Below are 56,322 nucleotides of genomic sequence, written 5' to 3' on the forward strand. Positions count from 1 at the left end.
TGCTGCGGCTATTTGTCGCGCAAAAGGGCCGTTCGCCAATAAAAACGACCAGTTGCCAGAGGGCCAAGGTCGAGGGCGGTGAGCGCTTCATACCTACGAGGGGAACACAACAATGAGCAGCAGCATCACGGCCGGCGCCATAGCGAGCGCGCCCGGTTTCCTGTCCAAGGAGCGGATCATCGCCCGTCCGGGCTTCAACCGGTGGCTGGTGCCGCCAGCGGCCCTGGCCATTCACCTGTGCATCGGCATGGCCTACGGTTTTTCGGTGTTCTGGTTGCCGCTGTCGCAGGCCATCGGTATCAGTGCGCCGGTTGTCTGCTCGGAAGAAACCAACTTCCTGATGCGCATGTTTACCACCGGGTGTGACTGGCCGATCTCGATGCTCAGCTGGATCTACACGTTGTTCTTCGTCTTCCTCGGCTGTTCGGCGGCCATCTGGGGCGGCTGGCTGGAACACGCCGGGCCGCGCAAGGCCGGGGTGGTGTCGACCCTGTGCTGGTGCGGCGGCCTGTTGATTTCCGCTCTCGGCGTCTATACCCACCAGCTGTGGCTGATGTGGCTGGGCTCCGGGGTGATTGGCGGTATCGGCCTGGGGCTTGGTTACATTTCGCCGGTCTCGACCCTGATCAAGTGGTTCCCGGACAAACGCGGCATGGCCACCGGCATGGCGATCATGGGCTTTGGCGGCGGCGCCATGGTCGGTGCGCCGCTGGCGGCAGCCTTGATGAACCACTTTGCCACTCCCGGCGACGTCGGCGTCTGGCAGAGCTTCGTGGTGATGGCGCTGATCTACTTCGTGTTCATGCTCGGCGGCGCCCTGGCCTATCGCGTGCCGCCCACCGGCTGGAAACCTGGAGGCTGGTCCGCACCGCTGAAAAAAGCCAACAACGCGATGATCACTCATCGTCATGTGCACGTCAGTGTGGCATGGAAAACTCCGCAGTTTGTGCTGATCTGGCTGGTTTTGTGCCTGAACGTGTCGGCGGGTATCGGCATTCTCGGCATGGCCTCGCCGCTGTTGCAGGAAGTCTTTGCCGGCAAGTTGCTGGGCAATGACCTGGGCTTCAGTCAGCTCAACACTGCGCAACTGGGCCAGATCGCGGCGATTGCAGCAGGTTTTACCGGCTTGCTCAGCCTGTTCAACATTGGCGGGCGCTTCTTCTGGGCGTCGTTCTCCGACTATATCGGGCGCAAGAACACCTATTTCGCCTTCTTCGCCTTGGGCGTGGCCCTGTATGCGCTGGTGCCGAACATGGGCCATCTGGGCAACATCGCCCTGTTCGTGGCGGCGTTCTGCATCATCCTGTCGATGTATGGCGGTGGCTTTGCGACGGTGCCGGCGTACCTGGCCGACCTGTTCGGCACGCAGATGGTCGGCGCCATTCACGGTCGCCTGCTGACCGCCTGGGCCGCAGCCGGGGTGCTGGGGCCGGTGCTGATCACCTACCTGCGCGAGTACCAGCTGGAACTGGGCGTGCCGCGGGCGGCGGCCTATGACATCACCCTGTACATCCTCGCCGGGCTGCTGGTGCTGGGCTTTGTCTGCAATGCGCTGGTACGGCCGGTGGCCGACAAGTACTTCATGACCGATGCCGAGCTTGCTGCCGAGCGGGCCCTGAGCCATGACCAGGGCAGCGCCAGCGAGCGCGCGCTGGAGTGGCAGGCTGATCCGGCCAGCAGGCCGCTGGTGCTGGCGGCCTGGCTGGTGGTCGTGGTGCCGCTGGCCTGGGGGATCTGGGTGACGCTGCAGAAGACGGCGGTGTTGTTCAATTAGGCCTGCTGCGCAGGCCATCGCCGGCAAGGCCGGCTCCCACAAGATCTTCATGCACTGACCCTTGTGGGAGCTGACTTTGCCAGCGATGGGCCGCACAGCGGCCCGACTAAATTCCCTGCCACGCGTCATCTGCGTTTCAAGCCGGGCGCTTCTGGGCCTATAATGATCACCTTTTTCGCCCAATGATTTTGCGGAGCTGGTGATGGTCGAACGTAAGGCTTCCGTCGAGCGCAATACTCTGGAGACCCAGATCAAGGCCTCGATCAACCTGGATGGCAGCGGCAAGGCCCGATTCGATATCGGTGTGCCTTTCCTTGAACATATGCTCGACCAGATCGCCCGACATGGGCTGATCGACCTCGATATCGAGTGCAAGGGCGACCTGCATATCGACGATCACCATACCGTCGAAGACGTCGGTATCACCCTGGGCCAGGCCTTCAACCAGGCCATCGGCGACAAGAAGGGCATCCGCCGCTACGGCCATGCCTACGTGCCGCTGGACGAAGCGCTGTCGCGGGTGGTCATCGACTTCTCCGGCCGCCCGGGCCTGCAGATGCACGTACCGTATACCCGCGCGTCGGTCGGTGGCTTCGATGTCGACCTGTTCCAGGAGTTCTTCCAGGGCTTCGTCAACCACGCCAACGTCACCCTGCACATCGACAACCTGCGTGGGCACAACACCCACCACCAGATCGAGACCGTGTTCAAGGCCTTCGGCCGCGCGCTGCGCATGGCCATCGAGCTGGATGAGCGCATGGCCGGGCAGATGCCATCGACCAAGGGTTGCCTGTAATGCAGACGGTTGCCGTTATCGACTATGGCATGGGTAACCTGCACTCGGTGGCCAAGGCCCTCGAGCACGTAGGCGCCGGCAAGGTCCTGATCACCAGCGACGCCGACGTGATTCGCGAAGCGGATCGCGTGGTGTTCCCGGGCGTCGGCGCGATCCGCGATTGCATGGCTGAAATCCGCCGCCTGGGCTTCGACAGCCTGGTGCGTGAAGTCAGTCAGGACCGTCCGTTCCTTGGCATCTGCGTTGGCATGCAAGCCTTGCTCGATCACAGCGAAGAGAACGACGGCGTCGACTGCATCGGCCTGTTCCCGGGCAATGTGCGCTTCTTCGGCAAAGACCTGCACGAAGACGGCGAGCACCTGAAGGTGCCGCACATGGGCTGGAACGAAGTCGTCCAGAGCATCGACCACCCGCTGTGGCACAACATCCCCGAGCGTGCGCGCTTCTACTTCGTGCACAGCTACTACATCACCGCCGGCAAGCCGGGCCAGGTGGTGGGTAGCGGTCACTACGGCGTCGACTTTGCCGCAGCGCTGGCCGAAGGCTCGCGCTTTGCCGTGCAGTTCCACCCGGAGAAGAGCCATACCCATGGCCTGCAGCTGCTGCAGAACTTCGCCGCCTGGGACGGGCGCTGGTAATGGGCAAGTCCAGGGCCAAGCCGCCGATCCTCACACTGGCGCCGGAACAGGAACGCGAAGCGCTCGATACCCTCAAGCGCTTTCTCGAAGACCGTTTCGAGCTGCAACTGGGGTCGTTCGAGGTGGCCGAGGTCCTGGAGCTGTTCACCAAAGAGATTGCCCCGCACTACTACAACAGGGCGATTTTCGATGTGCAGAACCACCTCAAGGAACGGTTCGAAAGCATTGAAAGCGACCTGTGGGCGCTCGAGAAGAACTGACTTTTCGAGCATCACTGTTTACCGAATAGACAGGTTTTGCAGATGCTGATTATCCCCGCTATCGATCTCAAGGACGGTGCTTGCGTACGCCTGCGCCAGGGCCGCATGGAAGACTCCACGGTATTCTCCGACGACCCGGTCAGCATGGCCGCCAAATGGGTTGAAGGGGGCTGCCGCCGGCTGCATCTGGTTGACCTCAACGGCGCCTTCGAAGGCCAGCCGGTCAACGGTGAAGTGGTCACCGCGATTGCCCAGCGCTACCCGACCCTGCCGATCCAGATCGGTGGCGGCATCCGTTCGCTGGAAACCATCGAGCACTACGTCAAGGCCGGCGTCAGCTACGTGATCATCGGTACCAAGGCGGTCAAGGAGCCAGAGTTCGTTGCCGAAGCCTGCCGCGCCTTCCCGGGCAAAGTGATCGTGGGCCTGGATGCCAAAGACGGCTTCGTCGCCACCGACGGCTGGGCTGAAGTCAGCTCGGTGCAGGTCATCGACCTGGCCAAGCGTTTCGAAGCCGACGGCGTCTCGGCCATCGTCTACACCGACATCGCCAAAGACGGCATGATGCAGGGCTGCAACGTGCCGTTCACCGCAGCTCTGGCCGCTGCCACCAAGATCCCGGTAATCGCCTCCGGCGGTATCCACAACCTCGGTGACATCAAGGCCCTGCTCGACGCCAAGGCGCCGGGCATTATCGGTGCGATCACCGGCCGCGCCATCTACGAAGGCACCCTGGATGTCGCCGAGGCGCAAGCCTTCTGCGACAGCTACAAAGGCTGAGGATTCCCACATGGCACTGGCCAAGCGCATCATCCCTTGCCTGGACGTCGACAACGGCCGGGTGGTCAAGGGCGTCAAGTTCGAGAACATCCGCGATGCCGGCGACCCGGTGGAAATCGCCCGGCGCTACGATGAACAGGGTGCTGACGAGATTACTTTCCTCGACATCACCGCCAGCGTCGATGGCCGTGACACCACCCTGCATACCGTCGAGCGCATGGCCAGCCAGGTGTTTATCCCGCTGACCGTAGGCGGCGGCGTGCGTAGCGTGCAGGACATCCGCAACCTGCTCAATGCCGGTGCCGACAAGGTCTCGATCAACACCGCCGCGGTGTTCAACCCGGAGTTCGTTGGCGAAGCTGCCGCGCACTTCGGTTCGCAGTGCATCGTGGTAGCCATTGATGCCAAGAAGGTCTCAGGCCCGGGTGAAACCCCGCGCTGGGAGATCTTCACCCACGGCGGACGCAAGCCTACCGGCCTGGACGCAGTGGAGTGGGCGAAGAAGATGGAAGGCCTGGGGGCCGGCGAGATCCTGCTGACCAGCATGGACCAGGACGGCATGAAGAATGGCTTTGACCTGGGTGTAACCCGGGCCATCAGCGATGCCTTGGGTATTCCGGTGATTGCTTCCGGAGGTGTGGGCAACCTGCAGCACCTGGCCGACGGAATTATCGAAGGTCATGCCAGCGCAGTGCTGGCGGCGAGTATCTTCCACTTCGGTGAGTACACGGTGCCTGAGGCCAAGGCGTTCATGGCCAGGCAGGGTATCGTCGTTCGCTGAGGCTTTGTGGGAGCCGGCGTTGCCGGCGATGCTATCAGCGCTGTGTCCTGTGCACCGCGTCGTCTGCATCGCTGGCAACGCCAGCTCCCACAAGTGCCCCGCGATAGCGTTCAACCCAGGTTCTTGCCCAGCAGCGCGTGGTACAGCTCGCTGTCACCGAGAATCCCCACCACGGTATTGCCTTCCTGAAGCACCAGCTTGTTGCCGGTCTGGTAACGGATCTGCAGGGCTTCGCGCATGCCGATTTTGGCATCGACCAGGGTCGGTTTGCGGCCCAGGCCTTCCACGGCTTGACCCGGTGCCCAGTTCTGCAGGTCCATGCCGTTGGCACCCTGGCGCGCACCCTTGATGGTGTTGCCTTCGGCCAGGTCGAGCCAGGAATCACCGCCCGGGTCCAGGCACACCGAACCGTTGATGCGCTTGCACTTGTCCAGGGTGCGCATCAGGCTGCGGCCGCACAGCACGTTGAGCGGGTTAGTGTGGGCGACGAAGGTGCGCACGTAATCGTCGGCCGGGTTGAGGACGATCTCTTCCGGCTTGCTGTACTGGATGATCTTGCCGTCTTTCATGATCGCAATGCGGCTGCCGAGCTTCAGTGCCTCGTCCAGGTCGTGGCTGACGAAGACGATGGTCTTGTTCAGCTTGCGTTGCAGTTCCAGCAGCTCGTCCTGCAGGCCTTGCCGGATCAGCGGGTCGAGGGCCGAGAAGGGTTCGTCCATCAGCAGGATGTCGGCATCCATGGCCAGCGCCCGGGCCAGGCCGACCCGTTGCTGCATGCCGCCTGACAACTCGTCAGGCTTCTTGTTGCGCCACTGGGTCAGGCCCACCAGCTCGAGTTTCTCGTCGACCAGCTTGCGCCGTTCCTTCTCTGGGCGGCCCTGCATTTCCAGGCCGAAGCTGATGTTCTCGCGCACCGTCAACCAGGGCATCAGGGCGAACTTCTGGAACACCATGGCGATGCGCTTGGTGCGCATCATCTTCAGTTCCACCGGGGTGCAGTGGGCGATGTCGATATGCGAGCCTTCATGCTCGACGAACAGCTTGCCGCGGCTGACGGTGTTGAGGCCGTTGATGCAACGCAGCAGGCTGGATTTGCCTGAACCGGACAGGCCCATCAATACGCAGATCTCGCCCTTGTTGATGTCCAGGTTGGCTTTTTCGACCCCGACCACCAGGCCGGTCTGCTTCAGGATCTGTTCGCGTGAAAGGCCCTGATCGAGCAGGCTCAGGGCCTCGCGCGGTCGGCTGGAGAAGATAACGTCTACGTCTTCGAAGCGAATAATGCTCATGCTTCACTCCTTACCGGCGCGTCGGGTTGTTTGCAGATACGGTCGAGCATGATCGCCAGCAACACGATCGCCAGACCCGCTTCGAAGCCCAGAGCGATATCGGCAGTGTTCAATGCGTTGACCACGGGTTTGCCCAGGCCATCGGCACCCACCAGCGCGGCAATCACCACCATCGACAGCGACAGCATGATGCATTGGGTGACGCCGGCGGCGATGCTCGGCATGGCGTGGGGCAGTTCGATGCGCGACAGCAGCTGGCGGCGTGAGCAGCCGAAGGCCTTGCCGGCGTCGAGCAGTTCCTGGGGTACATCACAGATACCCAGGTAGGTCAGGCGGATTGGCGCGGCGATGGCGAACACCACCGTCGAGATCAGTCCGGGGACCACCCCCAGACCGAACAGGGTCAGGGTCGGGATCAGGTAAACGAAGGTAGGTACCGTCTGCATCAGGTCGAGGACCGGGCGCATGGCGGTGTAGAACATCGGTTTGTGTGCGGCGAGGATGCCCAGCGGCACGCCGATGGCCACGCAGACCAGGGTGGCAAACAGCACCTGGGCCAGGGTCTCCATGGTCTCCTGCCAGTAGCCGAGGTTGAGGATCAGCAGGAATGACAGTACGCAGAATGCGGTCAGCGCCCATTTGCGCTGGATCAGGTGCGCGATCACTGCAACCAGGCCGATCAGGACGAAGGGATTGAACCAGGTCAGTGCCCCGGTCACGCCATGAATCATATATTCCAGTGCTGCCGCGAAGGCATCGAAGTAGTTGGCGCCGTGTTGCGTCAACCATTCAACGAAGCCTGCGATGTACTGGCCCAGAGGGAGTTTTTCATCGATCAGCATGATAGCGAGCGTCCACCTGCAAAAGTTTGAAGACAGCCTGCGGCGGGGCCAGCCCGCCGCAGGCAGTGCTTACTGCGTGAGTTTGGCTTTGGCTGCCTCCAGGCCAGGCTTGCCGTCAACGGTGGTAACCCCGGCCAGCCAGGTGTCGAGCACCTGCGGGTTCTTCTTCAGCCAGGCCTTGGCTGCAGCGTCGGGTTTCATCTTGTCGTCCAGGACGTTGCCCATCAGGGTGCTTTCCATGTCGAGGGTAAAGGACAGGTTCTTCAGCAACTGGCCGACGTTGCTGCATTCCTGCACATAGCCCTTGCGGGTGTTGGTGAGGACGGTGGCCTTGCCATATTCGGGGCCGAAGAAGTCATCGCCGCCGTCCAGGTACTTCATCTTGAAGCGGGTGTTCATCGGGTGCGGTTCCCAGCCCAGGAATACCACGGCGGTGTCGCGGCGCTGGGCACGCTCCACTTGCGAGAGCATGCCGGCCTCGCTGGACTCGACCACCTTGAAGCCGGCGTCCTTGAGGCCGAAGGCGTTCTTGTCGATCATGCTCTGGATGGTGCGGTTGCCGTCGTTACCCGGCTCGATGCCGTAGATCTTGCCGTCCAGTTCCTTCTTGAACTTGGCAATGTCGGCGAAGTTCTTCAGGCCCTTGTCATACAGCGCCTGGGGCACGGCCAGGGTGTACTTGGCGTTCTCCAGGTTGGCCCGTACGGTTTCCACGGTGCCGGCATCACGGTACTGCTTGATGTCGTTTTCCATGGTCGGCATCCAGTTGCCGAGGAACACGTCCATGTTCTTGCCATCGGCCAGCGACTTGTAGGTCACCGGTACCGAAATCATCGTGGTCTTGGTCTTGTAGCCCAGCGACTGGAGCACGACGCTGGTGACCGCGGTGGTCACGGTGATGTCGGTCCAGCCGACATCGGAGAAGTTGACGGTCTGGCACTGCTCGGGCTCGGCGGCCTGGGCCAGCACCGGCAGACTCAGCACTGCGGCCAGCAATAGCGAGGGTGAACCTTTCATTCGATGGACTCCTGGGTTTTTTTCTCGGATGTCCCACGGGACCGCCGTGCTTTATGGTTTGCATTCGGTCGGGCCTGACTATCGGGCGATAGCGGGACGGCTGCCGTGCAATCGAGTCGATACCGATCATCTAACAGCGAAAATCAAACGCCTACAGGGTGCGTCGTATCCAGTACAGACAGGGTCGCATCCAGTGTCGATGAGGTCGTTTACAGCTTTATCCCACCCTGTAAACGCAGTTTCGGCACCTCTGCACCGCAAAAAAACGGCGCACAAGCGCGGCTGACAGCTGGCGGCGTTGCTGGGCAAGAACGCGTCGGTTGCAGACGTCAGAGGTCCTGGCAAAAGCCTGATGATGCGCGGAATCGGCGGATTGCCGCCTAATCAGCGTAGCAGTTGCGGCGCCCTTGGCTTGGGCTGCGGGGCTGCACATTCAGGCTGTACATTCAGGAGGTAGGTGGCATGGCCATCAGTGTGTTCGACCTGTTCAAGATCGGCGTTGGCCCATCCAGTTCCCATACCGTCGGGCCCATGCGCGCCGCAGCACTGTTCGTCCAGGGCCTGCGCGAGCGCGGCGAGCTTGCGCAGGTGCGGCGCATCGAAGTACGCCTGTACGGCTCGCTGTCGGCCACCGGTATTGGCCATGGCAGCGACAACGCGGTGATCATGGGTCTGATGGGTGAATGGCCGGACGCCATCGACCCCTCGCAGATTGGCCCACGCATCAGCGCCCTGCGCGAAACAGACACCTTGCTGCTCGACGGCCGGTTCGAGGTCGGCTTCGTCTGGGCCCGCGACATGCTGCTGCTCGACGAGAACCTGCCGTATCACCCCAACGCCATGACCCTGACCGCCGAAGGCGCCGCTGGCGAGCTGCACCGCGATACCTATTACTCGGTGGGCGGCGGCTTTGTCGTCGATGCAGCCCAGGCTGCCAGCGGCGTGCTGGACGCCGACAACACCGTGTTGCCCTACGATTTCAACAGTGCCGTGGAACTGCTTGAGTTGTGCAAGCAAAACGACCTGCGGGTGTCGCAATTGATGCTGGAAAACGAAAAGGTCTGGCGCAGCGAGGCAGAGATTCGCGCCGGGCTTTTGAAGCTGTGGCATGCCATGCAGGCCTGTGTCGAAAACGGCCTCAAGTACGAAGGCGTCCTGCCTGGCGGGCTCAATGTGAAACGCCGCGCGGCCAAGTTGCACCGCAGCCTGCAGGAGCTGAACAAGCCCAACGTGATCGGCTCGACCCTGAGCGCCATGGAGTGGGTCAACCTCTATGCCCTGGCGGTCAACGAAGAGAACGCCGCCGGCGGGCGCATGGTCACCGCGCCGACCAATGGCGCGGCGGGGATCATTCCGGCGGTGCTGCACTATTACATGCGTTTTAGCGACGAAGTCAGCGAGGCCAATGTCGTCGACTTCTTCCTCGGTGCTGCAGCGGTGGGCATCCTGTGCAAGAAGAACGCTTCGATCTCCGGTGCCGAAGTCGGTTGCCAGGGTGAAGTCGGTTCGGCCTGTGCCATGGCTGCGGCCGGTCTTGCCGAAGTGCTCGGGGCCACCCCTGGGCAACTGGAAAACGCCGCCGAGATTGGTCTTGAGCACAACCTCGGGCTGACCTGCGACCCGGTCGGCGGGCTGGTGCAGGTGCCGTGCATCGAGCGCAATGCGATTGCCGCGGTCAAGGCGATCAATGCGGCGCAGATGGCCCTGCGCGGTGATGGCGAGCATTTCATCTCCCTCGACCGGGTGATCCGCACCATGCGCGATACCGGCGCCGACATGCACGACAAGTACAAGGAAACTTCGCGCGGTGGCCTGGCGGTCAGCGCCATTGAATGTTGATGAGGTGGCCTGCGCCGTTTTCGTTCGCCCTTGGCCTGCGCGCTGCCTTTTGGCGCGCTGGCCCATCTCACCTCAAGTAACCCGCTGTTACCCCGGCGCCTGACGCCTTGGGTGACAGTTGCCCATGTCGTTTCTGGGCATCCTTCACACAAGTGCTACCGAATTGCTCACGCGTCCTACAGGCCGGCACTAGGTCGGTCGTTTGCGTTTATAAGCGTGCCTGGGAACAAGGGCTGTATAGACGCTGCGCGACGTCGTTTTTGGGTTTTATTGAATGGCCATTCAATTTCAGGCATGGCAATTGCGTTGTGATTGGCAAAGCCCCTGCATCCGAATCGGGGCCGTGACAAAAAAGCCCGTGCCTGCCTGAGGCACAACCTGCATTGTGTGAGGAGATACCGCGATGACGTCGTACAACTCCGGGACCCCAACCCAGAACCGCACGCCCCAATCCATCGGCTTTCTGCTGCTGGACAATTTCACGCTGATTTCCCTGGCTTCCGCTGTTGAGCCGCTGCGCATGGCCAACCAGCTGTCCGGCCGCGAGCTGTACCGCTGGAGCACCTTGAGCGTGGACGGCGGCCAGGTGTGGGCCAGCGACGGCTTGCAGATCACCCCCGATGCAGCAATGCACAAGGCACCGGCCATGGACACCGTGATTGTCTGCGGCGGCATTGGCATCCAGCGCACCGTGACCCGCGAGCACGTCACCTGGCTGCAAAGCCAGGCGCGTCAGTCCCGTCGCCTGGGTGCGGTGTGCACCGGCAGCTGGGCCCTGGCCTGTGCCGGTCTGCTCGATGGCTTCGATTGCAGCGTGCACTGGGAATGCCTGGCGGCGATGCAGGAAGCCTTCCCGCGGGTGAGCATGAGTACCCGTTTGTTCACCCTCGACCGTAACCGCTTCACCAGCTCTGGCGGTACTGCGCCGCTGGACATGATGCTGCACCTGATCAGCCGTGATCATGGCCGCGAGCTGTCGGCGGCGATCTCCGAGATGTTCGTCTACGAGCGCATCCGCAACGAACAGGATCACCAGCGCGTGCCGCTCAAGCACATGCTTGGCACCAACCAGCCGAAGCTGCAGGAAATCGTCGCGCTGATGGAGGCCAACCTGGAAGAGCCGATCGATCTGGACGAACTTGCGGTTTATGTGGCGGTGTCGCGACGCCAGCTCGAGCGCCTGTTCCAGAAGTACCTGCACTGCTCGCCATCGCGCTACTACCTGAAGCTGCGCCTGATTCGCGCCCGGCAATTGCTCAAGCAGACGCCGATGTCGATCATCGAAGTGGCTTCGGTGTGCGGCTTTGTCTCTACGCCGCATTTCTCCAAGTGCTACCGCGAGTACTTCGGTATTCCGCCGCGTGACGAGCGTGTGGGCTCCAACACTGCGCAGCAGGTGGCGATGATGCCGATCCCGCAGGCGCTGGTGCTGTCGCCGCTGGCCGGTCCGATGTCGGCATTGAGCCAGGCGCGTAACGAGTCGACGTTTGCCAGTGTGAGGCTCTGATTCCGAGCTGAATCAATCGCTGGCAAGCCAGCTCCCACAGGTCCGGTGCATGCCGATCCTGTGGGAGCTGGCTTGCCAGCGATGGGGTCAGCCGCGATTGCTGTTGAACTGCGCCAACGCCGGCAACAGCTGCTTTTCGATGGCCTGGCGCACGGCGGGCAGAATGGTCGCATTGCCTCTGTACATCTGCTCGACCATGCCCTTTAACGCTTTGGCCCGGGGCTCATTCAAACCGCGCACTGCACAGTCGCAGGCCTGCTCGGCACTGGCATCTGTCGGCATCTCGAAACCCAGCGCGCGCAGCTGGCCCAGCAGGTCGTCCTGATCAATCAAATCCGCATGCATCATGGCTGTTGTCCTTGTTTGCAGGTGTGATCTTCTTCGATTCTGTGGGCGCCGAGGCACTGCGGCAAGGGCAGATTGTCGCAATGGCCGCTTTACCTAAGCACAGGTCGTTTTCGGGCAAATCGACGGGGAGGGGAGGCTGCACACTGGGGCCATGCACAGAAAAGGAAGGTTTGGTCACCCTCCGCTTGAAGCATGTTCATGCTCGCTCTTGGCCCCGGTTGCTTCACGGCTTGCCGGGGTTATTTTTTGCCTTTGGATCGGTGCTGGATTCATCGCTGGCAAGCCAGCTCCCACAGGGATCACCGCCGCTTCTGTGGGAGCTGGCTTGCCAGCGATAGGGCGATTACGTTGGCAACCCGATCACCCGGCCAACAAACTCGGCCGCCGGCAGATCAACCTGCTCATCCACGATCCCCTGCAACCGCTCCATCACCCCGGGCGCAAACGGCGCCGACCTTGGTCCCGCCAGGTCCACATGCAACAGCATCTGCTCACTGGCCGCCAACGCCTCGTCAAAGCCTTCGCGATGCAGGCTGTGATACAGGTGCAGGCGCTTGCGGTCGAAGCCGATGATCTGGGTCTGCACCCACACCTGGGTACCGAGCTTCACTTCGTGCAGGTAGTTGAGGTGGCACTCCAGGGTGAACAGCGAGTTGCCGCTGGCGCTGCGGTTGTCGCTGTCCAGGCCGATGCGATCCATGAAGGCGTCGGTGGCGTAGCTGAAGATCAGCAGGTAGAAGGCATCGCGCAGATGCCCGTTGTAGTCGACCCAGTCCGCCTGGACCGGGGTCTGGTAGGTGATCAATGCGGGCATCGCTGTACTCCGGTCAGTCGCTGAAGGCCATGCCGTGCTTGGCCTTGGTGGTTTTTACCGCATCCAGCACGGCCAGCAGGCAATCATCGCGATAGCGCTCCAGCGAGCTGATGCTGCGTTCGCCCAGTTGTTCGCTGGTGCCCTCGACCACGGCGTCGATCAGCCCGTCGGTCAGTTGCGGTGCTGGCAGGTAAGTCCAGGGCAGTTGCAGCGCCGGGCCGAACTGGGCCATGAAGTGGCGCATGCCGGCATCGCCACCGGCCAGGGTATAGGTAAGGAAGGTGCCCATGAACGACCAGCGCAAACCCGCACCGAAACGAATGGCGTCGTCGATTTCACCGGTGGTTGCCACGCCGTCGTTGACCAGGTGCAGAGCCTCGCGCCAGAGCGCTTCGAGCAGGCGGTCGGCGATAAAGCCGGGCACTTCCTTGCGCACGTGCAAGGGGCGCATGCCGAGGCTGGTGTAGACGGTTTTTGCCGCTTCGATTGCCTCGGGCGCGGTCTTGTTGCTGCCGACGATTTCCACCAGCGGCAGCAGGTACACCGGGTTGAACGGGTGGCCGACCACGCAGCGCTCGGGATGGGTCGAGGACTCGTAGAATTCGCTGGGCAACAGCCCCGAAGTGCTGGAACCGATCAGCGCGTTGGGCTTGGCCGCAGCGCTGATCTTGCTGTGCAGGTCAAGCTTGAGGTCCAGGCGCTCGGGTGCGCTTTCCTGGATGAAATCGGCATCGCGCACGCATTCCTCGATAGTTGCCACAAAGCGCAGGCGCTCCTGTGATGCGCCGGGCGCCAGGCCCTGTTTCTCCAGGGCTGGCCAGGCGTTGGCGATACGCTTGCGCAAGGCCGCTTCGGCGCCGGGAGCCGGGTCCCAGGCTACCACGTCCAGGCCATGGGCCAGGGCGCGGGCCACCCAGCCGCTGCCGATTACGCCGCTGCCCAGGGCTGCAAAGGTCTTGATCTCGGTGATAAAGCTCATCGGTTTCTCCAGCAATCAGCGACGGGTCAGGTTCATTTTGGCGCGGCCTTCGGCAGGGGTGAGTACCCGTGCGCCGAGGCGGCTTAGAATCTCGCTGGCGCGCTCGACCAACTGGCCATTGCTGGCCAGCACGCCCTTGTCCAGGTACAGGTTGTCTTCCAGGCCGACCCGCACGTTGCCGCCCAGCAGCACCGCTTGTGCGGCCATCGGCATCTGCATGCGGCCGATGCCGAAGCCGGCCCAGGTCACGCCCGCTGGCAGGTTGTCGACCATGGCTTTCATGGTGGTGGTATCGGCCGGGGCGCCCCAGGGAATGCCCAGGCACAGCTGGAACAATGGGTCGTCGAGCAGGCCTTCCTTGATCATCTGTTTGGCAAACCACAGGTGACCGGTGTCGAAGATTTCCAGCTCGGCTTTGACCCCGAGTTCAGTGATGCGCTTGGCGCCAGCGCGTAGTTGCGCCGGGGTCGAGACGTAGATGCTGTTGCCGTCACCGAAGTTGAGGGTGCCGCAGTCCAGGGTGCAGATTTCCGGCAGCAGCGCCTCGACGTGGGCCAGGCGCTCCAGCGGGCCGATCAGGTCGGTGCCGGTACCAAATTCCAGTGGGGTCTCGCCCGGGCCGATCTCCAGGTCGCCGCCCATGCCGGCGGTGAGGTTGACGATGATGTCGACGTCCGCTTCGCGGATGCGCTCCATCACTTCCCGGTACAAGGCGACGTCGCGGCTGAAGCGGCCGGTTTGTGGATCACGGACGTGACAGTGGACGACTGTTGCGCCGGCTTTGGCGGCCTCTACCGCGGCTTCGGCGATCTGTTTCGGGGTCACCGGGACCAGGTGGCTCTTGCTGGCGGTGTCGCCGGCGCCGGTCAGGGCGCAGGTGATGATGACGTCGTGGTTCATGTGCGGTTTCCTTCGGGCGAGTTGGGGCCGTCGCGGGGTAAGCCCGCTCCCACAGATGACCATTTCCTCTGTGGGAGCGGGCATGCCCCGCGATGGGGGTTGTCAGTTAGCGGTCAGTTGCAGGTTTTCGGCGGCCGGCCTGCCGTCAAACGTGGTCACCCCTTCAAGCCAGCGTTTCTGGTCTTGTGGATGATCCTTGAGCCACTGGCGGGCGGACTCCAGCGCGTCCTTGTGGTCAAGCAGCGGTTGCATCATGCGGCTCTCGTCTTCGGCGCTGAAGGTCAGGTTGCTCAGCAGCTGGTTGACGTTCGGGCAGCGCTCGGCGTAATCCGGGGCGGTAACGGTCCACACCGAGGCGCGGCCTTCGTCCGGGCCCAGGGCGCCCTCGCTGCCGCCGAGGTAGGCCATGTCGATGTTGACGTTCATCGGGTGCGGCGCCCAACCGAAGAACACCACCGCCTCCTTGCGCCGCACAGCGCGGTCGACGGCAGCGAGCATGCCGGCCTCGCTGGATTCGACCAACTGGAACTTGCCCAGGCCGAACTGGTTCTTGCTGATCATCGCCTTGATCTGGGTGTTGGCGCCGGAGCCTGGCTCGATGCCGTAGATCTTGCCGCCAAGCTCCTTCTCGAACTTGGCGATGTCAGCAAAGGTTTTCAGGCCCTTGTCGGCCAGGTACTTGGGCACGGCGAGGGTCGCGCGGGCGTCGTCGAGGCTCGGCTGGTCGAGGACCTTGACCTGTTTGGCGTCGATGAACGGGGTGATGGTCTGGGTCATGATCGGGTTCCAGTAGCCGAGGAACATGTCCAGGCGCTGGTCGCGGATACCGGCGAAAATGATCTGTTGCGAGGCACTGGTCTGCTTGGTCTTGTAGCCCAGGCCATCGAGCAGGACCTGGGTCATGGCGCTGGTGGCCATCACATCGGTCCAGTTCACCACGCCAAGGCGCACGTTCTTGCAGGCCGCCGGTTCTGCGGCGATTACGTTGGTGCTGAGGATTGCGGTACCGACGAGCATCAGCAGGCTACGGCTGATCATTCTGTTCATGGTGGCTCCTCCAACGGCAGTTCTAATTGTTATAGGGGGCGGCCTCTGCGTGCCGTGTGATCAAACTACGCGGGTACCCTGGGCAAAAATCGCACTGTGGCGACCGGCACTTGCACAGTGGCGACCAGCGCGCTATTAACCCTGCATCCGTGGCCGTCGAGTTGTCGCTATGCCCCAGGATTTCTATTTCTTGCTGTTGCCCGGTTTCTCCGCCATTGGCTTCATTTCCGCGGTAGAGCCGTTGCGGGTGGCCAACCGCTTTCGCGGCGAGTTGTACCGCTGGCAGGTGCTGAGTATGGATGGCGGTGCGGTGCCGGCCAGCAACGGCATGTCGGTGAATGCCGACGCCGCGCTGCAGCCGCTGGGCAAAGGCGCGACCCTGCTGGTGGTGGCCGGTTTCGAGCCACTGCGCAGCTTCGGCCCGGTCCTGCAGCACTGGTTGCGCAAGCTCGATCACGAGGGCGTGGTGTTGGGTGGCATCGACACCGGCACCGTGGTGCTGGCCGAGGCTGGGCTGCTCGACGGCCACCGGGTGACCCTGCACTGGGAAGCGCTGGAAGCCTTCAAGGAAAGTTACCCGCAGTTGCAGGCAACCCAGGAGCTGTTCGAAGTAGATCGCCGACGTATCACTTCGGCGGGTGGTACCGCGTCGATCGACCTGATGCTCGACCTGATCGCCCAGGCCCACGGCCCGGAGCTGGCGATCCAGGTGTCGGAGCAGTTCGTGCTCGGCCGTATCCGCCCGCGCCAGGATCACCAGCGCATGCAGATCGCCTCACGCTATGGGATCAGTAACAAGAAACTGGTGCAGGTGATCGGCGAGATGGAGCGCAACACCGAGCAACCGCTCAATACCCTGGTGCTGGCCGAGTCGGTGCAGATCACCCGGCGCCAACTGGAGCGGTTGTTTCGCCTGTACCTGCACGACACCCCCAGTGGTTTCTACCTGCGCCTGCGCCTGGACAAGGCCCGGCAACTGCTGCGCCAGACCGACCTCAGCGTACTGGAGGTGAGCATCGCCTGCGGGTTCGAGTCATCGTCCTACTTCACCCGCTGCTACCGCGCGCGCTTTAACAGCTGCCCGCGCGATGATCGCGTCCAGGTTACCGCCAAACCCGCACTCAGCGTGCCTTGAGCAGCACCGCGCAGGCGCACTTGTAGGCTTCGTGCTGGTACTTGTTGAGCCCGGCGGGCAGCTCGATGGCGTGCTTCTTGGCCTGGGCGCTGACGGTTTGCGGCGACAGCAGCTGTACTTCGCAGCCGTCGAGCAACTGCAGGATGCCTTCGATCTTGAAGGTGGTCGGGCCGCCGGCGAATTCGCCTTTCTTGCTGCGCTTCTTGATCGCCAGGTGGGTAATGGCGTTGTCACTGAAGAATTGCCGCGCCTGGCGGGCGAAGGCCTTGACGTTGTCCGCCAGGTCATCGTCTTCCAGGGCGATCTTCTTGGTACCCAGGGCCAGGTGCGCCGGGGCGCCAGCTTCGAGGGTGGCGACCGCGAGCAGGGCTTCGCTGCCCTTGATTTCGATTCCGCAGACTTTCATTCATACCTCAGGACAGGGGTTATTGCAGGCCGAGCGATTGCAGGTACTCCGAGCGATCGTCGCTGCGCTGGGCCAGGCAGGTGTTCTGCGCGGTTTCGAAGGCTTTGCTGCCGGGCTTGACGTCAAAGGTCTCGACCTTGCAATCGGCATCGCGCAGTTGCTTCCAGATGGCTTCGGCGTCACGCAGGCGCTTGCTCAGGTCGGCGACCTTGGCGTCCTGGCCTTCGTACTGCTCGCCGATGCGTTGCAGCAGGTCATCGAAAGCGGCATTGAGTTCGCGTTCAGCGGTGGTGCGGCTGTATTGAGCGCATTCATAGCTTTGCTGGTCGGTTTCGACGTTGTCGCACGGGGTGCTTTCGTCGTCCTCGGCATAGGCGCCGAATGCCAGCAATACCAGGGCCAGCCCTACCATCGTTCTCATCTGCGACATCCTCCGGAAGCTTCGCGAACATGGGCGCCGATTCTCGCTCAGCGCCGCAGCAAAGAACAGGGTAGCCGTTGCACCTGTGAAAAAGCGTGCAGGCTGAGTGAACACTTATTCACAGACGTTTCATAAAGGCGCACATAAACTCGGCGTTTTGTCATTTATCCAGACTACCCTGTGGAAACGCCATGGAAAGCCCCGGACTGATCAAGGTACTGCTGGTCGAGGATGACCTGAAACTGGCTGGCCTGGTTGCGCACTTTCTGGCCGAACACGGCTTCGAGGTGCACTGCGTGCATCGTGGAGACCAGGCACTGGAGGCCTTTGTGCATTTCAAGCCCGCGCTGGTGGTGCTCGACCTGATGCTTCCGGGCCTGAGCGGCCTGCAGGTGTGCCGGGCGATTCGCAGCCAGGCGGCCACCCCGATCGTGATCCTGACTGCCCGCGAGGACGACCTGGACCATATCCTTGGCCTTGAGTCCGGTGCCGATGACTATGTGATCAAGCCTATCAAGCCACCGGTGCTACTGGCGCGCCTGCGCGCCCTGCAGCGCCGCCAGGGCAGCGAGCCGCTTGGGCGCGACAGCTTGCGCTTCGGGAACTTGAGCATCGACCGGGCCAGTCGCGAAGCGCATCTGGGTGACGAACCGATCGAGTTGAGCACCATGGAGTTCGAACTGCTCTGGCTGCTGGCAAGTGCCGCCGGGCAGACCCTGTCGCGCGATGACATCCTCAATCGCCTGCGCGGCATTGCCTTTGACGGCTTCAACCGTAGCGTCGATGTCTATGTCAGCAAGCTGCGCGGCAAATTGCGCGACAACCCCCGCGAGCCGGTGTGCATCAAGACGGTGTGGGGCAAGGGTTACCTGTTCAATCCTTTTGCCTGGGAGCTGTAGATGCTGCGGTTGTTTCTCGGCTTGTTCATCACCCTGGTCATAGCCTTCGCCCTGGCAGTGCCGTCGATCAACACGTTTTTCGACTGGTACCTGAAAACCAGCGACGATGTTTACTATCGCGAGTCGATGCGCGGGCCGGCCTACAGCCTGGTGGAGCAACTGCGGCCATTGCCTGCTGCACAACGTCCGCAGCGCCTGAATGAGCTGCAGCCTCACTACGGGATGACTCTCAAGTTGGTCGAGGCCAGCCAGTTGCAACTGGGCCGGCAAGATCAGGCGTTACTGGCCGACGGGCAGATGCTGATTTCCGATGATGTCAGCCGCTTCATCATTCCCATCGATGATGGCAGCCAGTTGTTGAGCGTCAGTTTGCCGCCCGATTTACGCATGACCACAGCCTTTACCGTCAGTGCCTACGCCATGTTCGCCAGCTTGCTCGGCATTGCCGTGTTCTGCTGGGTCTGGCCGCACTGGCGCGACCTTGAGCGCTTGCGCCTGGCGGCCCAGCGTTTTGGTGACAATGACTTGCGTTCGCGCATCCATTTGTCGCGGCGCTCGAACATTCGTGAGCTGGCCGAGCATTTCAACCAGATGGCCGGGCGTATCGAAGGCCTGATCGCCAACCAGCGCGAGCTGACCAATGCCGTTTCCCATGAGCTGCGTACGCCGATTGCGCGGCTGACCTTCGAACTGGAACAGTTGCGCCGCCTGGCCGACCAGAGCGCCTGTGGCCCGCTGATCGACGATATGCATGCCGACCTGGGCGACCTGGAGGAGATGGTCTCCGAGCTGTTGACCTACGCCAGCCTTGAGCATGGTGCGGCGCAGATCAAACGCGAAACCATCCAGGCCGCCGACTGGATCGACAGCGTGCTTGGCAGCGTCGCCCTGGAAGCGGAAGCCGCTGGTGTAGCGCTGACGCTGAGTGTCTGTACGGTTGAAAACATTCGCATCGAGCCGCGGTTCATGGCACGGGCGGTGATCAACCTGCTGCGTAATGCCATCCGCTACGCCGAGCGTGAAGTGCGGGTGAGCCTGGTACGCGAAGGCGACCTGTATCAGGTGTTTGTCGAAGACGACGGCCCGGGCGTGCCCTTGGTCGCCCGGGAGAAGATCTTCGAGCCGTTTACCCGCCTGGACACCAGCCGCGATCGCCGCACCGGTGGCTACGGTCTTGGCCTGGCGCTGGTCCGGCGAGTGTCGCAGTGGCACGAGGGCCACGCTCAAGTACGTGACTGCGCCGGTGGCGGCGCCCTGTTCGTGTTGAGCTGGCCGCACAACGAAGCCTGAGGTTCAGAGCCGCAGCGGCGGCAAGCTCGGCTGACAGTCGCGCGGGCAAGCCAGCTGGCTACCGTGGGCCTGCAGCATCAGGCGCAGGGCCTGGGTGGCCAGGTCGCTGACCAGCGCTTCGGCGGTATCGGCATTGGCCATCACCACCACTGCCAGTTTCGGCTCGGGCAGCACGCTCAGTTGCGCAGCAAAATCTCCGGTCGAACCGCTGTGTTGCCATTGCTGCAGTTGCGGCCCTATACGTGGATCACCGCAAGGGCCCAGGTACCAGGCCAGGCCAATCGGGCAATCGACGTCCGGCCCATTAGCGCGATTGTGCTGGCGGAACATCTGTTCGATCGACTGGCGATTGAGCACTTGCCGACCGTCGAAGCGCCCCTGGGCGAACAGCATTTGCACGAACTGGCCGACATCCCGAGGCGTGGTCCACAAGCCGCTAGCCGGCAGGTCGCGAATTTCCGGGTCCTTACTGCGCTGGCCCTGCAGGTAGCCGCGGGCGCGGTAGGGCTGCAGGCTGCTGGTGCCGATAAAACTTGAGTGCGCCATGCCCAGGGGTTTCAACAAGTGCTGCTGCAGGCGGGTTTCGAAGGGTTGCCCGCTGCTGCGCTCGATGGCGGCGCCGAGCAGGGTGAAGCCCAGGTTGGAATAGGCCATCTGCATGCCGGGGGGATGGTTAAGCCACAGCTCGCCGGCTTTTTGCGGCAGGTGCGTCAATGGATCAGCGCTGTGCAGGTTCGGCAAAAATTCGCTGGGTAGCCCAGCCTGGTGGCTGAGCAAACGGCGCAGGGTGATAGCCCGGTCAGCACCGCGGGCATCGGCATGAAAGCGCGAACGCACGCGAAACTCCGGCAGGGTCTGCGACAGCGGGGCATCCAGGTTCAGGCGCTGTTGTTCGACCAGTTGCAAAGTGGCGCTGGCGGTGAACAGCGTAGACAGCGAGCCGGCGCGGAACGCCGTGGCGGGGGTCACGGGTATTTGCAGCGCCTCGTCAGCCAGGCCGAAACCTTCGGCCCAGACCAGCGTCTGGCCGTCGATCAGCGCCAGGGACAGGCCCGGCACATGGTTCTTGCGCATCTGCTCGGGGATGCTCTGGCGCAACTGTTCGATCACCGCTTGATAGTCACCCTGGCGGATCGGCTGCAGGCTTGCGGGTGCCCGCTCGCTGCAGCCGGAGTTGACGAGCAGCAGGCTGAACAGAAAGGCAAGGCGAAGCATGGGGCACCTGGGCGCAATGGGGGGCAGTTCATGCTAGGGCAGAGGCGGTCGGCAATCTTTGAGCGGATTGTCGGAAAACTGTTAAAGACTGTGGTGCAGGCGGTCAAAGCAGCCCTTTGTCGCTCTTTGACGCTTTCGGCAATTCCCCTGTCGTTTTTGCATCTGGGCGACATTGCCCCTAGGCATATGCTGGCCCCAAAGCGCCGGCAGACGATTCGGCGCAGGTTTTACCAATAAAGGGGACAGCCTGATGAGCCCAGCCGAATTACACGCAGACAGCATCGTTATCGACGGGCTGATCATTGCCAAATGGAACCGCGAGCTGTTCGAGGACATGCGCAAGGGCGGCCTGACTGCGGCCAACTGCACGGTGTCGGTCTGGGAAGGCTTCCAGGCCACGGTCAACAACATCGCCGCCAGCCAGAAGCTGATCCGCGAGAACAGCGACCTGGTGATGCCGGTACGCACCACTGCCGACATTCGCAAGGCCAAGGAAGTGGGCAAGACCGGCATCCTCTTCGGCTTCCAGAACGCCCATGCTTTTGAAGACCAGATCGGCTATGTCGAGGTGTTCAAGCAGCTGGGCGTAGGCATCGTGCAGATGTGCTACAACACCCAGAACCTGGTCGGCACCGGTTGCTACGAGCGTGACGGCGGGCTGTCGGGCTTTGGCCGCGAGATCGTCGCCGAGATGAACCGCGTCGGGGTCATGTGCGACCTGTCCCATGTCGGTTCCAAGACCTCCGAAGAAGTCATCCTCGAATCGAAAAAACCGGTGTGCTACTCCCACTGCCTGCCTTCCGGGCTCAAGGAGCACCCGCGCAACAAATCCGATGAAGAGCTCAAATTCATTGCCGACCACGGCGGTTTCGTCGGCGTGACCATGTTCGCGCCGTTCCTGGCCAAGGGCATCGATTCGACCATCGATGACTACGCCGAAGCCATCGAATACACCATGAACATCGTTGGTGAAGACTCCATCGGTATCGGTACCGACTTCACCCAGGGCCACGGCCAGGAATTCTTCGAATACCTGACCCACGACAAGGGCTACGCCCGGCGTCTGACCAACTTCGGCAAGATCATCAACCCGCTGGGCATCCGCACCGTGGGCGAATTCCCCAACCTCACCGAGACCCTGCTCAAGCGCGGCCATTCCGAGCGCGTGGTGCGCAAGATCATGGGCGAGAACTGGGTCAACGTGCTCAAGGATGTCTGGGGCGAATAAGCCGCCAGTAACCGTCTTCCGACCCCTGCCACAGGCGCAGGGGCAGCCAACCAAAATTTCTGGAGTTGAGTTTCCATGGCCAAGATCGCCCCGCAATTGCCTATCGAAGTCGACAGCGAAACCGGTGTCTGGACCAGCGATGCCCTGCCGATGCTGTACGTGCCGCGGCATTTCTTCGTCAACAACCACATGGGTATCGAGGAAGTGCTGGGCGCCGACGCCTATGCCGAGATCCTCTACAAGGCCGGTTACAAGTCCGCCTGGCACTGGTGCGAGAAAGAGGCTGAATGCCACGGCCTGGAGGGCGTGGCGGTGTTCGAACACTACATGAAGCGCCTGTCCCAGCGCGGCTGGGGCCTGTTCAAGATCCAGGACATTGACCTGGACAAGGGCACTGCCAGCGTCAAGCTCGAGCACTCAGCGTTCGTCTATGTCTACGGCAAGGTCGGGCGCAAGGTCGATTACATGTTCACCGGTTGGTTCGCCGGGGCCATGGACCAGATCCTGGCGGCCCGCGGCAGCAACATTCGTACGGTCGCCGAGCAGGTCTACGGCGGTTCGGAAGAAGGCCACGACGATGGCCTGTTCATCGTCAAGCCGTTGTAAGTCGAGGATCCCGCCATGGCTTTCGAAGCAATGTTCCAGCCGATCCAGATCGGCAAACTGACCATCCGCAACCGGGTACTGAGCACCGCGCACGCCGAGGTCTACGCCACCGACGGCGGCATGACCACCGAGCGCTACGTGAAGTACTACGAAGAGAAAGCCAAGGGCGGCATCGGCCTGGCCATTTGCGGTGGCTCCTCGGTGGTGGCGATCGACAGCCCGCAGGAATGGTGGGCCTCGGTGAACCTCTCGACCGACCGCATCATCCCGCACTTTCAGAACCTGGCTGATGCCATGCACAAGCATGGCGCCAAGATCATGATCCAGATTACCCACATGGGCCGCCGCTCGCGCTGGGACGGCTTCAACTGGCCAACCCTGATGTCGCCGTCTGGGGTGCGCGAGCCGGTGCACCGTGCCACCTGCAAGACCATCGAGCCGGAAGAGATCTGGCGGGTGATCGGCAACTACGCGCAAGCCGCGCGTCGGGCCAAGGAAGGCGGCCTGGACGGCGTCGAGCTGTCGGCGGTGCACCAGCACATGATCGACCAGTTCTGGAGCCCGCGGGTCAATAAACGTACCGACGAATGGGGCGGTACCTTTGAAGGCCGAATGAAGTTCGGCCTGGAAGTGCTCAAGGCCGTGCGTGCCGAAGTGGGCCCGGATTTTTGCGTGGGCATGCGTATCTGCGGTGACGAATTCCACCCCGATGGCCTCAGCCACGAGGACATGAAAGAAATCGCCAAGTACTACGATGCCACCGGCATGCTGGAATTCTTCGGCGTGATCGGTTCGGGCTGCGACACCCACAACACCCTGGCCAACGTTATCCCCAACATGAGCTTCCCGCCCGAGCCGTTCCTGCACCTGGCGGCCGGCATCAAGGAAGTGGTCAAGGTTCCGGTGCTGCACGCGCAGAACATCAAGGACCCCAACCAGGCCACGCGCATCCTCGAAGGCGGCTATGTCGACATGGTCGGCATGACCCGCGCGCACATCGCCGACCCGCACCTGATCGCCAAGATCAAGATGGGCCAGATCGACCAGATCAAGCAGTGCGTCGGTGCCAACTACTGCATCGACCGCCAGTACCAGGGCCTGGATGTGCTGTGCATCCAGAACGCGGCAACCTCCCGTGAATACATGGGCGTGCCGCACATCATCGAGAAAAGCACCGGGCCCAAGCGCAAGGTGGTGGTGGTCGGCGCCGGGCCTGCGGGGATGGAAGCCGCTCGCGTGGCGGCCGAACGCGGCCATGACGTCACCCTGTTCGAGAAGAAAGACGCCATCGGCGGGCAGATCAGCATCGCTGCCAAGGCGCCGCAACGCGACCAGATCGCCGGTATCACCCGCTGGTATCAGCTGGAGCTGGCGCGCCTGAAGGTCGACCTGCGCCTGGGCACTGCGGCCGATATCGAGACCATCCAGGACCTGCGTGCGGACATTATCGTGCTGGCGGTGGGCGGCCATCCCTACATCGAGCAGAACGAACACTGGGGCGCCGCCGAAGGGCTGGTGGTCAGCAGCTGGGACGTGCTCGACGGCAAGGTGGCGCCGGGCAAGAACGTGCTGGTGTACGACACCATCTGCGAATTCACCGGCATGTCGGTGGCCGACTACATCGCCGACAAAGGCAGCCAGGTGGAGATCGTCACCGACGACATCAAGCCGGGCGTGGCCATCGGTGGCACGTCGTTCCCGACCTACTACCGCAGCATGTACCCCAAGGAAGTGATCATGACCGGCGACCTGATGCTGGAAAAGGTCTACCGCGAGGGCGACAAGCTGGTGGCGGTGCTGGAGAACGAATACACCGGCGCCAAAGAGGAGCGGGTGGTCGACCAGGTGGTGATCGAGAACGGCGTGCGGCCGGACGAGGCGCTGTACTACGGGCTCAAGGAAGGTTCGCGGAACAAGGGCCAGATCGATATCGAAGCCCTGTTCGCGATCAAGCCGCAGCCGATCCTCAGCCAACCGGGCGAAGGCTACCTGCTGTACCGCATCGGTGACTGCGTGGCGCAGCGCAATACACACGCGGCCATCTACGACGCCTTGCGCCTGTGCAAGGATTTCTGATCGACCGGCAACTGAATGCTGGTGTGTTACTACCCCTGTGGGAGCCGGCGTTGCCGGCGATGGGATCGACGCCGTGTCTGTTGTTGCGCGGTGTCTGCATCGCTGGCAAGGCCAGCTCCCACAGTGATCCCCTGGCAAGGCACTGAAGTGTCTTTTGGGAGCTTCCCATGTTGAACACCCTTATCCCCATCCTCCTGTTCGCCGCCCTGGGCCTTGCCGTCCTTGGCGCGCTGCGGCGCGTGCGGATGTGGCGCCAGGGTCGGCCGTCGAAGGTCGATCTGCTGGGCGGCCTGCTGGCCATGCCACGGCGCTATATGGTCGACCTGCACCACGTGGTCGCCCGCGACAAGTACATGGCCAACACTCACGTGGCCACGGCTGGCGGCTTCGTCCTGGCAGCGGTGCTGGCGATCCTGGTGCATGGCTTTGGCCTGCATAACAAGATCCTTGGGTTTGCCTTGCTGTTCGCCACCGTGCTGATGTTCGGCGGTGCGCTGTTCGTCTACAAACGCCGCCTCAACCCGCCTTCACGGTTGTCGAAGGGCCCGTGGATGCGCCTGCCGAAAAGCCTGCTGGTGTTTGCCGCGAGCTTCTTCATCGCCACCTTGCCGGTGGCCGGGATTCTTCCGCAGGGCTTCGGCGGCTGGCTGTTGGTGGCGTTGCTGGGGATTGGCGTGCTGTGGGGCGTGTCCGAGCTGTTCTTCGGCATGACCTGGGGCGGGCCGATGAAGCACGCCTTCGCCGGTGCCCTGCACCTGGCCTGGCATCGGCGCGCCGAGCGCTTTGGCGGTGGTCGCTCGACCGGGCTCAAACCCATCGATCTGGAAGATCCACAAGCCCTGCTCGGCGTGGAAAAGCCCAAGGACTTCACCTGGAACCAGCTGCTCGGTTTCGATGCCTGCGTGCAGTGCGGCAAATGTGAAGCGGTGTGCCCGGCGTTTGCCGCAGGCCAGCCGCTGAACCCGAAAAAACTTATCCAGGACATGGTCGTCGGCCTGGCCGGCGGCACCGATGCCAAGTTCGCTGGCAGCCCGTACCCTGGCAAACCGATCGGCGAGCATGGTGGCAACCCGCACCAGCCGATCGTCAACGGCCTGGTCGACGCCGAGACCCTGTGGTCGTGCACCACCTGCCGCGCCTGCGTCGAGGAGTGCCCGATGATGATCGAGCACGTCGATGCCATCGTCGACATGCGCCGTCACCTGACCCTGGAAAAAGGCGCGACGCCGAACAAGGGCGCCGAGGTGCTGGACAACCTGATCGCCACCGACAACCCCGGCGGTTTTGCCCCGGGCGGGCGGATGAACTGGGCGGCGGACCTCAACCTCAACCTGCTCGGCGACATCAAGACCGCCGAGGTGCTGTTCTGGGTCGGCGACGGTGCGTTTGACATGCGTAACCAGCGCACCCTGCGGGCGTTTGTCAAAGTGCTGAAAGCCGCGCAAGTGGACTTTGCCGTGCTCGGCCTGGAAGAGCGCGACAGCGGTGACGTGGCCCGGCGCCTGGGCGATGAAGCGACCTTCCAGCAACTGGCCAGGCGCAATATCCAGACCATGGCCAAGTACAACTTCAAGCGCATCGTCACCTGCGACCCGCACAGCTTCCATGTGCTCAAGAACGAGTACGGTGCCTTCGGCGGCAACTACCTGGTGCAGCACCACAGCACCTACATCGCCGAACTGATCGCCGCTGGTGCGCTCAACCTTGGCCAGCACAAGGGCGGCAGCGTGACCTATCACGACCCGTGCTACCTGGGTCGTTACAACGGCGAGTACGAGGCGCCGCGTGAAGTGCTGCGCGCCCTCGGTATCGAGGTCAAGGAGATGCAGCGTTCGGGCTTTCGCTCGCGCTGCTGCGGCGGTGGCGGCGGCGCGCAGATTACCGATATTCCTGGCAAGCAACGGATCCCCGACATGCGCATGGACGACATCCGCGAAACCGCTGCCGAGCTGGTGGCCGTGGGTTGTCCACAGTGCACGGCGATGCTCGAAGGCGTGGTCGAGCCGCGTCCGCTGATCAAGGACCTGGCGGAGCTGGTCGCCGACGCCATTCTCGAAGAACCGGCCCAGGCGAGCAAACCCGCCCCGGCAAAGCGTGAACCCGCGGAGGTGCACTGATGAGCGACATTATTCGCCGTGATCCGCGCGCCGAGTGGATCGCCCGCAACCGCCTGCACCCGCTGCACGCGGCCATGCAGCAGGGCCAACAGCACAGCTGGATGGGGCCCAACGGCATCATCCGCAAGAACCCCCATGGGGTCGGCTTCATCGGCCCCAACGGCATCAAGCGCATCGATCGCAGCGGCGCCCAGCAGGGCGGCAGCAGCAAGCGCACGGCAGCAGCGGCGGTGCAATTGCCGCTGCACCAGGTGGCGCAGCCGGCGTTCTACATCGCCGTGGTCCCGGACATGGTCGGCGGCCGCCTGGGCAGCCACGACCGCGACCTGCTGGGCCTGGCCCGCAGCCTGGCCGGCAGTGACGGTGCGGTGCTGGCGATGGTGTTTGGCGAACACAAGGAAAGCAACTTTTCCACAGCCGGCGTCGATCGCCTGCTGGTGATCGAAGGCGACGAGTTCGCAGGTTATGCGCCGGAGCAACTGGTGCAGGGGCTGCGCGCTGTGGATAACCAGTACAGCCCACGCCATTGGCTGCTGCCGGACAGTCGTACCGGTGGCGGCGAGCTGGGCCGGCGCTTTGCCGCGGCCATTGGCGAACGCCCGGCTACGCGCGTCTGGCAGGTCAAGGACGGGCAATGCAGCGGCCGCGCCGGCGCTGGCCAGCAGGACCTGATCCGCGGCCTGCCACGGTTGATCCTGGCGGCTGCCGAATGCGCGGAACCGGTCAGCGAAACTCGCCACGAAGCCTTGCCGGTGCAGTTATCCACAAGCGCTGTGCGCAGCTTGTCGCGAATTGAAGACCTCGGCCCTGTGGCCGTCGACCCGGCCGCCATTGCCATGGCCGAGGCCGAGTTCATCGTCTCGGGCGGCAACGGCGTCAAGGACTGGGACCTGTTCCACCGCGCCACCGTTGCGCTGGGCGCTACCGAAGGCGCTTCGCGGGTGGCCGTGGACGACGGCTTCATGCCGCGCAATCGCCAGGTCGGTGCTACCGGTACCTGGGTGACCGCGCGGGTTTATGTGGCTGTGGGTATTTCCGGGGCGATCCAGCACCTACAGGGCATCGGGGCCTGCGACAAGGTGGTGGCGATCAACATGGACCCGGGCTGCGACATGATCAAGCGTGCCGACCTGTCGGTGATCGGCGACAGCGCGGCGATTCTCCAGGCGCTGATCGAGGCTGTGGAAAACTACCGCAACGACGCCAAGCGCGATGCGGCCTAAGGGCAGGGGATAACTATGCACACCAAGGTCATCAGTCTGGTTTCAATCGGTGCCCACCCCAGCTCCGGCCGCAGCCGCCGCGCCGAACAGGACGCCCGGGCGGTGGAACTGGGCCTGCAGCTGGCTGGGGATAACTTGCAGGTGCTGCATGCCGGCGACCCGCAGGAGCCGGCCTTGCGCGCCTACCTGGGCATGGGCCTGGAACACATTGACGTGCTGGAACAACCGCAAGGCGCCGATGCCCTGGGCGTACTGGGCGACTATCTGCGCGACGCCGGTGCGCAACTGGTACTTACCGGTAGCCAGGCGGAAACCGGCGAAGGCTCAGGGATGCTGCCATTCCTGCTGGCCGAGCGTCTGGGCTGGCCGCTGGTGGTGGGCCTTGCCGAAGTGGAGTCTATCCACAACGGCGTGGCCCAGGTCCTGCAGGCCCTGCCACGGGGCCAGCGGCGCCGCTTGAAGGTGCGCCTGCCGTTGCTCGCCACTGTGGATAACGCCGCGCCCAAGCCGCGCCAGAGCGCGTTTGGCCCGGCGCGGCGTGGGGTGTTGGCCGCGCGCCAGGTGGCAATCATCGAAGACGAGTTATTCACAAGTGCCGAACTGCAACCGGCCAAGCCACGGCCCAAGCGCCTCAAAGTGATCAAGGCCAAGAGCGGCGCCGACCGCATGAAAGCCGCCACCGCCAAGGCCAGTGGCGGCGGTGGGCAAGTACTCAAGGACGTCAGCCCTCAGGACGGTGCACAAGCCATCCTCAAGCTGCTGGTGGAAGAGGGTGTGCTGCGCTGACAGTTGCTCACAAAGTCTGTTGGCCGATCTGTGGATAAAGTGTTTGTGCATGGCTGGAGGGCACGCATTGCGTGCCCTTCGGCGTTATGGTCAAAAAATGATCAGGCTAAGTTGCGGATTTTTCGAGGTTTTCTTCCCTGGCCGGCGATGAGTTTGCCCACAATCGCTGTTGGCGGGTCTGTGGATAATATGTTCGCCCATGGCTGAGAGGCCCGTGGGGCAAGGGCTGCGCACGGTTGATCAAAAAACACTCAATTGTGTCATTTTTACTTGTACAGGCCCAGTGTTTCGGCTTCTCGAAGCGTTATCCACAAGGGTTTTTCGGGGCTTGGACTTTTGCACACAAAGTCTGTTGGCGTCTCTGTGGATAAGGTGTTCGCCTTCCGCTGTGAGTCTTGTATTTAAAAGCGTGCAGAGAATTGATCAAATATTGACCAATAAAATTTAGCGGGAAAAACAACGACTTGCCCACATTAGCTGTGGGCTGTCCTGTGGATAAAGTGTTTGCTGTGTTGACGGGCCCAGTGGGGCCGGGGGATTGCGGTAGGTGGTCAAAATTTGTACAGGCTGGTACGGCCCCATCGCTGGCAAGGCCAGCTCCCACAGGGTTTGCAGGTGTACACACCACCTGTGTGGGAGCCGGCCTTGCCGGCGATGGGCCGCAAAGCGGCCCCGCTTTACTGCGCAGCCACACCCTTGAGGTAAGGCGCCGGTGCCGCCCCCAGGTTGCTCAGCATCCGCTCGCTGTACCAATCGACAAAGTTCACCACCCCAAACTCGTAGGTCTTCGAATAAGGCCCCGGCTGGTACGCCGTCGAGTTGATCCCGCGCTGGTTCTCTTCCGCCAGGCGCCGGTCCTGGTCGTTGGTGGCATCCCACACCTGGCGCATGCGCGCCGGGTCGTAGTCGACACCTTCAACCGCATCCTTGTGCACCAGCCACTTGGTCGTGACCATGGTCTCTTGCGCACTGATTGGCCACACGGTGAAGACGATGATGTGATCGCCCATGCAGTGGTTCCAGGAGTGCGGCAGGTGCAGGATGCGCATCGAGCCCAGATCCGGGTTCTTGATCCGGCCCATGAGCTTCTGGCAGCCCTGCTTGCCGTCCAGGGTCATCGACACCGTGCCCTTGAGCAGCGGCATGCGCACGATGCGGTTGCGCAGGCCGAAACTGGCGTGGGCGTAGGGGATCTTCTCGGCGTCCCAGGCGGCGGCCGAGGCGGCGACGTGGTCCTTGAACGCCTGGTCGGCGCGCGGGTCGGTGACGTCGTCCCACTCCAGGAGGGTTTTCAGCAATTCAGGGTGCGAACCGCTGCAGTGGTAGCACTCGCGGTTGTTTTCCAGCACCAGCTTCCAGTTTGCCTTTTCCATCAAGGTGGTTTGCACCGCCACCTTGGTGTTCTCCATGTCGTAGGGTTCCATGTAGTGGGTCAGGGTGGCGAGGAAGTCATCGATGGCTGGCGGGTTCTCGGCCAGGCTGATGAAAATGTAGCCACCGGCGGTCTTCACGTTCACAGGCTTGAGCCCGTACTGCTTCATGTCGAAGTCGGCGCCCATCTCGGTACCGGCGAACAGCAGGCGCCCGTCCAGCTCGTAGGTCCACTGGTGGTAATGGCAGACCAGCTTGGCGACCTTGCCCTTGTCGCTGGTGCACAGGCGGGAACCGCGATGGCGGCAGACGTTGTGGAAGGCATGCACCTGGCCTTCGGCACCGCGCACCACCAGGATCGGGTTCTTGCCGATCTGCAGGGTGATGAAGTTGCCCTTGGTCGGGATTTCGCAGGTCATCCCGGCGATCAGCCATTCCTTCTGGAAAATTTCTTCCATGTCGATCTGGAACAGGCGCTCGTCGCAGTAGAACGGCTGTGGCAGCGAGAAGGTCCGCTCGCGGCTCTGCAGCATCTCGGCGGTGGCCTTGCGTGCAGGTTCCAGTGGATCGCCCAGACTCAAAGTTGCGGTGACGTCCATCGTGTAGGTCCTCATGGCCAGTGCTTGTGGCCGGTGAAAGTGGCTAATCGTTGTTATGGCGACGCAAGGCACAAATACAGCAGGATCATTTGCGATGGAGTGTGCGTTCGAAGAGCGCTTGAACCATATCCATGGGCGACATGATCAGATCCGTTTCCGACGCGCCAGCCCCTGTAGCCGGGGGCTGGTCGCGATAAGCACGCCAATGTCGCGGATGGGTAAGTGTTGCCTGCGCGGCTTAAGCAGAATCGCAGCCATCAGGCCGCAGTCGGCCGTGGAGACGAGCATGTCCAACAGCTTCCTCAATCCGGTCAGCACCCAGACCTGGGCCAACGGCCGCCACATCGTCCGTTGCGTCAAGGTGATCCAGGAAACCTGGGATGTGCGCACCTTCTGCTTCATGGCCGACCAGCCGATCATGTTCTTCTTCAAGCCCGGGCAGTTCGTCACCCTGGAGCTGGAGATCGACGGCGAGCCGATCATGCGCTCCTACACCATCTCCAGCTCCCCGTCGGTGCCCTACAGCTTCTCGGTGACCATCAAGCGCGTGCCCGGCGGCAAGGTCTCCAACTGGCTGCACGACACCCTGCACGAAGGCCAGGAGCTGGCGGTGCACGGCCCGGTGGGGCTGTTCAACGCCATGGATTTCCCCAGCCCCAAGGTGCTGTACCTGAGTGGCGGTGTCGGTATCACCCCGGTGATGTCCATGGCCCGCTGGTTCTACGACACCAACGGCAATGTCGACATGGTCTTCGTCCACAGTGCGCGCTCACCGAAAGACATCATCTATCACCGCGAGTTGGAGCACATGGCCTCGCGGATCGACAACTTCAGCCTGCACATCATTTGCGAGAAGCATGGCCTGGGCGAGCCCTGGGCGGGCTACCGCGGCTACCTGAACCAGAAGCTGATGGAGTTGATCGCCCCCGACTACATGGAGCGGGAGATATTCTGCTGCGGCCCGACGCCGTACATGAACGCGGTCAAGCGCCTGCTGGAAAGCAGCGGCTACGACATGAGCCGCTACCATGAGGAGTCGTTCGGCGCGACCCCGGCCGAGGTCAAGGCCGATGCTGTGGAACACGCCGAACAGGCCGCCGAAGCCGCCGAGGTGGACGCCGGCGACCTGCACCAGGTGGAATTCACCGCTACCGGCAAGAGTATCCGCGTGGCCCCGGGCGAGACTGTGCACGCGGCGGCGGCCAAGCTCGGGCTGATGATCCCCAAGGCTTGTGGCATGGGCATCTGCGGCACCTGCAAGGTGCTCAAGCTGGGTGGGGAAGTGGAGATGGAGCACAACGGCGGCATCACCGAAGAAGATGAGGCCGAGGGGTATATCCTCTCGTGCTGCAGTGTGCCGAAAGGTGATGTACGGATTGAGTACTGAGTCTGAGTAGCGGCTGATCGCGGGGCAAGTCGCACCGCCGCTCCTACAGCCGCTGAAGGAGCGGCGGTGCGACGCCTCGACGTGACCCGCGATGGCTTACACGCTGAAACGTGCCACCAGCCCGCTCAGGTCCACCGCCAGGCGCGACAGTTCGGCGCTGGCCGCGCTGGTCTGGTGGGCGCCGGTGGCCGACTGCACCGACAGGTCGTTGATGTTGACCAGGTTGCGGTCCACTTCGCGGGCGACCTGGGCCTGCTCTTCGGCGGCGCTGGCGATCACCAGGTTGCGCTCGTTGATTTCGGCGACCGCACCGGTGATGGTTTCCAGCGCCAGGCCGGCGCCGCGGGCGATGTTCAGGGTCGACTCGGCGCGTTCGGTGCTGTTGCGCATGGAGTTGACCGCCTGCTCGGTGCCGCCCTGGATGCTGCCGATCATCCGTTCGATTTCGCTGGTCGACTGCTGGGTACGGTGGGCCAGGGCACGCACTTCGTCGGCCACCACGGCAAAGCCACGGCCGGCTTCACCGGCACGGGCCGCTTCGATGGCGGCGTTCAGGGCCAGCAGGTTGGTCTGGTCGGCCAGGCCGCGAATCACGTCGAGCACCTTGCCGATATCGCGCGACTCTTCCGCCAGATTGCCGATCAGTTCGGCGGTGCCTTGCACGTCGGTGCTCATGCGCTCGATGGCGCTGACGGTTTCCATCACCAGGTCACGGCCGTCACCGGCCGAGCGGGTGGCTTCCTTGGAGGCTTCCGAGGTGCTCACGGCATTGCGTGCCACTTCTTCCACGGCGCTGGTCATCTCGGTGACGGCGGTGGCGGCCTGTTCGATTTCGTTGTTCTGCTGCTGCAGGCCACGGGCGCTTTCGTCGGTGACGCTGTTCAGCTCTTCAGCCGCCGACGCCAGCTGGGTGGCGGAGCCGGAAATCTGCTGCAGGGTATCGCGCAGCTTGTTCTGCATCTTGGCCATGGCCTTGAGCAGGCGCGCGGCTTCGTCCTGGCCTTCGGCCTGGATGCTGCGGGTCAGGTCGCCCTCGGCGATGCGTTCGGCCGCCTGCAGGGCTTCGTCGATCGGCTTGACGATGCTGCGGGTCAGCAGCAGGGCGCAGATCAGGGTCAGGGCAGTGGCAGCCAGCAGCAAGCCGATCACCAGGGCAACAGCGTTGGAGTACTGGTCGGCGGCGGTGCGGTTGATCTCGCTGGTTTGCTCGGTGTTGATGCTGATCAATTGATCCATGACGCTGTTGATCTGCTCGGAGCTGTCGAGCATGTCGCGGTTGATCAGGTTGCGCAGGGTCTCCAGGTCATTGTTCTGCGACGCCAGGCGCATGCGGTTTTCCAGCTGGCGGTACTGGCCCAGCAGCTGCACGTACTGGTTGTAGGCAGAGCGCTCCTGGTTGCCGGAGATCAGCGGCTCGTACACCCGGCGCGCTTCGTCGATCTGCTGGTTGCGCTGGTCGATCAGCTTGAGGGTGGCCTGCAGGGTGCCGGCTTCGCGGTTGAGCAGCAGGCGGTACGACAAGGTGCGCAGGCGCAGGGTCAGCTGGGTCAACTGGTCGAGGTTGGTGATGCTCGGCACCGTCGAGGTTTCGATGGTTTCGCCGGCCTGGCGAATCTTGCTCATCTGGTTCAGGGCAAACAGACCCAGGGCCAGCATCAGCGCACCGATCAGAGCAAAGCCCAGAAGCGCGCGCGGGGCGATATTCATGTTGCGTAGGGACATGGTGGTATCCAGGAGGGGAAAGGGCACGTTATCCGTGCGGCAGATTCAGGACTGCCATGCCTATCGGTCGGCCGGGAAAAGACTTGAGCGGGTGAAGATGAAATTGTGAGGCAGCTAACTTTTTTCCTGACCGGTGGTAGACAAAACGGGGAACCGCAGGGCTATCGGTGGGTCAATCTGCACCAGGCCGAAGCGTCTAAACCCGATATCCCTGGCGAGCACGCGGACTTTTCTTTATCGTGTGCGCCCCCTGAAACACCCCGAGAAGGCAATCATGTTGGAAACTTCCCTTAGTCAACTGGAGCAACTGGTCAGCGACCTGGTGCAGAAGAATCAGGAACTGACCGAGCGCAACGCGCAGATCAGTGCCGAACTGGCCCAGGCCAAAGATGAAAACGACAGCCTGCAACTGAGCCTGCTGGAGCAGGAAGAAAAGCAGGGCGCCACCGCCGCGCGCATCCAGGCCCTGGTTGAGCGTGCCAGCGTTGGTACCGTGAACGCATGAAAACCTCAGCGCAGCCGATCAATGTCGTGTCGATCCTCGGCAGCGATTATTCGATCAAGGCCCCCGAAGGCCAGGAGCAAGCGCTGGCGCAAGCGGTGCAGATGCTCAACGCCTCGCTGGCCGATACCAAGCGTAAGTACCCGACCCTGATCGGTGACAAGCTGCTGGTACTGGCAGCCCTCAACCTGTGCTCGCAGCAGATCGAACTGCAACAGCAGCACCAGCAGGCCCTCGACCGTTACCAAGAGCAAGTCAACGCCACGGTCGATGTGATTGCCCGGACCATCAGCAACAGCTGATCGCGTCCAAGCCCCCGCTACATCCTTTTGCCAGCTCACCACCTTCGGGAGGGTGGGCCGGCTTTGCTGTGGATTAGATTGTATTTCCTGTTGTATACAATTGGCCTGTCTCTTGCACTACAGGGCTTATTTACCCAGGGGAAATACATGCAGTTCTGGCGGCGCAGTATCCAGTGGCAATTGATCGCAAGCATGGGCGCAGCGCTGTTGCTGAGCATTCTGATCGTGGTCGGCATCTATAGCGTGGCGGTCAATCGCCTGACCGAGCGTTACCTGGTCGACACCGCCTTGCCGGCGAGCATTGAGGCGATTCGTAACGACATCGAGCGCATGCTTGGCCGACCGTTGACGGCGGCGGCCGACATTGCCAACAACACGTTGCTGCGCGATTGGCTGGCGGCGGGGGAAGACAGCACCCAGGCGCCGCAATTTATCGAGTACCTCGAAGCCCTGCGCAAACAGAACCATGCCTTTACCGCGTTGTTTGCCGCTACAGCGAGCAACCACTATTACAACGAGAAAGGCCTGGACCGCACCCTCAGCCGCAGCAACCCGGCGGACAAGTGGTTTTTCGGCTTTATCGACAGTGGCAACCCGCGCCTGCTGAACATCGACACCGACGGCAGCACCGGCGAACTGGCACTGTTCATCGACTATCGGGTGGAGAAAGCCGGGCAACTGGTGGGTATCGCCGGGCTTGGCCTGCGTATGACCGAACTCTCCGAATTGATCCACAACTTCAGCTTCGGCGAACGTGGGCGGGTGATGCTGGTGCGCGGCGACGGTTTGATCCAGGTGCATCCGCAGTCGGCGTTCAGCGGTAAGCAGCAGCTCGCCGAGCAGATCGGTGGCGAGGCTGCCAAGGTGGTCCTGAGCCGTGAACAGGGCCTGCACAGCAGCCGCTTCGAGCGCGATGGCGAGGGCTACCTGGCCCTCAGCCTACCGCTGCGTGACCTCAACTGGACCCTGGTCGCCGAGGTGCCAGAAGCACAGATCTATGCCCAGGTACGTGAGACCGTCTGGCTGACCAGCCTGATTGGTGCAGCGGTCGCGCTGGTATCGCTGTTGCTGGTGGTGCTGCTGGCCCGCGGCATCGTCCGCCCCATCCGGCGTGTGACGGGGGCCTTGATGGCCATCGGCAATGGCGGCGGCGACCTGACCCAGCGCCTGGACGAAAACCGCGCAGACGAGCTGGGCGACCTGGCCCGTGGCTTCAACCGCTTTCTCGACAGCCAGCGTGACCTGATTGGCGAAGTGCTGAATACCAGCGAACGCTTGCGCGCGTCGGTAGCGCAAGTGACGCAAGTGGTAGAGAACACCGCCGAACGTTCCGACCGCCAGCAGGAAATGACCGAAATGGTCGCCACTGCCGTGCATGAGATGGGCCTGACCGTGCAGGACATTGCGCAGAACGCCGGTAACGCTGCCGTGGCGTCGGAAACCGCGCGCACCGAAGCGCTGCAGGCCCGCGAAGTGGTACGCCGCTCGATTGCCCATATCGAGGGCATGTCCAGCGAGATTGGCCAGGCGGCGAGTGCAGTGGGTGAGCTGGCCACGGAAGTGGCGTCGATCGACGAAGTGCTGGCGGTGATCCGCAGCATCTCCGAGCAGACCAACCTGCTGGCGCTCAACGCCGCCATCGAGGCGGCGCGGGCGGGTGAGATGGGTCGTGGCTTTGCCGTGGTCGCCGATGAAGTACGGACCCTGGCGCGGCGCACCCAGGTGTCCACCGATCAAGTGCAGCAGATGATCCTGCGCCTCAAGCATGGCGCGGGCAGTGCGGTCGCATCGATGCAGGCCGGCCAGGCGGCAACCGGCACGGGCGTGGAGTCGAGCCAGCAGACCGGCGCTTCGCTGGGCACGATCACCGATCAGGTCGAACACATCAGTGACATGAACCATCAGGTGGCGACGGCGACCGAACAGCAGTCGGCGGTGACGGAGGAGATCAATCGCACCGTGCAGGGGATTTCCGACCTGGCGCGGGAAACGGCAGTGGATGTGCAGGGCTGTCGGCAGGAGTGTCAGGCGTTACGCGGCTTGGCCGATGATCTGGCGCGGCAGATGGGTGGGTTTCGTCTTTAAATCGGGGGGAATTCATCGCTGGCAAGCCAGCTCCCACAAGTAAGGTGCATGCAGTACCTGTGGGAGCCGGCTTGCCGGCGATGGCGTCATCAGGCGCCCATTGCCGCCCGGATATCCGCCGCCAGCTCACGTACCCGCGCTTCTTCGGTGTCCCACGAGCACATGAACCGCGCGCCACCGCTACCGATAAAGGTGTAGAAACGCCAGCCCTTGTTGCGCAAGGCTTCCAGCGCTGGTTCCGACATCTGCAGGAACACCCCGTTGGCCTCCACCGGGAACATCAGCTCAACTCCTGGCACATCGCGCACCAGTTCGCAGAGCAACTGCGCGCAGCGGTTGGCATGCACGCCATGGCGCAGCCAGGCGCCGTCTTCCAGCAGGCCGACCCAGGGCGCCGACAGGAAGCGCATCTTCGACGCCAGTTGCCCGGCCTGCTTGCAACGGTAGTCGAAGTCTTCGGCCAGCTGGCGGTTGAAGAACAGGATCGCCTCGCCCACCGCCATGCCGTTCTTGGTGCCGCCAAAGCACAGCACATCGACCCCGGCTTTCCAGGTCAGCTCGGCCGGGCTGCAGCCAAGGTACGCGCAGGCGTTGCTGAAGCGCGCGCCGTCCATGTGCAGGTTCAGGCCCAACTCCTTGCAGGTGGCGCTGATGGCCTTGAGCTCTTCCGGACGGTAGACGCTGCCGACCTCGGTGGCCTGGGTGATGGTCACCACGCGCGGCTTGGGATAGTGGATGTCCTGGCGCTTGAGCGCCACTTCGCGGATCGACTCGGGGGTCAGCTTACCGGCTTCGCTGCGCGCGGTGAGTAACTTGGAGCCGTTGGAGAAGAACTCGGGGGCGCCGCATTCGTCTGTTTCGACGTGGGCGGTCTCCGAGCAGATCACGCTGTGATAGCTCTGGCACAGGGACGACAGCGCCAGCGAGTTGGCCGCGGTGCCGTTGAAGGCGAAGAACACTTCGCAGTCGGTTTCAAACAGTTTGCGGAAATACTCCGAGGCGCGTGCCGTCCATTGGTCGTCGCCGTAGGCGCGCTCATGGCCCTGGTTGGCTTTTTCCATGGCGGCCCAGGCTTCCGGGCAGATACCTGAATAGTTGTCGCTGGCGAATTGCTGGCTTTTATCTGGCATGACACTGTCCTGTGAACGACGCAGGTGAGCACTCTAAACCAAGTTCCGGGTGGCCGCCTATCGCTGGCAAGCCAGCTCCCACAGTGACCGTGTGGGAGCTGGCTTGCCAGCGATGCAGGCGACATCGGCCCCCATGTCGTAAACGCACCTTTGTGTGGCGTCCGTAGGCATCTGGGCTGTCTGCGTCGGTCATACCATCGCTGAAAAGGGCAATTGCCCGACAAGAACCGATGCCGCTGCCGGGAGAAACTGCGATGTTCAGCAAGCAAGACCAGATCCAGGGTTACGACGATGCACTGCTGGCGGCGATCAATGCCGAAGAGCAACGCCAGGAAGATCACATCGAGCTGATCGCCTCGGAAAACTACACCAGCAAGCGTGTCATGCAGGCCCAGGGCAGCGGCCTGACCAACAAATACGCCGAGGGCTACCCGGGCAAGCGCTACTACGGCGGTTGCGAGCATGTGGATAAAGTCGAGCAACTGGCCATCGACCGCGCCAAGCAGCTGTTCGGCGCCGATTACGCCAACGTCCAGCCACACTCCGGCTCCTCGGCCAACAGCGCCGTGTACCTGGCCCTGTTGCAGGCCGGCGACACCATTCTGGGCATGAGCCTGGCCCACGGCGGGCACCTGACCCACGGCGCCAAGGTGTCGTCCTCGGGCAAGCTGTACAACGCCGTGCAGTACGGCATCGACACCAAGACGGGCCTGATCGATTACGACGAAGTCGAGCGCCTGGCGGTGGAGAGCAAACCGAAGATGATCGTCGCCGGGTTCTCGGCCTACTCGAAAACCCTCGATTTCCCACGCTTCCGTCAGATCGCCGACAAGGTCGGTGCCTACCTGTTCGTCGACATGGCCCACGTCGCCGGCCTGGTCGCCGCCGGGCTGTACCCGAACCCGTTGCCGTACGCCGACGTGGTCACCACTACCACCCACAAGACCCTGCGCGGTCCGCGTGGCGGCCTGATCCTGGCGCGCAGCAACGAAGAGATCGAGAAAAAGCTCAACGCCGCAGTGTTCCCCGGCGCCCAGGGCGGCCCGTTGATGCATGTGATCGCCGCCAAGGCGGTGTGCTTCAAGGAAGCGCTGGAGCCTGGCTTCAAGACCTATCAGCAGCAGGTGATCGACAACGCCCAGGCCATGGCCGAGGTGTTCATCAAGCGCGGCTATGACGTGGTCTCCGGTGGTACCGATAACCACCTGTTCCTGGTCAGCCTGATCCGCCAGGGCCTGACCGGCAAAGATGCCGACGCCGCCCTGGGCCGCGCCCACATTACCGTCAACAAGAACGCCGTACCCAACGACCCGCAGTCGCCGTTCGTCACCTCCGGCCTGCGTATCGGCACCCCGGCGGTCACCAGCCGCGGCTTCAAGGTCAGCCAGTGCGTGGAGCTGGCCGGCTGGATCTGCGACATCCTCGATAACCTCGGCGATGCCGATGTCGAGGCCGATGTTGCGAAGAACGTGTCGGCACTTTGTGCAGATTTTCCGGTTTATCGCTGAGTGGTCCAGGAGTAAAGACTATGCAACGTTACTCAGGCTTCGGCCTCTTCAAGCACTCACTCAGCCACCACGAAAACTGGCAGCGCATGTGGCGCACGCCAACCCCGAAAAAAGTCTACGACGTGGTCATCGTCGGCGGTGGCGGGCACGGCCTGGCCACCGCCTACTACCTGGCCAAGGAGCATGGCATCACCAACGTGGCGGTGGTCGAGAAGGGCTGGCTGGGCGGCGGTAACACCGCGCGCAACACCACCATCGTCCGCTCCAACTACCTGTGGGACGAGTCGGCGCACTTGTATGAGCACGCGATGAAGCTCTGGGAAGGGCTGTCGCAAGACATCAACTACAACGTGATGTTCTCCCAGCGCGGCGTCTACAACCTCTGCCACACCCTGCAGGACATGCGTGATTCCGAGCGCCGGGTCAGCGCCAACCGCCTCAATGGTGTCGACGGCGAGCTGCTCAATGCCCAACAGGTGGCCGAAGAGATTCCGTACCTGGACTGCTCGAAGAACACCCGCTACCCGATCATCGGCGCCACCGTGCAACGGCGTGGCGGCGTCGCCCGTCACGACGCCGTGGCCTGGGGCTTTGCCCGTGCCGCCGACGCCCTGGGCGTCGACCTGATCCAGCAGACCGAAGTGATCGGCTTTCGCAAGGAAAACGGCGTGGTCATCGGTGTCGAGACCAACAAGGGCTTCATCGGTGCCAAGCGCGTCGGCGTGGTCACTGCCGGTAACTCCGGGCATATGGCCAAGCTTGCCGGTTTCCGCCTGCCGATCGAATCGCATCCGCTGCAGGCGCTGGTGTCCGAGCCGCTCAAGCCGATCATCGACAGCGTGATCATGTCCAACGCCGTGCACGGCTACATCAGCCAGTCGGACAAGGGCGACCTGGTCATCGGCGCCGGCATCGACGGCTGGGTCGGCTACGGCCAGCGCGGTTCGTACCCGGTGATCGAGCACACCCTGCAGGCCATCGTCGAAATGTTCCCGATCCTCTCGCGGGTACGCATGAACCGCCAGTGGGGCGGCATCGTCGACACCACGCCGGACGCCTGCCCGATCATCTCCAAGACCCCGGTGAAGAACATGTTCTTCAACTGCGGCTGGGGCACCGGCGGCTTCAAGGCCACCCCCGGTTCGGGCAACGTCTTCGCCGCCAGCCTGGCCAAGGGCGAAATGCACCCGCTGGCCAAACCCTTTTCCATCGACCGTTTCCACAACGGTGCACTGATCGACGAACACGGCGCCGCCGCTGTCGCCCACTAACAGGAGAAATCCCCATGTTGCATATCTTCTGTCCCCACTGCGGCGAGCTGCGCTCCGAAGAGGAGTTCCACGCCGCAGGCCAGGCGCACATTCCCCGGCCGCTGGACCCCAACGCCTGTTCCGACGAGGAGTGGGGCGATTACATGTTCTTTCGCGACAACCCGCGCGGCCTGCACCACGAGCTGTGGATTCACGCCGCCGGTTGCCGTCAGTACTTCAACGCCACGCGTGACACGCTGACCTACGAAATTCTGGAAACCTATCCGATCGGCGCCAAGCCGCAGGTCACCGGCAAAAGCACCAGCCCGCAGTTGGCAGTCAGTGGTCAGGGAGAAAAGGTATGAGCCAGGTCTATCGCCTGTCCAACGGTGGTCGCATCGACCGCAGCAAAGTCTTGAGCTTCACCTTCAACGGCCAGACCTACCAGGGATTTGCCGGTGACACCCTGGCCGCCGCGCTGCTGGCCAATGGCGTCGACATCGTCGGGCGCAGCTTCAAGTACTCGCGCCCCCGCGGGATCATCGCCGCAGGCTCCGAAGAGCCCAACGCCATCCTGCAGATCGGCGCCACCGAAGCCACCCAGGTGCCTAACGTGCGCGCCACCCAGCAGGCGCTGTACAGCGGCCTGGTCGCCACCAGCACCAACGGCTGGCCGAATGTGAACAACGACGTCATGGGCATTCTCGGCAAGGTCGGCGGCAAGCTGATGCCGCCGGGTTTCTACTACAAGACGTTCATGTACCCGCAGTCGTTCTGGATGACCTACGAGAAGTACATCCGCAAAGCCGCGGGCCTTGGCCGTGCGCCGCTGGAAAACGACCCGGACAGCTACGACTACATGAGCCACCACTGCGACGTGCTGGTGGTCGGCGCCGGCCCCGCCGGCCTGGCCGCCGCCCTGGCAGCGGGTCGCAGCGGCGCGCGGGTGATCCTCGCCGATGAGCAGGAAGAGTTCGGCGGCAGCCTGCTCGACAGCCGTGAAACCCTCGACGGCAAACCGGCCGCCGACTGGGTTGCGGCAGTAGTGGCCGAGCTCAAGGAACTGCCGGAAGTCATCCTGTTGCCACGGGCGACGGTCAACGGCTACCACGACCACAACTTCCTCACCATTCACGAGCGCCTGACCGACCACCTCGGTGATCACGCGCCGATCGGCCAGGTGCGTCAGCGCATGCACCGGGTGCGCGCCAAGCGCGTGGTGCTGGCCACCGGCGCCCACGAGCGACCACTGGTGTATGGCAACAACGATGTGCCGGGCAACATGCTCGCCGGTGCGGTATCGACCTACGTGCGCCGTTACGGCGTGGCGCCGGGCCGCAAGCTGGTGCTGTCGACCAACAACGACCACGCCTACCGCGTGGCCCTGGACTGGCACGACGCCGGCCTGAACGTGGTCGCCATCGCCGACGCCCGCCACAACCCGCGCGGTTCGCTGGTGGAAGAAGCGCGAGCCAAAGGCATCCGCATCCTCACCTCCAGCGCGGTGATCGAGACCCGTGGCAGCAAGCATGTAAGCGCAGCCCGCGTTGCCGCCATCGACGTCAAAGCCCATAAAGTCAGCAGCCCCGGCGAGTGGCTGGATTGCGACCTGGTCGCGACTTCCGGCGGCTACAGCCCGGTCGTGCACCTGGCTTCGCACCTGGGCGGCAAGCCGGTCTGGCGTGAAGACATTCTCGGTTTCGTGCCCGGCGAAGCACCGCAAAAACGCGTGTGCGTGGGCGGCATCAACGGTGTGTTCGCCCTCGGCGACACCCTCGCCGATGGCTTTGAAGGCGGCGTGCGTGCCGCCACCGAAGCCGGCTTCAAGGCCGTGCTTGGGGTGATCCCGAAAGTCCTGGCGCGTCAGGAAGAACCCACCGTGGCGCTGTTCCAGGTGCCCCACGACAAGAACACTGCGCGGGCGCCGAAGCAGTTCGTCGACCAGCAGAACGACGTCACCGCCGCCGCCATCGAACTGGCCACCCGCGAAGGCTTCGAGTCGGTCGAACACGTCAAACGCTACACCGCCCTGGGCTTTGGTACCGACCAGGGCAAGCTCGGCAACATCAACGGCCTGGCGATTGCCGCCCGCTCCATGGGCATCACCATCCCGGAAATGGGCACCACCATGTTCCGCCCCAACTACACGCCGATCACCTTCGGCGCAGTGGCGGGCCGGCACTGCGGGCACCTTTTCGAGCCGGTACGCTTCACCGCCCTGCATGCCTGGCATGTGAAGAACGGCGCCGAGTTCGAAGACGTCGGCCAATGGAAGCGCCCCTGGTACTTCCCGCGCAACGGCGAAGACATTCATGCCGCCGTGGCTCGCGAGTGCAAGGCGGTGCGTGACAGCGTCGGACTGCTCGACGCCTCGACCCTGGGCAAGATCGACATCCAGGGCCCGGACGCGCGCGAATTCCTCAACCGCATCTACACCAACGCCTGGACCAAGCTTGACGTCGGCAAGGCCCGCTACGGCCTGATGTGCAAGGAAGACGGCATGGTCTTTGACGACGGCGTCACTGCCTGCGTCGGCGATAACCACTTCATCATGACCACCACCACCGGTGGCGCGGCGCGAGTGTTGCAGTGGCTGGAGATCTACCAGCAGACCGAATGGCCGGAGCTTAAGGTGTACTTCACCTCGGTCACCGACCACTGGGCGACCCTGACCCTGTCGGGCCCCAACAGCCGCAAGCTGCTCAGTGAAGTGACCGATATCGACCTGGACAAGGACGCCTTCCCGTTCATGACCTGGAAGGAAGGCCTGGTCGGCGGTGTGCCGGCGCGGGTGTTCCGCATTTCGTTCACTGGCGAGCTGTCGTACGAAGTCAACGTCCAGGCCAACTACGCCATGGGCGTGCTGGAGAAAATCGTCGCTGCCGGCAAGCAATACAACCTGACCCCGTACGGCACCGAAACCATGCACGTACTGCGGGCCGAGAAGGGCTTCATCATCGTCGGCCAGGACACTGACGGCTCGATGACCCCGGACGACCTCAACATGGGCTGGTGTGTTGGCCGTACCAAACCGTTCTCGTGGATCGGCTGGCGCGGGATGAACCGCGAAGATTGCGTGCGCGAGAACCGCAAGCAACTGGTCGGGCTCAAGCCGGTCGACCCGAACAAATGGCTGCCCGAAGGCGCGCAACTGGTGTTTGACCCGAAACAACCGATCCCGATGGACATGGTCGGTCACGTTACTTCCAGCTACGCCAGCAACTCCCTGGGTTATTCGTTTGCCATGGGCGTGGTCAAGGGCGGGCTCAAGCGCATCGGCGAGCGGGTCTACTCGCCCCAGGCCGATGGCAGCGTGATCGAGGCGGAGATCTGTTCTTCGGTGTTCTTCGATCCGAAGGGCGAGCGGCAGAACATCTAATCGACTTGTTGGCCAGATGACCTGTGGGAGCCGGCCTTGCCGGCGATGGGGCGCGTAGCAGCCCCGATTTTGGCAAGGCTGCGCCTTGCATCGCCGGCAAGGCCGGCTCCCACACGTTACTTGCCCTACCGAACGCGAATTCAAGGCAGGTGTGTAATGAGCACGATCAACGTCTACCAGCAACGCCCCGGCAACGATGCCAAGGCTGAAACGCCACTGCACCACGCCGACTTGCCCAGCCTGGTCGGCAAGGGCCGCAAGAACGCCGGGGTCTCCCTGCGCGAGAAAAAACTCCTTGGCCACCTGACCATTCGTGGTGATGGCAAGGATCCGGCCTTCGCCGGCGGTGTGTTCAAGGCCCTGGGCCTGGAGCTGCCGGTGGCCCTGACCGTGGTCGCCAACGGCGAGACATCGCTGCAATGGCTGGGCCCGGACGAGTGGCTGCTGATCGTTCCCGGCGGCGAGGAATTTGCCGTCGAGCAAAAACTGCGCGATGCCCTCGATGGCCTGCACATTCAAATCGTCAACGTCAGCGGCGGGCAAACCCTGCTGGAACTGAGCGGCCCCAATGTGCGCGACGTGCTGATGAAATCCACCAGCTATGATGTCCATCCAAACAACTTCCCGGTGGGCAAGGCGGTTGGCACGGTGTTCGCCAAGTCGCAACTGGTGATCCGCCGTACCGGTGAAGAAACCTGGGAGCTGCTGATCCGCCGCAGCTTCTCCGACTACTGGTGGCTGTGGCTGCAGGACGCCTCCGCCGAATACGGCCTGAGCATTCAGGCTTAAGGAGCAATGCCATGAGTCGTGCCCCGGACACCTGGATTCTCACCGCCGATTGCCCGAGCTTGCTGGGTACGGTGGATGTGGTGACGCGTTACCTGTTCGAACAGCACTGCTACGTCACTGAGCACCATTCGTTCGATGACCGGCTGTCCGGACGCTTCTTCATTCGCGTGGAATTCCGCCAGCCGGATGACTTCGACGAGGCCAGCTTTCGCGCAGGGCTGGCCGAGCGGGGCGATGCGTTCGGCATGCTGTTCGAGCTGACCGCGCCCAAGCACCGGCCGAAAGTGGTGATCATGGTGTCCAAGGCCGATCACTGCCTCAACGACCTGCTCTATCGCCAGCGCATCGGCCAGTTGAGCATGGAGGTGGTGGCGGTGATTTCCAACCACCCGGACCTCGAGCCCCTGGCCCACTGGCACCGCATTCCCTATTACCACTTTGCCCTCGACCCGCATGACAAGCCGGCGCAAGAGCGCAAGGTGCTGCAGGTGATCGAGGAGTCCGGCGCCGAGTTGGTGATCCTTGCCCGCTACATGCAGGTGCTGTCGCCCGAACTGTGCCGCAAGCTCGACGGCTGGGCGATCAACATCCATCACTCGCTGCTGCCCGGTTTCAAGGGCGCCAAGCCGTATCACCAGGCCTACAACAAGGGGGTGAAACTGGTCGGCGCCACGGCGCACTACATCAACAACGACCTCGACGAAGGGCCGATCATCGCCCAGGGCGTCGAGGCGGTGGACCACAGCCATTACCCGGAAGACCTGATTGCCAAGGGGCGCGATATCGAGTGCCTGACCCTGGCGCGGGCGGTGGGGTATCACATCGAGCGGCGGGTGTTCCTCAACGCCAACAGGACGGTAGTGCTCTGACGGCCGCCATCGCTGGCAAGCCAGCTCCCACAGATCCGGTGTATGCAGTACCTGTGGGAGCTGGCTTGCCAGCGATGAGGCCCTCGAGTCGGAACAAAGATTCCAGTAACACAGCGCCGCCCCCGGGCAGCGCACTTTACACCGCTACATAACAACAAACTTTAGCGAGGTGAAAGCATGTCTGGTAATCGTGGTGTGGTGTATCTCGGCGGCGGCAAGGTCGAGGTGCAGAAGATTGACTACCCGAAAATGCAGGACCCGCGCGGTCGCAAGATCGAGCACGGGGTGATCCTGCGGGTGGTCTCCACCAACATCTGTGGCTCCGACCAGCACATGGTCCGTGGCCGTACCACTGCCCAGGTCGGCCTGGTCCTGGGCCATGAAATCACCGGCGAGGTCATCGAGAAGGGCAGGGACGTCGAGAACCTGCAGATCGGTGACCTGGTGTCGGTGCCCTTCAACGTCGCCTGTGGCCGCTGCCGCTCGTGCAAAGAGCAACACACCGGCGTCTGCCTGACCGTCAACCCGGCCCGCGCCGGTGGTGCCTACGGTTATGTCGACATGGGTGACTGGACCGGTGGCCAGGCCGAGTACGTGCTGGTGCCGTACGCCGACTTCAACCTGCTGAAACTGCCGAACCGCGACAAGGCCATGGAGAAAATCCGCGACCTGACCTGCCTGTCGGACATCCTCCCCACCGGTTACCACGGTGCGGTGACCGCCGGCGTGGGCCCGGGCAGCTCGGTGTACATCGCCGGTGCCGGTCCAGTGGGCCTGGCAGCGGCTGCCTCGGCGCGCCTGCTGGGGGCGGCGGTGGTTATCGTCGGTGACGTCAACCCGGTGCGCCTGGCCCACGCCAAGGCCCAGGGTTTTGAAATCGCCGACCTGTCCCAGGACACTCCGCTGCACGAACAGATTGCCAACCTGCTGGGCGAACCGGAAGTCGACTGCGCGGTCGATGCCGTGGGCTTCGAAGCTCGTGGCCACGGCCATGCCGGCGCCAAGCACGAAGCCCCGGCCACCGTGCTCAACTCGTTGATGGGCGTGGTGCGCGTAGCGGGCAAGATCGGTATCCCTGGCCTGTACGTTACCGAAGACCCGGGCGCGGTGGATGCGGCAGCGAAGATCGGCAGCCTGAGCATCCGCTTTGGCCTCGGCTGGGCCAAGTCGCACAGCTTCCACACCGGGCAGACGCCGGTAATGAAGTACAACCGCCAACTGATGCAGGCGATCATGTGGGACCGCATCAACATTGCTGAAGTGGTGGGCGTACAGGTGATCAGCCTGGACCAGGCGCCGGAAGGTTATGGCGAGTTCGATGCCGGTGTGCCGAAGAAATTCGTGATCGATCCGCACAAGCTGTTCAGCGCAGCTTGATGTCCTAAATGGAATGCCCTTCTTTGGGCATTCCATGTTCTATCCGATCAACCCTTCTCCAGCGAAAGGTTGCTCCCACCCAACCGTCGCGTCGAGGGGGCAGGTTAGCTCTTCTTGAGTTGTTCCTTTCGGGGCTGTGTCCGTACACCGGATCTTGCGGTGGGGCTGGGTTATTGCGCAGCCCGTGCGAACCACTCATCTAGTTTCGCCCAGGCCGACGCTCTCTGAGCATCGGTACCGGTTTCTATCTGGGCGCGGGTTACCCCTGAAGGGTGAGAGTCATCGGGGTTAAACCACCTTACCTGGTGTGGCGCCAGAGATTTCTGCCAGTCACTAATGGATATCTCGCTTTCCGGAGTGCCCATTGCGCCAGCGAGCGGCGGAAGGGCGGGGGCGTCAGGTGTGAGTAGGGACGGAGGGTGGCCGTACTCGCGTGTCGGCATAGTGCGCTGGGACCGAATATGGAGCTCATTATTCAGGTAGCTGGTGGTTGCGAGTTCGGGTCCGGGGAGAGCGGAGCCGATGTTACTCGTTTTAGTCTGGGACGTTTTGCTCTTGTCGTCGCTCATCATGGATTCCCTCACACTCGTTGGTGTCAAGCTCGCAGTTGGTGCGGTTCCCTGGAGCCTTACGCCATTTGGCTCCGTTAAGAAATTACTCCCCGGTCATGAGGCTAACAACTGGTAGAATTGCTAGGTGGCTGATTGCCAGTTTTGCCGGTTGGGTCCGGGGCAAGAGGACATGTCGAGGAGGTTCGGAACAATCCCCCGTCCCCAGGGTCCAACCCTCGTTTCCCTGCCTTTTACGGCTGACGAGGTATTTCGATGAAACGTTTCGCACTGGTCACCCTGGTGGCCCTGGCTGCCACCCCGGTCTTCGCAGGCTTCAGCCTCAACGACGCGGCCAACGTCTACAATGCCGCCAAGGGCAACACCGGCGATGCCGCCGTGCAGGCACCAGCCGCTTCGGCGAACCTGCTCAATACCCTCGGCAGCGAACTCAAGGTCACCCCCGAACAAGCCATTGGCGGCACCGGCGCACTGCTGGGCCTGGCCAGGAACCAGCTCAGCAGCGGCGATTACGAGCAATTGAGCAAAGCCGTACCGGGCCTCGACCTGCTTTCTGGCGAGCAAGCCCTGGGCGGCTTGAATGGCTTGGGTGCGCTGCTCGGCAAGAGCGACAAGTCCTCGGCCCTGAGCAATGCCCTGGGCAATGTCAAAGACAGCAACGACCTGAACAACGCCTTCAGCGCGCTGGGCATGGACACCGGGATGATCGGCCAGTTCGCGCCGTTGATTCTGCAGTACCTCGGCCAGCAAGGCGTCGGCGGTTCGCTGTTGCAGAACCTGGGCAGCCTGTGGGGCACCGGTGGCAGCGTACCTTCCGTTTAAGGCAGGTATTTGCTCGGGCGGGGCGGTGTGCTATATGTCCCGCCCCGTTTTACAAGGAAGTGTGATTCGCCATGTTCATGGACGCCCTGAAGATGTCTTTGCCTGCCGAGGCCGTGCTCGGTTTTGTGGTCTACATGCTCGGCGCCGCCGTGCTGTTCGCCCTCTACGCATTCATCTACACCCGCCTGACCCCGTACAACGAATTGCGCCTGATCCGCGAAGGCAACAATGCCGCGGCCATTGCCCTGGCCGGTGCCTTGATCGGCTTTGCCATTCCGGTGGCCAGTGCCATTTCCCATTCGATTTCCCTGCTCGACTTCCTGGTCTGGGCGCTGATCGCTGCCGTGGTGCAGTTGCTGGCGTTCGTGGTGGTCAACCGCTGCGTCAAAGGCATGGCTGAACGGATGGCCCGCCAGGAGACCGCCTCGGCAATACTGCTGGCCGCCGTATCCATCGGCATCGGCCTGCTCAACGCCGCCTGCATGACCCCCGCCGCCTGATCAGGGACGATCGACAATGAAACGCAGCAAACGCATTCGCCTGGTCGCCCTGGGCAGTCTGCCCCTGGTGCTGTCCGCCTGCGGCGACCGGCCAACCAAGATCATCAGCGAAACCAAGCGCTATCAGGACGTCGACTATTGCGTCATGGACGGCAAGCCGCGTCAGGTGTGCCAGCAGGCCTGGGTCGCGGCACAGAACCACCATGCCGCCAACGTGCCGCGCTTCGTCACTGCCGAGGGCTGCGAAGCGGCCTATTTCAAGTGCGACTACCGGCGCTATGCCAACAACTACATCCCGCCGATGGAAGGCTTCGCCCTGACCACCGAACGCCAGGTGTATGCCGATGACGAGGAAGACAGCAGCTCGTCCACCAATAGTTCATCGTCGAGCGGCGGCTCCGGTGGCGGCCGTGGCTACTACGAGTACACCGATACCGACCCGCGCTATTCGTCCGAGGCGATCTACCACGAGCGAGACGGACGCAACGCGTTCAAGGTCAGCACCCTGACCGAGCAGGTGGCACACCACAACTACTACACCGGCCTGGATACGTCGCACCCGGCTTCGCAACCGTTCAGCGAAGCCGCGCAGCATGCGGTCATGAGTGGTGGCGGGGGCACGGGTGCCAGCAGCGATCCGGCGCACGTGAGCAGCGCCCATCCAACGGTCATCCCCATGGCCCAGCCGAACAAGCTGATCAGCTCGTCGCGGCCGTTCGCGGTTGGCACCCACAACGGCTTTGTCTCGCGCGCTTCGGGGCGTGGCGGCTTTGCGTCCTGAGGCCTGGCAATGAAGCGAATTTCCATCGCCCCGCGCCCGGACTGGCGCGCCACCGCCGAGCACTTCGGTTTCAACTTCCACACCTTTGGCGACGAGCCCTACTGGGACGAGTCGGCCTACTACCAGTTCAGCCTGCGGCAGATCGAAGACGACCTCGAAGAGCCGACCCGCGAGCTGCACGAACTGTGCATGGCACTGGTGGCCGAGGTGGTCGACAGTGAAGCGCTGCTCGAGCGCCTGGCGATTCCCGCGCAGTACTTCGACCTGATCCGCCGCTCGTGGCGCGATGGCCACCCGCATTTCTACGGGCGCATGGACCTGTGCTACGACGGCAAGGGCCCGGCCAAGTTGCTGGAGGCCAACTACGACACGCCGACGTCACTGTACGAGGCCAGCTTCTTCCAGTACCTGTGGCTGGAGCAGCAGATGCAGCGCGGCGGGCTGCCGGCCGGTGCTGATCAGTTCAACAGCCTGGAAGACAAACTCACTCAGGTGATGAGCGCCCATACCTTTGCCACGCCGTTCTACTTTGCCTCGGTAAAAGACTCGATCGAAGATCGCGGCACCGTCGAGTACCTGCGCGATATCGCCATGGGTGCCGGGCTGGATGCGCGCCTGGTGGATATGGAAGATATCGGCTTGAGTCGCGGCGGGCGCTTTGTCGATGACGTTGGCGCGCCAATCCCGAGCCTGTTCAAGCTCTACCCCTGGGAAGACATTTTCCACGACCCGTACGGCCCGGCGATCGCCAACAGCGGCACCTTGTTCGTCGAGCCGCCGTGGAAGGCAATCCTCTCCAACAAGGGCATGCTGGCGCTGCTGTGGGAGCGCCACCCGGGCCACCCGAACCTGCTGCCGGCGTTCATTGAGCAAACGTCGGGCGCGACTCTGGAGAAGGGCTGGGTGCGCAAACCCTTCTTCTCCCGCGAGGGCGCAAATATCGAGATCCACACCGGCAGTGGCCAGCGTGTGGTCGAGGACGGCCCGTATGGCGGCGGGCCGAGCATTGTCCAGCAGTTTCAGGCGCTGCCGCGCTTTGGCGACAGCTACACGGTGATCGGCAGTTGGGTGGTCGGCGACCTGCCGGCGGGCATTGGTATCCGCGAAGACAACTCGCTGATCACCAAGGACAGCAGCCGCTTTTTGCCCCACGCGATCATCGGCTGATCAGCGCAGCTCGGCGCGCAGGGCCTCGATGCGGGCGTCCTTGGCGTGCCAGAGCTGGTTGACCCAGTCCTGCACGGTCTGGCGCAAGGCTGGGTCGTTCTCGTAGTCACCATCCCACAGCGCCGGATCCAGTTCATGCACCTGGATGTCGATGATCACTTTAGCCAGGTTACCGCTGAGCAGGTCCCAGAAACCCGGCGCCCGGTCGCCAGGGTAGACGATGGTGACGTCGAGCAGGGCGTCGAGCTGTTCGCCCAGCGCCGCCAGTACGAAGGCCACGCCACCGGCCTTGGGCTTGAGCAGATGCTTGAACGGTGAATGCTGGGCGGCGCGCTTGGCTTCGGTGAAACGCGTGCCTTCGAGGTAGTTGACCACGGTCACCGGCTGGCGCTTGAACAGCTCGCAGGCAGCCTTGGTGATTTCCAGGTCCTGGCCCTTGAGTTCTGGGTGCTTGTCGAGGAAGGCCTTGCTGTAGCGCTTCATGAACGGGTAGTCCAGCGCCCACCAGGCCAGGCCCAGCAGCGGTACCCAGATCAGCTCTTTTTTCAGGAAGAACTTGAAGAATGGAATGCGCCGGTTGAGTACCTGGATCAGCGCCGGGATATCGACCCAACTCTGGTGGTTGCTGACTGCCAGGTACGAGGTGTCGAGGCGCAGGTCGGCGGCGCCGCGCACGTCCCAAATGGTCGGGATGCACAGGCGGAAGATCAGTTTGTCGATTTCGGCCCAGGTTTCGGCGATCCACATTACCCCCCACGAGGCATAGTCGCGGTAACGGCCGGGCAGGACCAGTTTGAGCAGGGCAAAGACCATCAGCGGGCCGATCAGGACCAGGGTGTTGAGCAGCAACAGCAAGGTCACAAGAATGCCCGTCAGCAAGCGGCGCATAAGAAAACTCTTATATTCAAGTAAGCGGTCGGCAATGATAAGCACCCTGTCGGCGTACGCCAAATGCTCTGGTCTGCTCCTGCCGGACAAATGTTTCACATTGTGTTGAATAAGCTATTGCCGCGAACCTATCCTGCCTTCGCAGTCTAAACACTGTCTTATCTCAAGGAAGCGGATCCTGTGAAATCGGTACTTGCACTGCTGTCCCTGTTGGCCCTGCCGGTCATGGCCGCCGAGCCGACCCTGTACGGCCGCTACGAATACATCAAACTGCCGGAAGTCGGTGGCCAGACCTTCAAGGCCAAGATGGACACCGGCGCGCTGACCGCCTCGCTGTCGGCCAAGGACATCGAACGCTTCACCCGTGATGGTGAGGACTGGGTGCGCTTTCGTGTCGCAACCAAGGATGCCGATGGCAAGGTCTACGAACACAAGCTGGCACGCATCAGCAAGATCAAGAACCGTGCCGATGAAGACGAAGATGGCGAGGGCGCCGAGATCAGCAAGCGGCCGGTGGTTGACCTGGAGCTGTGCCTGGGCGACGTCAAGCGTACCGTCGAAGTCAACCTGACCGACCGCAGCAGCTTCAACTATCCATTGCTGATTGGCGCGAAGGCGTTGCGCGAGTTCAAGGCGGCGGTGAACCCGGCGCGAAGGTTTACTGCAGACAAGCCGGACTGCTGATGGAATGAAAAGCATCGCTGGCAAGCCAGCTCCCACAGGGTTGGTGTAGACCTTGTGGGAGCTGGCTTGCCAGCGATGAGGCCTTGCCAGGCGCCGCATAATCTCCTACAAGTGCAGCATTTCCACCGCCAGGCCCGGATGCCATGCCGCATATATTGATTGTCGAAGACGAAGCGGCCATTGCCGATACGCTGATTTTCGCCCTGCAAGGCGACGGCCACAGCACCGAGTGGGTAACCCTCGGCAGCGCCGCGCTGGAGCAGCAACGCCAGCGCCCGGCCGACCTGATCATCCTCGACATCGGCCTGCCGGATATCAGCGGCTTCGAAACCTGCCGGCAACTGCGCCGTTTCAGTGAAGTGCCGGTGATGTTCCTCAGCGCCCGCGACGGTGAAATCGACCGGGTGGTGGGCCTGGAAATCGGTGCCGACGATTATGTGGTCAAACCCTTCAGCCCCCGCGAAGTCGCGGCACGGGTGCGGGCGATCCTCAAGCGCATGGCGCCGCGCGCCGAACCGCTTGCCAGTGCCCCGGAGCTGTTCCAGGTCGATACCCTGCGCATGCAGATCCACTACCACGGCCAGGCCCTGAGCCTGACCCGCCACGAATTTCGCCTGCTGCAAAGCCTGCTGGAACAACCCGAGCGAGTATTCAGCCGCGAGCAGCTGCTGGATGCCGTCGGCGTTGCCGCCGATGTCGGCTACGAGCGCAGCATCGACAGCCATATCAAGAGCCTGCGCGCCAAGCTGCGCGCGGTGGCCGCCGACGCCGAGCCGATCCAGACCCACCGGGGCCTCGGTTACAGCTACAGCCCGAGCCACAGCTGATGCGCCTGGGAATACGGATTTTCCTGGTGTATTTCCTGTTCGTCGGGCTGACCGGCTATTTCATCCTCAGCACCGTGCGCGAGCAGATTCGCCCGGGTGTGCGCCAGTCCACCGAAGAAACCCTGGTCGACACCGCCAACCTGCTTGCGGAAATCCTCCACGACGACGTCAAGGCCGGCACCCTTGGCCAGAGCCGCTTGCCGATACTGCTGCGTGCCTACGGCCAGCGCCAGCCCAAGGCCGATATCTGGGGCTTGTCGAAGAACCAGGTCAACCACCGCATCTACGTCACCGATGCCCAGGGCAAGGTGTTGCTCGACTCCGCAGGTGTGGCGGTGGGCGAGGACTATTCGCGCTGGAACGACGTCTACCTGACCTTGCGCGGCCAATACGGTGCACGCTCGACCCGCAGCAACCCGGAGGATCCGGAGTCGTCGGTGATGCACGTGGCGGCACCGATTCTCGATGAAGGCAGGATTATCGGCGTGGTCACCGTGGCCAAGCCGAACAAGTCGCTGCAACCCTATATCGACCGCTCCGAGCGGCGCCTGCTGTACCTCGGCCTGGGCCTGATCGGCCTTGGCCTGCTGGTGGGCGCGGCGCTGTCGTGGTGGCTGGCGCGCTCGCTGCGCAGGCTGACCCGTTATGCCCAGGCGGTCAGTGAGGGTGAGCGCACGGCGCTGCCGCATTACCGGGGCGGTGAGCTGTGGCAACTGGCGGCAGCGGTGGAGCGCATGCGTACCCAGCTCGAAGGCAAGGACTACGTCGAACGTTACGTGCACACCCTGACCCACGAGCTGAAAAGCCCGTTGGCGGCGATCCGCGGTGCCTCCGAACTGCTCCAGGGGCCGATGAGCGACGAGCAGCGCCAGCGCTTTGCCGGCAATATCGAAAGCGAAAGTGCGCGCATGCAGCAGTTGATCGAGCGCCTGCTCAACCTGGCCCAGGTCGAGCAGATGCAGGAGCTGGAAGAACAGCAGCAGGTGCCGCTGGCGGCGCTGGTCGACGAGCTGCTGCTGGCCCAGGGCGCGCGGATCGAAAGCGGCGAACTGCAGGTGCGTCAGCGCGTACCCGTCGCTGCGCGGCTGTTATGCGACCCCTTCCTGATGCGCCAGGCCATTGCCAACCTGCTGGACAATGCCCTGGACTTCACCCCGCCGGGCGGTTTGCTGGTGTTCGAGCTGGAGCACGGGGACGGCCGCGTGGCCTTGAGCCTGTTCAACCAGGGCGAGGCGATTCCTGACTATGCCCTGGGTCGTCTCAGCGAACGTTTCTACTCGCTGCCGCGACCGTTCAGCGGGCGCAAGAGCACCGGCCTGGGGCTGAATTTCGTCGAAGAGGTGATGCAGTTGCATGGCGGCGCGCTGGAAGTCGCCAACGTCGAGGACGGCGTACGCGTGCGTTTGTGGTTGCCGGCCAAGCGCCTGGGCTGAAAACTTCACAGAGTCTGCACACAGGCTCCACATAACTCCCCAAGGGCTCCATTTCGCTTGCGCAGACTCTGCCCATCGAAACCGGAGTCCCGTCCATGAACCGAAATCTGAGCTACAAACTGGGTGCCATTGCCATCCTGATCGCACTGTTGCTGATTCCCTTGCTGATGATTGGCGGCTTGATCCAGGACCGCCAGGAGCAACGCGACCAGGTGGTGCGCGACATTGCCCAGAGCTCCAGTTTTGCCCAGCAGATCAGCGGGCCGATGCTGGTGGTGCCATACCGCAAGATCGAGCGGCGCTGGAAGACCGAAGACGGCAAGAGCTACCAGGAAGCCAGCCAGGTCGCCGGCCATCTGTACTTCTTGCCGGAAACCTTCGACCTCAAGGCAGGCATCGACACCGAACTGCGTTCGCGCGGTATCTATGAGGCGCGCCTGTTCCACGCCGACAATCACATCAGTGGCCAATTCAAGATTCCGGCCAACTGGGGGATTACCGAGGACTTTGCCGACTACCGCTTCGATCCGGCGTTCCTGGTGGTGGGCATCAGCGACATCCGCGGCATCGAAAAAGGCCTGCAACTGCAGCTCAACGAGCAGCGTCTGGACTTTGCCGCCGGTACCAAGCTGAGCTGGATGAGCGGTGGCGTCCATGCGCTGTTGCCGGGCATCGATGGCAAGGCCGAGGCCGTGCTCAATTACGCGTTCGACCTCAGCCTGCAAGGCACCGGACAGCTGCACGTGCTGCCGATGGGCCGCAGCACTACGGTAAGCATGGCCGCCAACTGGCCGCACCCAAGCTTCGACGGTAACTACCTGCCAAGCAGCCGCAAGGTCGATGCCGGTGGTTTTTCGGCGCGCTGGCAAACCTCGTTCTTCTCCACCAACCTCGAAGACGCCTTGACCCAGTGCGTGGTCAACGAGCAGTGCAATGATTTCAATGGGCGTGCCTTCGGCGTCAGCTTCGTCGACCCGGTGGACCAGTACCTCAAAAGCGAACGGGCAATCAAATATGCATTGCTGTTCATTGCCCTGACCTTTGCCGGCTTTTTCCTCTTCGAAGTGCTCAAGGGCCTCAGCGTGCACCCGATCCAGTACGGCCTGGTGGGCGTGGCCCTGGCGTTCTTCTACCTGCTGTTGCTGTCGTTGTCCGAGCACCTGGGCTTTGCCAAGGCCTATGCGTTGTCGGCGGGGGGCTGCGTGTTGCTGATCGGCTTCTACCTGTGCCACGTGCTGCACAGCGTGTTTCGCGGCATGGGCTTTGCCCTGGGTCTGGCGCTGCTCTACGGCATGCTCTACGGCCTGCTGACGGCCGAGGATTACGCGCTGCTGATGGGCTCGCTGCTGCTGTTCGGCCTGCTGGGTG

At 62.9% G+C, this 56,322-nt stretch carries 51 protein-coding genes and 1 pseudogene (1 of these 52 cut by a window edge); 37 read left to right on the forward strand and 15 right to left on the reverse strand.

From position 1 onward, the window contains the following. Positions 1-112 precede the first annotated feature (112 nt). The 6 genes from CCOS864_RS02450 to hisF all read left to right on the forward strand — a co-directional run bounded on the left by CCOS864_RS02450 (position 113) and on the right by hisF (position 5,029). Positions 113-1,774 (forward strand): OFA family MFS transporter, encoded by a 1,662-nt coding sequence (locus CCOS864_RS02450; protein WP_115084911.1) that lies wholly within the window; start codon positions 113-115, stop codon positions 1,772-1,774. Between the two features lie 202 nt (positions 1,775-1,976). Beyond that, on the forward strand, positions 1,977-2,570 hold the full coding sequence (gene hisB, locus CCOS864_RS02455; RefSeq protein WP_028942262.1) for an imidazoleglycerol-phosphate dehydratase HisB: 594 nt from the start codon (positions 1,977-1,979) through the stop codon (positions 2,568-2,570). Continuing rightward, entirely contained in the window at positions 2,570-3,208 is a 639-nt protein-coding gene (gene hisH / locus CCOS864_RS02460) for an imidazole glycerol phosphate synthase subunit HisH (RefSeq protein ID WP_115084912.1), read from the forward strand. The genes hisB and hisH overlap by 1 nt, the downstream gene beginning before the upstream one ends. Beyond that, positions 3,208-3,468 (forward strand): DUF2164 domain-containing protein, encoded by a 261-nt coding sequence (locus tag CCOS864_RS02465; protein WP_010221322.1) that lies wholly within the window; start codon positions 3,208-3,210, stop codon positions 3,466-3,468. The genes hisH and CCOS864_RS02465 overlap by 1 nt, the downstream gene beginning before the upstream one ends. A 42-nt stretch (positions 3,469-3,510) precedes the next feature. Beyond that, complete coding sequence (gene hisA / locus CCOS864_RS02470) at positions 3,511-4,248, forward strand: 1-(5-phosphoribosyl)-5-[(5-phosphoribosylamino)methylideneamino]imidazole-4-carboxamide isomerase (RefSeq protein ID WP_115084913.1); 738 nt, start codon at positions 3,511-3,513, stop codon at positions 4,246-4,248. 10 nt (positions 4,249-4,258) lie between these two features. After that, positions 4,259-5,029: an imidazole glycerol phosphate synthase subunit HisF gene (gene hisF / locus CCOS864_RS02475; protein ID WP_115084914.1), complete on the forward strand. Its 771-nt coding sequence runs from the start codon at positions 4,259-4,261 to the stop codon at positions 5,027-5,029. 110 nt (positions 5,030-5,139) lie between these two features. Here hisF and choV read toward each other — a convergent pair whose 3' ends face one another. The 3 genes from choV to CCOS864_RS02490 form a co-directional block, all read right to left on the reverse strand. Further along, positions 5,140-6,318 (reverse strand): choline ABC transporter ATP-binding protein, encoded by a 1,179-nt coding sequence (choV, locus tag CCOS864_RS02480; RefSeq protein WP_115084915.1) that lies wholly within the window; start codon positions 6,316-6,318, stop codon positions 5,140-5,142. Next, positions 6,315-7,163 carry a choline ABC transporter permease subunit gene (gene choW / locus CCOS864_RS02485; RefSeq protein ID WP_177414816.1) on the reverse strand — a complete coding sequence of 283 codons (849 nt, stop codon included), beginning with the start codon at positions 7,161-7,163 and terminating at the stop codon, positions 6,315-6,317. Before choW ends, choV begins: the two co-directional genes overlap by 4 nt. Before the next feature lie 66 nt (positions 7,164-7,229). Beyond that, positions 7,230-8,177 (reverse strand): choline ABC transporter substrate-binding protein, encoded by a 948-nt coding sequence (locus CCOS864_RS02490; RefSeq protein WP_115084917.1) that lies wholly within the window; start codon positions 8,175-8,177, stop codon positions 7,230-7,232. A 462-nt stretch (positions 8,178-8,639) separates the two neighbouring features. Here CCOS864_RS02490 and CCOS864_RS02495 point away from each other — a divergent pair, with 462 nt between their 5' ends. Together CCOS864_RS02495 and gbdR are read left to right on the forward strand one after the other, a co-directional pair. Next, positions 8,640-10,016: an L-serine ammonia-lyase gene (locus tag CCOS864_RS02495; RefSeq protein WP_115084918.1), complete on the forward strand. Its 1,377-nt coding sequence runs from the start codon at positions 8,640-8,642 to the stop codon at positions 10,014-10,016. A gap of 403 nt (positions 10,017-10,419) precedes the next feature. Beyond that, the gene (gene gbdR / locus CCOS864_RS02500; protein WP_028942254.1) at positions 10,420-11,523 is read left to right on the forward strand and encodes a choline metabolism transcriptional regulator GbdR; all 1,104 of its coding nucleotides are present in this window, start codon (positions 10,420-10,422) and stop codon (positions 11,521-11,523) included. An 87-nt stretch (positions 11,524-11,610) separates the two neighbouring features. On the opposite strand, the gene CCOS864_RS02505 is transcribed toward gbdR, so the two are convergent. From CCOS864_RS02505 to choX, 5 genes are all read right to left on the reverse strand, one after another. Further along, complete coding sequence (locus CCOS864_RS02505) at positions 11,611-11,871, reverse strand: hypothetical protein (RefSeq protein WP_115084919.1); 261 nt, start codon at positions 11,869-11,871, stop codon at positions 11,611-11,613. Positions 11,872-12,214: 343 nt separating this feature from the next. Then, positions 12,215-12,685, reverse strand: coding sequence for a thioesterase family protein (locus CCOS864_RS02510; protein ID WP_115084920.1), 471 nt, complete (start codon positions 12,683-12,685; stop codon positions 12,215-12,217). 13 nt (positions 12,686-12,698) lie between these two features. Further along, a complete protein-coding gene (locus CCOS864_RS02515; protein ID WP_115084921.1) occupies positions 12,699-13,664 on the reverse strand; it encodes an L-carnitine dehydrogenase in 966 nt (321 codons plus the stop codon). A 15-nt stretch (positions 13,665-13,679) separates the two neighbouring features. Next, the gene (gene cdhC / locus CCOS864_RS02520; RefSeq protein WP_115084922.1) at positions 13,680-14,564 is read right to left on the reverse strand and encodes a 3-dehydrocarnitine:acetyl-CoA trimethylamine transferase CdhC; all 885 of its coding nucleotides are present in this window, start codon (positions 14,562-14,564) and stop codon (positions 13,680-13,682) included. 102 nt (positions 14,565-14,666) lie between these two features. Then, complete coding sequence (gene choX, locus CCOS864_RS02525; protein ID WP_115084923.1) at positions 14,667-15,611, reverse strand: choline ABC transporter substrate-binding protein; 945 nt, start codon at positions 15,609-15,611, stop codon at positions 14,667-14,669. A 169-nt stretch (positions 15,612-15,780) separates the two neighbouring features. Here choX and CCOS864_RS02530 point away from each other — a divergent pair, with 169 nt between their 5' ends. Beyond that, entirely contained in the window at positions 15,781-16,746 is a 966-nt protein-coding gene (locus tag CCOS864_RS02530) for a GlxA family transcriptional regulator (protein ID WP_115084924.1), read from the forward strand. On the opposite strand, the gene CCOS864_RS02535 is transcribed toward CCOS864_RS02530, so the two are convergent. Both CCOS864_RS02535 and CCOS864_RS02540 read right to left on the reverse strand, forming a co-directional pair. Beyond that, positions 16,733-17,152, reverse strand: coding sequence for a DUF3010 family protein (locus tag CCOS864_RS02535; RefSeq protein WP_115084925.1), 420 nt, complete (start codon positions 17,150-17,152; stop codon positions 16,733-16,735). The genes CCOS864_RS02530 and CCOS864_RS02535 overlap by 14 nt on opposite strands. Before the next feature lie 19 nt (positions 17,153-17,171). After that, complete coding sequence (locus tag CCOS864_RS02540; protein ID WP_115084926.1) at positions 17,172-17,573, reverse strand: lysozyme inhibitor LprI family protein; 402 nt, start codon at positions 17,571-17,573, stop codon at positions 17,172-17,174. A gap of 191 nt (positions 17,574-17,764) precedes the next feature. Here CCOS864_RS02540 and CCOS864_RS02545 point away from each other — a divergent pair, with 191 nt between their 5' ends. Together CCOS864_RS02545 and CCOS864_RS02550 are read left to right on the forward strand one after the other, a co-directional pair. After that, on the forward strand, positions 17,765-18,472 hold the full coding sequence (locus CCOS864_RS02545) for a winged helix-turn-helix domain-containing protein (RefSeq protein ID WP_115084927.1): 708 nt from the start codon (positions 17,765-17,767) through the stop codon (positions 18,470-18,472). Beyond that, positions 18,473-19,762: an ATP-binding protein gene (locus CCOS864_RS02550; protein ID WP_115084928.1), complete on the forward strand. Its 1,290-nt coding sequence runs from the start codon at positions 18,473-18,475 to the stop codon at positions 19,760-19,762. A gap of 3 nt (positions 19,763-19,765) precedes the next feature. Here CCOS864_RS02550 and CCOS864_RS02555 read toward each other — a convergent pair whose 3' ends face one another. Further along, the gene (locus CCOS864_RS02555) at positions 19,766-20,977 is read right to left on the reverse strand and encodes a serine hydrolase domain-containing protein (protein WP_244211875.1); all 1,212 of its coding nucleotides are present in this window, start codon (positions 20,975-20,977) and stop codon (positions 19,766-19,768) included. Positions 20,978-21,227: 250 nt separating this feature from the next. Between CCOS864_RS02555 and CCOS864_RS02565 the strand changes: the two genes are divergently transcribed. The 6 genes from CCOS864_RS02565 (at position 21,228) to etfB (ending at position 29,013) form a co-directional block, all read left to right on the forward strand. Next, positions 21,228-22,205 (forward strand): dipeptidase, encoded by a 978-nt coding sequence (locus CCOS864_RS02565; protein WP_115084930.1) that lies wholly within the window; start codon positions 21,228-21,230, stop codon positions 22,203-22,205. A 75-nt stretch (positions 22,206-22,280) separates the two neighbouring features. After that, on the forward strand, positions 22,281-22,811 hold the full coding sequence (locus CCOS864_RS02570; protein WP_010221341.1) for a 4-vinyl reductase: 531 nt from the start codon (positions 22,281-22,283) through the stop codon (positions 22,809-22,811). Positions 22,812-22,826: 15 nt separating this feature from the next. Then, positions 22,827-24,887 (forward strand): dimethylglycine demethylation protein DgcA, encoded by a 2,061-nt coding sequence (dgcA, locus tag CCOS864_RS02575; RefSeq protein ID WP_115084931.1) that lies wholly within the window; start codon positions 22,827-22,829, stop codon positions 24,885-24,887. Between the two features lie 167 nt (positions 24,888-25,054). Then, the gene (gene dgcB / locus CCOS864_RS02580; protein WP_115084932.1) at positions 25,055-27,004 is read left to right on the forward strand and encodes a dimethylglycine demethylation protein DgcB; all 1,950 of its coding nucleotides are present in this window, start codon (positions 25,055-25,057) and stop codon (positions 27,002-27,004) included. Further along, entirely contained in the window at positions 27,004-28,227 is a 1,224-nt protein-coding gene (gene etfA / locus CCOS864_RS02585) for an electron transfer flavoprotein subunit alpha (protein WP_095163124.1), read from the forward strand. Before dgcB ends, etfA begins: the two co-directional genes overlap by 1 nt. Positions 28,228-28,242: 15 nt before the next feature. Further along, on the forward strand, positions 28,243-29,013 hold the full coding sequence (etfB, locus tag CCOS864_RS02590; RefSeq protein ID WP_115084933.1) for an electron transfer flavoprotein subunit beta: 771 nt from the start codon (positions 28,243-28,245) through the stop codon (positions 29,011-29,013). Positions 29,014-29,690: 677 nt separating this feature from the next. On the opposite strand, the gene gbcA is transcribed toward etfB, so the two are convergent. Continuing rightward, entirely contained in the window at positions 29,691-30,983 is a 1,293-nt protein-coding gene (gbcA, locus tag CCOS864_RS02595) for a glycine-betaine demethylase subunit GbcA (RefSeq protein ID WP_115084934.1), read from the reverse strand. A 286-nt stretch (positions 30,984-31,269) separates the two neighbouring features. Here gbcA and gbcB point away from each other — a divergent pair, with 286 nt between their 5' ends. Further along, positions 31,270-32,370 carry a glycine-betaine demethylase subunit GbcB gene (gbcB, locus tag CCOS864_RS02605; protein ID WP_115084935.1) on the forward strand — a complete coding sequence of 367 codons (1,101 nt, stop codon included), beginning with the start codon at positions 31,270-31,272 and terminating at the stop codon, positions 32,368-32,370. Between the two features lie 96 nt (positions 32,371-32,466). Here the strand turns inward: gbcB and CCOS864_RS28910 are convergent, their stop codons facing one another. Next, positions 32,467-34,092, reverse strand: coding sequence for a methyl-accepting chemotaxis protein (locus CCOS864_RS28910; RefSeq protein ID WP_115084936.1), 1,626 nt, complete (start codon positions 34,090-34,092; stop codon positions 32,467-32,469). A gap of 274 nt (positions 34,093-34,366) precedes the next feature. On the opposite strand from CCOS864_RS28910, the gene CCOS864_RS02615 reads away from it, so the two are divergent. The 4 genes and pseudogenes from CCOS864_RS02615 (at position 34,367) to CCOS864_RS28655 (ending at position 36,981) form a co-directional block, all read left to right on the forward strand. Further along, positions 34,367-34,597 (forward strand): hypothetical protein, encoded by a 231-nt coding sequence (locus tag CCOS864_RS02615; RefSeq protein WP_010221350.1) that lies wholly within the window; start codon positions 34,367-34,369, stop codon positions 34,595-34,597. Continuing rightward, entirely contained in the window at positions 34,594-34,896 is a 303-nt protein-coding gene (locus CCOS864_RS02620; protein WP_038998322.1) for a cell division protein ZapA, read from the forward strand. Before CCOS864_RS02615 ends, CCOS864_RS02620 begins: the two co-directional genes overlap by 4 nt. Positions 34,897-35,088: 192 nt before the next feature. Beyond that, a pseudogene (locus CCOS864_RS28650) lies at positions 35,089-36,120 on the forward strand (cache domain-containing protein); the annotation flags it as partial. Positions 36,121-36,252: 132 nt separating this feature from the next. Beyond that, positions 36,253-36,981, forward strand: a complete 729-nt coding sequence (locus CCOS864_RS28655) for a methyl-accepting chemotaxis protein (protein ID WP_415842467.1) — start codon at positions 36,253-36,255, stop codon at positions 36,979-36,981. 89 nt (positions 36,982-37,070) lie between these two features. Here the strand turns inward: CCOS864_RS28655 and CCOS864_RS02630 are convergent, their stop codons facing one another. Continuing rightward, the gene (locus tag CCOS864_RS02630) at positions 37,071-38,111 is read right to left on the reverse strand and encodes a threonine aldolase family protein (protein ID WP_115084938.1); all 1,041 of its coding nucleotides are present in this window, start codon (positions 38,109-38,111) and stop codon (positions 37,071-37,073) included. A 254-nt stretch (positions 38,112-38,365) separates the two neighbouring features. Here CCOS864_RS02630 and glyA point away from each other — a divergent pair, with 254 nt between their 5' ends. The 11 genes from glyA (at position 38,366) to CCOS864_RS02690 (ending at position 51,122) form a co-directional block, all read left to right on the forward strand. Then, complete coding sequence (glyA, locus tag CCOS864_RS02635; protein ID WP_115084939.1) at positions 38,366-39,619, forward strand: serine hydroxymethyltransferase; 1,254 nt, start codon at positions 38,366-38,368, stop codon at positions 39,617-39,619. 20 nt (positions 39,620-39,639) lie between these two features. After that, entirely contained in the window at positions 39,640-40,890 is a 1,251-nt protein-coding gene (locus CCOS864_RS02640; RefSeq protein ID WP_038998326.1) for a sarcosine oxidase subunit beta family protein, read from the forward strand. Between the two features lie 14 nt (positions 40,891-40,904). Next, positions 40,905-41,234 (forward strand): sarcosine oxidase subunit delta, encoded by a 330-nt coding sequence (locus CCOS864_RS02645; RefSeq protein ID WP_038998327.1) that lies wholly within the window; start codon positions 40,905-40,907, stop codon positions 41,232-41,234. Beyond that, positions 41,231-44,248 carry a sarcosine oxidase subunit alpha gene (locus CCOS864_RS02650; protein ID WP_115084940.1) on the forward strand — a complete coding sequence of 1,006 codons (3,018 nt, stop codon included), beginning with the start codon at positions 41,231-41,233 and terminating at the stop codon, positions 44,246-44,248. The genes CCOS864_RS02645 and CCOS864_RS02650 overlap by 4 nt, the downstream gene beginning before the upstream one ends. 156 nt (positions 44,249-44,404) lie before the next feature. Next, complete coding sequence (locus CCOS864_RS02655; RefSeq protein ID WP_115084941.1) at positions 44,405-45,037, forward strand: sarcosine oxidase subunit gamma; 633 nt, start codon at positions 44,405-44,407, stop codon at positions 45,035-45,037. Between the two features lie 11 nt (positions 45,038-45,048). Then, complete coding sequence (gene purU, locus CCOS864_RS02660; RefSeq protein WP_115084942.1) at positions 45,049-45,906, forward strand: formyltetrahydrofolate deformylase; 858 nt, start codon at positions 45,049-45,051, stop codon at positions 45,904-45,906. 177 nt (positions 45,907-46,083) lie between these two features. Next, the gene (gene fdhA / locus CCOS864_RS02665) at positions 46,084-47,283 is read left to right on the forward strand and encodes a formaldehyde dehydrogenase, glutathione-independent (RefSeq protein ID WP_038998331.1); all 1,200 of its coding nucleotides are present in this window, start codon (positions 46,084-46,086) and stop codon (positions 47,281-47,283) included. 824 nt (positions 47,284-48,107) lie between these two features. Beyond that, positions 48,108-48,674, forward strand: a complete 567-nt coding sequence (locus CCOS864_RS02675; protein ID WP_115084944.1) for a DUF2780 domain-containing protein — start codon at positions 48,108-48,110, stop codon at positions 48,672-48,674. A 71-nt stretch (positions 48,675-48,745) separates the two neighbouring features. Next, positions 48,746-49,174 (forward strand): DUF350 domain-containing protein, encoded by a 429-nt coding sequence (locus CCOS864_RS02680; protein ID WP_115084945.1) that lies wholly within the window; start codon positions 48,746-48,748, stop codon positions 49,172-49,174. 16 nt (positions 49,175-49,190) lie between these two features. Then, complete coding sequence (locus CCOS864_RS02685) at positions 49,191-49,955, forward strand: DUF1190 domain-containing protein (RefSeq protein WP_115084946.1); 765 nt, start codon at positions 49,191-49,193, stop codon at positions 49,953-49,955. Positions 49,956-49,964: 9 nt separating this feature from the next. Further along, positions 49,965-51,122, forward strand: a complete 1,158-nt coding sequence (locus tag CCOS864_RS02690) for a glutathionylspermidine synthase family protein (RefSeq protein ID WP_115084947.1) — start codon at positions 49,965-49,967, stop codon at positions 51,120-51,122. Here CCOS864_RS02690 and CCOS864_RS02695 read toward each other — a convergent pair whose 3' ends face one another. Further along, positions 51,123-52,010 carry an acyltransferase gene (locus CCOS864_RS02695; protein ID WP_115084948.1) on the reverse strand — a complete coding sequence of 296 codons (888 nt, stop codon included), beginning with the start codon at positions 52,008-52,010 and terminating at the stop codon, positions 51,123-51,125. It abuts the gene before it with no gap. Positions 52,011-52,190: 180 nt separating this feature from the next. Here CCOS864_RS02695 and rloA2 point away from each other — a divergent pair, with 180 nt between their 5' ends. The 4 genes from rloA2 to creD form a co-directional block, all read left to right on the forward strand. Beyond that, positions 52,191-52,694, forward strand: coding sequence for a retropepsin-like aspartic peptidase RloA2 (gene rloA2, locus CCOS864_RS02700; RefSeq protein ID WP_115084949.1), 504 nt, complete (start codon positions 52,191-52,193; stop codon positions 52,692-52,694). Positions 52,695-52,837: 143 nt separating this feature from the next. Then, positions 52,838-53,521, forward strand: a complete 684-nt coding sequence (creB, locus tag CCOS864_RS02705; protein ID WP_115084950.1) for a two-component system response regulator CreB — start codon at positions 52,838-52,840, stop codon at positions 53,519-53,521. Next, positions 53,521-54,954 (forward strand): two-component system sensor histidine kinase CreC, encoded by a 1,434-nt coding sequence (creC, locus tag CCOS864_RS02710; protein WP_115084951.1) that lies wholly within the window; start codon positions 53,521-53,523, stop codon positions 54,952-54,954. Before creB ends, creC begins: the two co-directional genes overlap by 1 nt. Before the next feature lie 95 nt (positions 54,955-55,049). Then, positions 55,050-56,322, forward strand: the 5' portion of a protein-coding gene (gene creD, locus CCOS864_RS02715; protein WP_115084952.1) for a cell envelope integrity protein CreD. Its footprint extends 62 nt past the window's final position; only the first 1,273 of its 1,335 coding nucleotides appear in the window; its start codon is at positions 55,050-55,052; the stop codon falls past the right edge of the window.

The sequence above is a fragment of the Pseudomonas wadenswilerensis genome, assembly GCF_900497695.1.
Classification (GTDB): Bacteria; Pseudomonadota; Gammaproteobacteria; order Pseudomonadales; family Pseudomonadaceae; genus Aquipseudomonas; species Aquipseudomonas wadenswilerensis.

Coding starts and splice junctions, on each gene's coding strand:
- CCOS864_RS02450 (WP_115084911.1), top strand. CDS start 113: ATGAGCAGCAGCATCACGGCCGGCGCCATAGCGAGCGCGCCCGGTTTC.
- hisB (WP_028942262.1), top strand. CDS start 1,977: ATGGTCGAACGTAAGGCTTCCGTCGAGCGCAATACTCTGGAGACCCAG.
- hisH (WP_115084912.1), top strand. CDS start 2,570: ATGCAGACGGTTGCCGTTATCGACTATGGCATGGGTAACCTGCACTCG.
- CCOS864_RS02465 (WP_010221322.1), top strand. CDS start 3,208: ATGGGCAAGTCCAGGGCCAAGCCGCCGATCCTCACACTGGCGCCGGAA.
- hisA (WP_115084913.1), top strand. CDS start 3,511: ATGCTGATTATCCCCGCTATCGATCTCAAGGACGGTGCTTGCGTACGC.
- hisF (WP_115084914.1), top strand. CDS start 4,259: ATGGCACTGGCCAAGCGCATCATCCCTTGCCTGGACGTCGACAACGGC.
- choV (WP_115084915.1), bottom strand. CDS start 6,318: ATGAGCATTATTCGCTTCGAAGACGTAGACGTTATCTTCTCCAGCCGA.
- CCOS864_RS02490 (WP_115084917.1), bottom strand. CDS start 8,177: ATGAAAGGTTCACCCTCGCTATTGCTGGCCGCAGTGCTGAGTCTGCCG.
- CCOS864_RS02495 (WP_115084918.1), top strand. CDS start 8,640: ATGGCCATCAGTGTGTTCGACCTGTTCAAGATCGGCGTTGGCCCATCC.
- gbdR (WP_028942254.1), top strand. CDS start 10,420: ATGACGTCGTACAACTCCGGGACCCCAACCCAGAACCGCACGCCCCAA.
- CCOS864_RS02505 (WP_115084919.1), bottom strand. CDS start 11,871: ATGATGCATGCGGATTTGATTGATCAGGACGACCTGCTGGGCCAGCTG.
- CCOS864_RS02510 (WP_115084920.1), bottom strand. CDS start 12,685: ATGCCCGCATTGATCACCTACCAGACCCCGGTCCAGGCGGACTGGGTC.
- CCOS864_RS02515 (WP_115084921.1), bottom strand. CDS start 13,664: ATGAGCTTTATCACCGAGATCAAGACCTTTGCAGCCCTGGGCAGCGGC.
- cdhC (WP_115084922.1), bottom strand. CDS start 14,564: ATGAACCACGACGTCATCATCACCTGCGCCCTGACCGGCGCCGGCGAC.
- choX (WP_115084923.1), bottom strand. CDS start 15,611: ATGAACAGAATGATCAGCCGTAGCCTGCTGATGCTCGTCGGTACCGCA.
- CCOS864_RS02530 (WP_115084924.1), top strand. CDS start 15,781: ATGCCCCAGGATTTCTATTTCTTGCTGTTGCCCGGTTTCTCCGCCATT.
- CCOS864_RS02535 (WP_115084925.1), bottom strand. CDS start 17,152: ATGAAAGTCTGCGGAATCGAAATCAAGGGCAGCGAAGCCCTGCTCGCG.
- CCOS864_RS02540 (WP_115084926.1), bottom strand. CDS start 17,573: ATGAGAACGATGGTAGGGCTGGCCCTGGTATTGCTGGCATTCGGCGCC.
- CCOS864_RS02545 (WP_115084927.1), top strand. CDS start 17,765: ATGGAAAGCCCCGGACTGATCAAGGTACTGCTGGTCGAGGATGACCTG.
- CCOS864_RS02550 (WP_115084928.1), top strand. CDS start 18,473: ATGCTGCGGTTGTTTCTCGGCTTGTTCATCACCCTGGTCATAGCCTTC.
- CCOS864_RS02555 (WP_244211875.1), bottom strand. CDS start 20,977: ATGCTTCGCCTTGCCTTTCTGTTCAGCCTGCTGCTCGTCAACTCCGGC.
- CCOS864_RS02565 (WP_115084930.1), top strand. CDS start 21,228: ATGAGCCCAGCCGAATTACACGCAGACAGCATCGTTATCGACGGGCTG.
- CCOS864_RS02570 (WP_010221341.1), top strand. CDS start 22,281: ATGGCCAAGATCGCCCCGCAATTGCCTATCGAAGTCGACAGCGAAACC.
- dgcA (WP_115084931.1), top strand. CDS start 22,827: ATGGCTTTCGAAGCAATGTTCCAGCCGATCCAGATCGGCAAACTGACC.
- dgcB (WP_115084932.1), top strand. CDS start 25,055: ATGTTGAACACCCTTATCCCCATCCTCCTGTTCGCCGCCCTGGGCCTT.
- etfA (WP_095163124.1), top strand. CDS start 27,004: ATGAGCGACATTATTCGCCGTGATCCGCGCGCCGAGTGGATCGCCCGC.
- etfB (WP_115084933.1), top strand. CDS start 28,243: ATGCACACCAAGGTCATCAGTCTGGTTTCAATCGGTGCCCACCCCAGC.
- gbcA (WP_115084934.1), bottom strand. CDS start 30,983: ATGGACGTCACCGCAACTTTGAGTCTGGGCGATCCACTGGAACCTGCA.
- gbcB (WP_115084935.1), top strand. CDS start 31,270: ATGTCCAACAGCTTCCTCAATCCGGTCAGCACCCAGACCTGGGCCAAC.
- CCOS864_RS28910 (WP_115084936.1), bottom strand. CDS start 34,092: ATGTCCCTACGCAACATGAATATCGCCCCGCGCGCGCTTCTGGGCTTT.
- CCOS864_RS02615 (WP_010221350.1), top strand. CDS start 34,367: ATGTTGGAAACTTCCCTTAGTCAACTGGAGCAACTGGTCAGCGACCTG.
- CCOS864_RS02620 (WP_038998322.1), top strand. CDS start 34,594: ATGAAAACCTCAGCGCAGCCGATCAATGTCGTGTCGATCCTCGGCAGC.
- CCOS864_RS28655 (WP_415842467.1), top strand. CDS start 36,253: ATGGTCGCCACTGCCGTGCATGAGATGGGCCTGACCGTGCAGGACATT.
- CCOS864_RS02630 (WP_115084938.1), bottom strand. CDS start 38,111: ATGCCAGATAAAAGCCAGCAATTCGCCAGCGACAACTATTCAGGTATC.
- glyA (WP_115084939.1), top strand. CDS start 38,366: ATGTTCAGCAAGCAAGACCAGATCCAGGGTTACGACGATGCACTGCTG.
- CCOS864_RS02640 (WP_038998326.1), top strand. CDS start 39,640: ATGCAACGTTACTCAGGCTTCGGCCTCTTCAAGCACTCACTCAGCCAC.
- CCOS864_RS02645 (WP_038998327.1), top strand. CDS start 40,905: ATGTTGCATATCTTCTGTCCCCACTGCGGCGAGCTGCGCTCCGAAGAG.
- CCOS864_RS02650 (WP_115084940.1), top strand. CDS start 41,231: ATGAGCCAGGTCTATCGCCTGTCCAACGGTGGTCGCATCGACCGCAGC.
- CCOS864_RS02655 (WP_115084941.1), top strand. CDS start 44,405: ATGAGCACGATCAACGTCTACCAGCAACGCCCCGGCAACGATGCCAAG.
- purU (WP_115084942.1), top strand. CDS start 45,049: ATGAGTCGTGCCCCGGACACCTGGATTCTCACCGCCGATTGCCCGAGC.
- fdhA (WP_038998331.1), top strand. CDS start 46,084: ATGTCTGGTAATCGTGGTGTGGTGTATCTCGGCGGCGGCAAGGTCGAG.
- CCOS864_RS02675 (WP_115084944.1), top strand. CDS start 48,108: ATGAAACGTTTCGCACTGGTCACCCTGGTGGCCCTGGCTGCCACCCCG.
- CCOS864_RS02680 (WP_115084945.1), top strand. CDS start 48,746: ATGTTCATGGACGCCCTGAAGATGTCTTTGCCTGCCGAGGCCGTGCTC.
- CCOS864_RS02685 (WP_115084946.1), top strand. CDS start 49,191: ATGAAACGCAGCAAACGCATTCGCCTGGTCGCCCTGGGCAGTCTGCCC.
- CCOS864_RS02690 (WP_115084947.1), top strand. CDS start 49,965: ATGAAGCGAATTTCCATCGCCCCGCGCCCGGACTGGCGCGCCACCGCC.
- CCOS864_RS02695 (WP_115084948.1), bottom strand. CDS start 52,010: ATGCGCCGCTTGCTGACGGGCATTCTTGTGACCTTGCTGTTGCTGCTC.
- creB (WP_115084950.1), top strand. CDS start 52,838: ATGCCGCATATATTGATTGTCGAAGACGAAGCGGCCATTGCCGATACG.
- creC (WP_115084951.1), top strand. CDS start 53,521: ATGCGCCTGGGAATACGGATTTTCCTGGTGTATTTCCTGTTCGTCGGG.